The organism is Nodosilinea nodulosa PCC 7104, assembly GCF_000309385.1.
Taxonomy (GTDB): domain Bacteria; phylum Cyanobacteriota; class Cyanobacteriia; order Phormidesmidales; family Phormidesmidaceae; genus Nodosilinea; species Nodosilinea nodulosa.
Map to the genome: position 1 here is coordinate 4,111,503 of NZ_JH976537.1, position 55,041 is coordinate 4,166,543.

Annotated in this window: 53 protein-coding genes, 1 tRNA gene and 2 pseudogenes (1 of these 56 cut by a window edge); 27 read left to right on the plus strand and 29 right to left on the minus strand. The window is 57.3% G+C overall.

Annotation, left to right across the window (positions count from 1 at the left end; genetic code table 11):
• Positions 1-234 precede the first annotated feature (234 nt).
• The 4 genes from psbB to LEPTO7104_RS0119035 all read left to right on the plus strand — a co-directional run bounded on the left by psbB (position 235) and on the right by LEPTO7104_RS0119035 (position 3,915).
• Positions 235-1,767 carry a photosystem II chlorophyll-binding protein CP47 gene (gene psbB, locus LEPTO7104_RS0119020; protein WP_026072854.1) on the plus strand — a complete coding sequence of 511 codons (1,533 nt, stop codon included), beginning with the start codon at positions 235-237 and terminating at the stop codon, positions 1,765-1,767.
• Between the two features lie 114 nt (positions 1,768-1,881).
• Positions 1,882-1,980 carry a photosystem II reaction center protein T gene (locus tag LEPTO7104_RS0119025; RefSeq protein ID WP_017300177.1) on the plus strand — a complete coding sequence of 33 codons (99 nt, stop codon included), beginning with the start codon at positions 1,882-1,884 and terminating at the stop codon, positions 1,978-1,980.
• Positions 1,981-2,187: 207 nt separating this feature from the next.
• On the plus strand, positions 2,188-2,712 hold the full coding sequence (gene nrdR, locus LEPTO7104_RS0119030) for a transcriptional regulator NrdR (protein ID WP_026072855.1): 525 nt from the start codon (positions 2,188-2,190) through the stop codon (positions 2,710-2,712).
• A 222-nt stretch (positions 2,713-2,934) separates the two neighbouring features.
• Positions 2,935-3,915: a 30S ribosomal protein S1 gene (locus tag LEPTO7104_RS0119035; protein ID WP_017300179.1), complete on the plus strand. Its 981-nt coding sequence runs from the start codon at positions 2,935-2,937 to the stop codon at positions 3,913-3,915.
• An 8-nt stretch (positions 3,916-3,923) separates the two neighbouring features.
• Here the strand turns inward: LEPTO7104_RS0119035 and LEPTO7104_RS0119040 are convergent, their stop codons facing one another.
• Together LEPTO7104_RS0119040 and glgX are read right to left on the minus strand one after the other, a co-directional pair.
• Positions 3,924-4,286 (minus strand): MGMT family protein, encoded by a 363-nt coding sequence (locus LEPTO7104_RS0119040; RefSeq protein WP_017300180.1) that lies wholly within the window; start codon positions 4,284-4,286, stop codon positions 3,924-3,926.
• A 3-nt stretch (positions 4,287-4,289) separates the two neighbouring features.
• A complete protein-coding gene (glgX, locus tag LEPTO7104_RS0119045) occupies positions 4,290-6,449 on the minus strand; it encodes a glycogen debranching protein GlgX (protein ID WP_026072856.1) in 2,160 nt (719 codons plus the stop codon).
• Positions 6,450-6,683: 234 nt separating this feature from the next.
• Between glgX and aqpZ the strand changes: the two genes are divergently transcribed.
• Entirely contained in the window at positions 6,684-7,451 is a 768-nt protein-coding gene (aqpZ, locus tag LEPTO7104_RS0119050) for an aquaporin Z (protein WP_017300182.1), read from the plus strand.
• A 314-nt stretch (positions 7,452-7,765) separates the two neighbouring features.
• Here aqpZ and LEPTO7104_RS0119055 read toward each other — a convergent pair whose 3' ends face one another.
• Positions 7,766-8,287, minus strand: coding sequence for a zinc ribbon domain-containing protein (locus LEPTO7104_RS0119055; RefSeq protein WP_017300183.1), 522 nt, complete (start codon positions 8,285-8,287; stop codon positions 7,766-7,768).
• A gap of 365 nt (positions 8,288-8,652) precedes the next feature.
• Between LEPTO7104_RS0119055 and LEPTO7104_RS0119060 the strand changes: the two genes are divergently transcribed.
• Positions 8,653-9,126 (plus strand): NUDIX hydrolase, encoded by a 474-nt coding sequence (locus LEPTO7104_RS0119060; protein ID WP_017300184.1) that lies wholly within the window; start codon positions 8,653-8,655, stop codon positions 9,124-9,126.
• 24 nt (positions 9,127-9,150) lie between these two features.
• Here the strand turns inward: LEPTO7104_RS0119060 and LEPTO7104_RS0119065 are convergent, their stop codons facing one another.
• Positions 9,151-9,537, minus strand: a complete 387-nt coding sequence (locus tag LEPTO7104_RS0119065) for a hypothetical protein (RefSeq protein ID WP_017300185.1) — start codon at positions 9,535-9,537, stop codon at positions 9,151-9,153.
• A gap of 175 nt (positions 9,538-9,712) precedes the next feature.
• Here LEPTO7104_RS0119065 and hslO point away from each other — a divergent pair, with 175 nt between their 5' ends.
• Positions 9,713-10,624 carry an Hsp33 family molecular chaperone HslO gene (hslO, locus tag LEPTO7104_RS0119070; protein ID WP_017300186.1) on the plus strand — a complete coding sequence of 304 codons (912 nt, stop codon included), beginning with the start codon at positions 9,713-9,715 and terminating at the stop codon, positions 10,622-10,624.
• 24 nt (positions 10,625-10,648) lie between these two features.
• Here hslO and LEPTO7104_RS0119075 read toward each other — a convergent pair whose 3' ends face one another.
• The 5 genes from LEPTO7104_RS0119075 to rsfS all read right to left on the minus strand — a co-directional run bounded on the left by LEPTO7104_RS0119075 (position 10,649) and on the right by rsfS (position 14,517).
• On the minus strand, positions 10,649-11,968 hold the full coding sequence (locus LEPTO7104_RS0119075; protein ID WP_017300187.1) for a four-carbon acid sugar kinase family protein: 1,320 nt from the start codon (positions 11,966-11,968) through the stop codon (positions 10,649-10,651).
• Between the two features lie 132 nt (positions 11,969-12,100).
• Positions 12,101-12,177, minus strand: a tRNA-Met gene (locus LEPTO7104_RS0119080).
• A gap of 107 nt (positions 12,178-12,284) precedes the next feature.
• Positions 12,285-13,247, minus strand: coding sequence for an asparaginase (locus tag LEPTO7104_RS0119085; RefSeq protein ID WP_017300188.1), 963 nt, complete (start codon positions 13,245-13,247; stop codon positions 12,285-12,287).
• A 59-nt stretch (positions 13,248-13,306) separates the two neighbouring features.
• On the minus strand, positions 13,307-13,795 hold the full coding sequence (locus LEPTO7104_RS0119090; RefSeq protein WP_017300189.1) for a CGLD27 family protein: 489 nt from the start codon (positions 13,793-13,795) through the stop codon (positions 13,307-13,309).
• Positions 13,796-14,049: 254 nt separating this feature from the next.
• The gene (gene rsfS, locus LEPTO7104_RS0119095) at positions 14,050-14,517 is read right to left on the minus strand and encodes a ribosome silencing factor (RefSeq protein ID WP_017300190.1); all 468 of its coding nucleotides are present in this window, start codon (positions 14,515-14,517) and stop codon (positions 14,050-14,052) included.
• 421 nt (positions 14,518-14,938) lie between these two features.
• Between rsfS and LEPTO7104_RS0119100 the strand changes: the two genes are divergently transcribed.
• On the plus strand, positions 14,939-16,480 hold the full coding sequence (locus LEPTO7104_RS0119100) for a coiled-coil domain-containing protein (RefSeq protein WP_155523699.1): 1,542 nt from the start codon (positions 14,939-14,941) through the stop codon (positions 16,478-16,480).
• 264 nt (positions 16,481-16,744) lie between these two features.
• On the opposite strand, the gene nrdJ is transcribed toward LEPTO7104_RS0119100, so the two are convergent.
• Both nrdJ and LEPTO7104_RS40245 read right to left on the minus strand, forming a co-directional pair.
• Positions 16,745-18,928, minus strand: a complete 2,184-nt coding sequence (gene nrdJ, locus LEPTO7104_RS0119105) for a ribonucleoside-triphosphate reductase, adenosylcobalamin-dependent (RefSeq protein ID WP_017300192.1) — start codon at positions 18,926-18,928, stop codon at positions 16,745-16,747.
• A 256-nt stretch (positions 18,929-19,184) separates the two neighbouring features.
• Complete coding sequence (locus tag LEPTO7104_RS40245) at positions 19,185-19,436, minus strand: hypothetical protein (RefSeq protein WP_155523700.1); 252 nt, start codon at positions 19,434-19,436, stop codon at positions 19,185-19,187.
• Positions 19,437-19,888: 452 nt separating this feature from the next.
• Here LEPTO7104_RS40245 and LEPTO7104_RS0119110 point away from each other — a divergent pair, with 452 nt between their 5' ends.
• Entirely contained in the window at positions 19,889-20,068 is a 180-nt protein-coding gene (locus LEPTO7104_RS0119110; RefSeq protein ID WP_017300193.1) for a hypothetical protein, read from the plus strand.
• A 153-nt stretch (positions 20,069-20,221) separates the two neighbouring features.
• On the opposite strand, the gene LEPTO7104_RS0119115 is transcribed toward LEPTO7104_RS0119110, so the two are convergent.
• On the minus strand, positions 20,222-21,835 hold the full coding sequence (locus tag LEPTO7104_RS0119115; RefSeq protein WP_017300194.1) for a B12-binding domain-containing radical SAM protein: 1,614 nt from the start codon (positions 21,833-21,835) through the stop codon (positions 20,222-20,224).
• A gap of 261 nt (positions 21,836-22,096) precedes the next feature.
• Between LEPTO7104_RS0119115 and LEPTO7104_RS0119120 the strand changes: the two genes are divergently transcribed.
• A complete protein-coding gene (locus LEPTO7104_RS0119120; protein ID WP_017296610.1) occupies positions 22,097-22,888 on the plus strand; it encodes an IS5 family transposase in 792 nt (263 codons plus the stop codon).
• Between the two features lie 96 nt (positions 22,889-22,984).
• Here LEPTO7104_RS0119120 and LEPTO7104_RS0119125 read toward each other — a convergent pair whose 3' ends face one another.
• The 3 genes from LEPTO7104_RS0119125 to LEPTO7104_RS0119135 form a co-directional block, all read right to left on the minus strand.
• Complete coding sequence (locus tag LEPTO7104_RS0119125; protein WP_017300195.1) at positions 22,985-24,472, minus strand: RecQ family ATP-dependent DNA helicase; 1,488 nt, start codon at positions 24,470-24,472, stop codon at positions 22,985-22,987.
• Between the two features lie 168 nt (positions 24,473-24,640).
• Positions 24,641-25,438, minus strand: a complete 798-nt coding sequence (locus LEPTO7104_RS37170) for a hypothetical protein (RefSeq protein ID WP_155523701.1) — start codon at positions 25,436-25,438, stop codon at positions 24,641-24,643.
• A gap of 307 nt (positions 25,439-25,745) precedes the next feature.
• Positions 25,746-26,693 (minus strand): serine hydrolase, encoded by a 948-nt coding sequence (locus LEPTO7104_RS0119135; protein ID WP_017300197.1) that lies wholly within the window; start codon positions 26,691-26,693, stop codon positions 25,746-25,748.
• 94 nt (positions 26,694-26,787) lie between these two features.
• Between LEPTO7104_RS0119135 and LEPTO7104_RS0119140 the strand changes: the two genes are divergently transcribed.
• The 7 genes and pseudogenes from LEPTO7104_RS0119140 to LEPTO7104_RS0119165 all read left to right on the plus strand — a co-directional run bounded on the left by LEPTO7104_RS0119140 (position 26,788) and on the right by LEPTO7104_RS0119165 (position 34,043).
• Positions 26,788-27,543 (plus strand): dienelactone hydrolase family protein, encoded by a 756-nt coding sequence (locus tag LEPTO7104_RS0119140; RefSeq protein WP_017300198.1) that lies wholly within the window; start codon positions 26,788-26,790, stop codon positions 27,541-27,543.
• 350 nt (positions 27,544-27,893) lie between these two features.
• Positions 27,894-30,411, plus strand: a pseudogene (locus tag LEPTO7104_RS34560) (GAF domain-containing protein).
• Between the two features lie 266 nt (positions 30,412-30,677).
• Positions 30,678-31,622 (plus strand): acetyl-CoA carboxylase, carboxyltransferase subunit beta, encoded by a 945-nt coding sequence (gene accD / locus LEPTO7104_RS0119150; RefSeq protein WP_017300199.1) that lies wholly within the window; start codon positions 30,678-30,680, stop codon positions 31,620-31,622.
• A gap of 200 nt (positions 31,623-31,822) precedes the next feature.
• Positions 31,823-32,329 (plus strand): photosystem II cytochrome c-550, encoded by a 507-nt coding sequence (gene psbV / locus LEPTO7104_RS0119155; RefSeq protein WP_026072857.1) that lies wholly within the window; start codon positions 31,823-31,825, stop codon positions 32,327-32,329.
• A gap of 196 nt (positions 32,330-32,525) precedes the next feature.
• Positions 32,526-32,942: a plastocyanin gene (petE, locus tag LEPTO7104_RS0119160; protein ID WP_017300201.1), complete on the plus strand. Its 417-nt coding sequence runs from the start codon at positions 32,526-32,528 to the stop codon at positions 32,940-32,942.
• A 448-nt stretch (positions 32,943-33,390) separates the two neighbouring features.
• Positions 33,391-33,567, plus strand: a pseudogene (locus tag LEPTO7104_RS43690) (GrpB family protein); the annotation flags it as partial.
• Positions 33,564-34,043 (plus strand): OsmC family protein, encoded by a 480-nt coding sequence (locus LEPTO7104_RS0119165; RefSeq protein WP_017300202.1) that lies wholly within the window; start codon positions 33,564-33,566, stop codon positions 34,041-34,043. The pseudogene LEPTO7104_RS43690 and the gene LEPTO7104_RS0119165, both read left to right, overlap by 4 nt.
• A gap of 33 nt (positions 34,044-34,076) precedes the next feature.
• Here the strand turns inward: LEPTO7104_RS0119165 and LEPTO7104_RS0119170 are convergent, their stop codons facing one another.
• Both LEPTO7104_RS0119170 and LEPTO7104_RS0119175 read right to left on the minus strand, forming a co-directional pair.
• On the minus strand, positions 34,077-35,084 hold the full coding sequence (locus LEPTO7104_RS0119170; protein ID WP_017300203.1) for an alpha/beta fold hydrolase: 1,008 nt from the start codon (positions 35,082-35,084) through the stop codon (positions 34,077-34,079).
• A gap of 9 nt (positions 35,085-35,093) precedes the next feature.
• Positions 35,094-36,029, minus strand: a complete 936-nt coding sequence (locus tag LEPTO7104_RS0119175) for a fatty acid desaturase (protein WP_040695542.1) — start codon at positions 36,027-36,029, stop codon at positions 35,094-35,096.
• Positions 36,030-36,265: 236 nt separating this feature from the next.
• Here LEPTO7104_RS0119175 and LEPTO7104_RS0119180 point away from each other — a divergent pair, with 236 nt between their 5' ends.
• Both LEPTO7104_RS0119180 and LEPTO7104_RS0119185 read left to right on the plus strand, forming a co-directional pair.
• Positions 36,266-36,982, plus strand: a complete 717-nt coding sequence (locus LEPTO7104_RS0119180) for a GntR family transcriptional regulator (RefSeq protein ID WP_017300205.1) — start codon at positions 36,266-36,268, stop codon at positions 36,980-36,982.
• Positions 36,983-37,139: 157 nt separating this feature from the next.
• Positions 37,140-37,661 carry an alpha/beta hydrolase gene (locus LEPTO7104_RS0119185; protein WP_017300206.1) on the plus strand — a complete coding sequence of 174 codons (522 nt, stop codon included), beginning with the start codon at positions 37,140-37,142 and terminating at the stop codon, positions 37,659-37,661.
• A 155-nt stretch (positions 37,662-37,816) separates the two neighbouring features.
• Here LEPTO7104_RS0119185 and LEPTO7104_RS0119190 read toward each other — a convergent pair whose 3' ends face one another.
• Entirely contained in the window at positions 37,817-37,999 is a 183-nt protein-coding gene (locus tag LEPTO7104_RS0119190; protein ID WP_017300207.1) for a hypothetical protein, read from the minus strand.
• Positions 38,000-38,330: 331 nt separating this feature from the next.
• Here LEPTO7104_RS0119190 and gap point away from each other — a divergent pair, with 331 nt between their 5' ends.
• Positions 38,331-39,383: a type I glyceraldehyde-3-phosphate dehydrogenase gene (gene gap / locus LEPTO7104_RS0119195; RefSeq protein ID WP_017300208.1), complete on the plus strand. Its 1,053-nt coding sequence runs from the start codon at positions 38,331-38,333 to the stop codon at positions 39,381-39,383.
• Between the two features lie 253 nt (positions 39,384-39,636).
• On the plus strand, positions 39,637-40,323 hold the full coding sequence (locus LEPTO7104_RS34565) for a toll/interleukin-1 receptor domain-containing protein (RefSeq protein ID WP_017300209.1): 687 nt from the start codon (positions 39,637-39,639) through the stop codon (positions 40,321-40,323).
• Here the strand turns inward: LEPTO7104_RS34565 and LEPTO7104_RS42915 are convergent.
• Genes LEPTO7104_RS42915 through LEPTO7104_RS0119210 form a run of 3 tightly spaced genes read right to left on the minus strand, consistent with a single transcriptional unit; the run spans position 40,285 to position 41,705 of the window.
• Complete coding sequence (locus LEPTO7104_RS42915; protein WP_071527280.1) at positions 40,285-40,674, minus strand: DUF5615 family PIN-like protein; 390 nt, start codon at positions 40,672-40,674, stop codon at positions 40,285-40,287. The genes LEPTO7104_RS34565 and LEPTO7104_RS42915 overlap by 39 nt on opposite strands.
• Positions 40,671-40,901, minus strand: coding sequence for a DUF433 domain-containing protein (locus tag LEPTO7104_RS0119205; RefSeq protein WP_017300210.1), 231 nt, complete (start codon positions 40,899-40,901; stop codon positions 40,671-40,673). Before LEPTO7104_RS0119205 ends, LEPTO7104_RS42915 begins: the two co-directional genes overlap by 4 nt.
• A gap of 42 nt (positions 40,902-40,943) precedes the next feature.
• Positions 40,944-41,705 carry a metallophosphoesterase family protein gene (locus LEPTO7104_RS0119210; protein WP_017300211.1) on the minus strand — a complete coding sequence of 254 codons (762 nt, stop codon included), beginning with the start codon at positions 41,703-41,705 and terminating at the stop codon, positions 40,944-40,946.
• Positions 41,706-41,921: 216 nt separating this feature from the next.
• Here LEPTO7104_RS0119210 and LEPTO7104_RS40250 point away from each other — a divergent pair, with 216 nt between their 5' ends.
• Positions 41,922-42,323 (plus strand): slr1601 family putative cell division protein, encoded by a 402-nt coding sequence (locus LEPTO7104_RS40250; RefSeq protein WP_155523702.1) that lies wholly within the window; start codon positions 41,922-41,924, stop codon positions 42,321-42,323.
• Between the two features lie 120 nt (positions 42,324-42,443).
• Here LEPTO7104_RS40250 and argC read toward each other — a convergent pair whose 3' ends face one another.
• Entirely contained in the window at positions 42,444-43,508 is a 1,065-nt protein-coding gene (gene argC / locus LEPTO7104_RS0119225; RefSeq protein WP_017300214.1) for an N-acetyl-gamma-glutamyl-phosphate reductase, read from the minus strand.
• Between the two features lie 281 nt (positions 43,509-43,789).
• On the opposite strand from argC, the gene ribBA reads away from it, so the two are divergent.
• The 5 genes from ribBA (at position 43,790) to LEPTO7104_RS0119260 (ending at position 48,374) form a co-directional block, all read left to right on the plus strand.
• A complete protein-coding gene (gene ribBA, locus LEPTO7104_RS0119230; RefSeq protein ID WP_017300215.1) occupies positions 43,790-45,565 on the plus strand; it encodes a bifunctional 3,4-dihydroxy-2-butanone-4-phosphate synthase/GTP cyclohydrolase II in 1,776 nt (591 codons plus the stop codon).
• 110 nt (positions 45,566-45,675) lie between these two features.
• On the plus strand, positions 45,676-47,001 hold the full coding sequence (locus tag LEPTO7104_RS37175; RefSeq protein ID WP_017300216.1) for an HNH endonuclease: 1,326 nt from the start codon (positions 45,676-45,678) through the stop codon (positions 46,999-47,001).
• Between the two features lie 310 nt (positions 47,002-47,311).
• Positions 47,312-47,566: a ribbon-helix-helix domain-containing protein gene (locus LEPTO7104_RS0119250; RefSeq protein ID WP_017300218.1), complete on the plus strand. Its 255-nt coding sequence runs from the start codon at positions 47,312-47,314 to the stop codon at positions 47,564-47,566.
• Positions 47,567-47,685: 119 nt separating this feature from the next.
• Positions 47,686-48,015, plus strand: a complete 330-nt coding sequence (locus tag LEPTO7104_RS0119255; protein ID WP_017300219.1) for a DUF433 domain-containing protein — start codon at positions 47,686-47,688, stop codon at positions 48,013-48,015.
• 8 nt (positions 48,016-48,023) lie between these two features.
• On the plus strand, positions 48,024-48,374 hold the full coding sequence (locus LEPTO7104_RS0119260) for a DUF5615 family PIN-like protein (protein ID WP_017300220.1): 351 nt from the start codon (positions 48,024-48,026) through the stop codon (positions 48,372-48,374).
• 190 nt (positions 48,375-48,564) lie between these two features.
• Here the strand turns inward: LEPTO7104_RS0119260 and LEPTO7104_RS0119265 are convergent, their stop codons facing one another.
• The 7 genes from LEPTO7104_RS0119265 to LEPTO7104_RS0119290 all read right to left on the minus strand — a co-directional run.
• Positions 48,565-49,122 (minus strand): DUF8196 domain-containing protein, encoded by a 558-nt coding sequence (locus tag LEPTO7104_RS0119265; protein ID WP_017300221.1) that lies wholly within the window; start codon positions 49,120-49,122, stop codon positions 48,565-48,567.
• Positions 49,123-49,185: 63 nt separating this feature from the next.
• On the minus strand, positions 49,186-49,464 hold the full coding sequence (locus tag LEPTO7104_RS43695; protein ID WP_071527281.1) for a BrnA antitoxin family protein: 279 nt from the start codon (positions 49,462-49,464) through the stop codon (positions 49,186-49,188).
• Positions 49,427-49,705 carry a BrnT family toxin gene (locus LEPTO7104_RS0119270; RefSeq protein WP_017300222.1) on the minus strand — a complete coding sequence of 93 codons (279 nt, stop codon included), beginning with the start codon at positions 49,703-49,705 and terminating at the stop codon, positions 49,427-49,429. The genes LEPTO7104_RS43695 and LEPTO7104_RS0119270 overlap by 38 nt, the downstream gene beginning before the upstream one ends.
• Positions 49,706-49,771: 66 nt before the next feature.
• Positions 49,772-52,435, minus strand: a complete 2,664-nt coding sequence (locus tag LEPTO7104_RS0119275) for a DUF3536 domain-containing protein (RefSeq protein ID WP_017300223.1) — start codon at positions 52,433-52,435, stop codon at positions 49,772-49,774.
• A 584-nt stretch (positions 52,436-53,019) separates the two neighbouring features.
• Complete coding sequence (locus tag LEPTO7104_RS0119280; RefSeq protein WP_017300224.1) at positions 53,020-53,481, minus strand: GNAT family N-acetyltransferase; 462 nt, start codon at positions 53,479-53,481, stop codon at positions 53,020-53,022.
• 1 nt (position 53,482) lies between these two features.
• Complete coding sequence (locus tag LEPTO7104_RS0119285) at positions 53,483-54,859, minus strand: sensor histidine kinase (RefSeq protein ID WP_017300225.1); 1,377 nt, start codon at positions 54,857-54,859, stop codon at positions 53,483-53,485.
• Positions 54,860-54,865: 6 nt separating this feature from the next.
• Positions 54,866-55,041: the 3' end of a HEPN domain-containing protein gene (locus tag LEPTO7104_RS0119290; RefSeq protein ID WP_017300226.1), read on the minus strand. It continues 211 nt past the right edge of the window; only the last 176 of its 387 coding nucleotides appear in the window; the start codon falls outside the window, past its right edge; its stop codon occupies positions 54,866-54,868.

The window sequence follows — 55,041 nt, forward strand, 5'->3', positions numbered from 1 at the left end:
TTGCGGGGAAAAATCAGAATAGTTACACTTCTTCAAGTAATGTCATTGTTACATTCCATCTGTACCAAATGATTCACCATCCAACCACGGTTGAGCCCGTTGGGGCAACGCTGGGACAATGGGTTCAATTGGGGCGGTTCTGGGAGCCTGATTCTGATAGGCTAATCAGTATCTGGCATGTTTAAGACAATTCCACAAAACAACACTGTTTTACCTAGAGGAGGAGCGTAGTCAATGGGACTACCCTGGTACCGGGTACACACGGTCGTCATTAACGATCCCGGGCGACTGATCGCTGTACACCTTATGCATACGGCTCTAGTAGCTGGCTGGGCCGGCTCGATGGCCCTTTTTGAACTCTCTACCTTCGACCCCAGTGACCCTGTACTCAACCCCATGTGGCGGCAGGGCATGTTTGTATTGCCCTTCATGGCTCGCCTGGGTGTAACTGAGTCCTGGGGTGGCTGGAGTGTGACGGGCGCTTCTGCTGTCAACCCTGGCTTTTGGTCCTTTGAGGGTGTAGCCGCTGCGCACATCGTTTTGTCAGGGCTGCTGTTTTTGGCGGCCTGCTGGCACTGGGTCTATTGGGATCTAGACCTGTTTCGCGATCCTCGCACGGGTGAGCCAGCCCTGGATCTGCCCAAGATGTTTGGCATTCACTTGTTTCTATCGGGTCTGCTCTGCTTTGGTTTCGGGGCCTTCCACCTAACTGGCCTCTGGGGGCCTGGGATGTGGGTCTCTGACCCCTACGGCCTGACGGGACATGTGCAGGGAGTTGCTCCCGAATGGGGTGCCGCAGGCTTCAACCCCTTCAATCCTGGCGGGATTGTGGCTCACCACATCGCTGCCGGTATCGTTGGTATTATTGCTGGCCTGTTTCACCTGACGGTGCGCCCGCCCCAGCGGCTTTACAAAGCTCTGCGCATGGGCAACATCGAGACCGTGCTCTCCAGCAGCATTGCGGCGGTCTTCTTTGCGGCCTTTGTGGTCGCTGGCACCATGTGGTACGGCAGTGCCGCTACCCCCATCGAGCTGTTTGGCCCCACCCGCTACCAGTGGGATGGCGACTACTTTAAGCAGGAAATTCAGCGCCGGGTTCAGGCCGATGTCAATGCTGGGTACTCCCTGGCTGAGGCCTACGCCGGTATTCCTGAGAAGCTGGCTTTCTACGACTATGTCGGCAACAGCCCTGCGAAGGGCGGTCTGTTCCGAGTTGGGCCTATGGTTCAGGGCGATGGCATTGCAGAGGGCTGGCTCGGCCATCCTGTCTTTAAAGACAAGGAAGGTCGTGAACTGACTGTGCGTCGTCTGCCTAACTTCTTTGAGACCTTCCCTGTGGTGCTGGTCGACAAAGATGGCGTCGTTCGCGCTGATATTCCGTTCCGTCGGGCTGAATCTAAGTACAGCTTTGAGCAGACTGGCGTGACGGCAACGTTCTACGGCGGCGATTTGGCTGGCCAAACCATCACCGAGCCATCTCTAGTGAAGCGCTACGCTCGTAAGGCCCAGTTGGGTGAGCCCTTCGAGTTCGATCGCGAAACCCTGGGCTCGGACGGCGTATTCCGCACTAGCACGCGCGGCTGGTTTACCTACGGCCACGCTGTGTTTGCGCTGCTCTTCTTCTTTGGCCATATCTGGCATGGTTCTCGTACTCTGTTCCGAGATGTGTTTGCCGGTATCGATCCAGACCTATCTGCTGAGCAGGTGGAGTGGGGCTTCTTCCAGAAGGTGGGCGATACGTCTACCCGTAAAGAGGAAACCGTTTAGTTGCTCCTGAGTTAAGCTGCCCGACGGATGAAGAACCATACTCAGCCGCCGGGCAGCTTTCCCGTAATCCTTGTAAACTAAAGACAATCTGGTTGAGTAGGAGCCTTTTTAACCATGGAAGCTGTCGCTTACATCTTCATTTTTGCCTGCATCATTGGCACGCTCTTCTTTGCGATCGCCTTTCGCGAGCCTCCCCGTATTCCCAAGGACTAGTTCCTTTGAAGGATGTCAAAGCCGTGATGACTTTGTGATTACCATAATTGGGTAAGTCTTTCGAGTTATTGCGATTGTTTTCTCACAATTTAATTACTATAGAGGCAAGTCTTCTCTGCATCGGAGAGGCTTGCCTTTATTTTTCTCCAAGCTGCCCGTGCCATTGAGGGCAGCTTGGTCAACCGTCCTCCCATTGGGAGTGTGTCTATGCATTGCCCGTTCTGTCAGCATCTGAACAACCGAGTGTTAGAGTCGCGATCCGCGGAGGGGGGGCGAAGCATTCGCAGGCGGCGAGAATGTCTGCGCTGTGAACGGCGGTTTACCACCTACGAACGCATCGAGTATGTGCCCGTCACCGTCATCAAGCGCAGCGAAGACCGAGAACTGTTTGAGCGCTCCAAGGTGCTGCGGGGCATTGTACGGGCCTGTGAAAAAACGCCAGTGTCGTCGCTAGCCATGGAGGCGATTGTTGACGACATTGAGGCTGAACTTCAGCAGCGCGCTACCCGAGAGGTGACCAGTGCTGAAATTGGCGAAATGGTGTTGGCTAAGCTCCAGGCAATGAACGAGGTCGCTTTTGTGCGGTTTGCGTCGGTCTATCGGCAGTTCCAGGGAATTCGCGATTTTGCCGAAACCCTCAGCCAGCTGAGGGACAAGCGATGCGATCGCCCCCCCGGTGAACCCGAAAATAGCCAGTCATCAGCCTATGTGATTTCTGCCCCATCCCTGTAAGGCAACAACCACAGGGAGTTCGCCGTGGACTTAACCAATCCTGACGGTGAGCTATCAACAACACCTCCTCTTCCGCTATAATTTTAATCCTGTGGGTTTATCGGGCTGTCTACGCCGGCACGCTGCTGCGTGGAGGTCGGGCTGTCACATATCTGAGTTGATTGTTTTGTACGTCTACACGGAAACCGCAGTACTACGGAGAAATAATAGGACAACACTAGCATGCTCAATCAGGACGTAAAGGACGCTGACATCGGGTTTACACACGAAGACTTTGCCGCGCTACTAGACCAGTACGACTATCACTTCAACCCAGGCGATACCGTCTCTGGCACCGTGTTTAGTCTTGAGCCCAGGGGTGCCCTGATTGATATTGGTGCTAAAACCGCCGCCTATCTGCCCATTCAGGAGATGTCAATCAATCGGGTTGACCATCCCGAAGAGGTGCTGCGCTCTAACGAAACCCGCGAGTTCTTTATTCTTACCGACGAAAACGAGGATGGTCAGCTGACCCTTTCCATTCGCCGGATTGAGTACATGCGCGCCTGGGAGCGGGTCCGTCAGCTTCAGCAGGAGGATGCCACGGTGCGGTCCGGGGTGTTTGCTACCAACCGAGGTGGTGCGCTGGTGCGCATCGAGGGGCTGCGGGGCTTCATTCCCGGTTCCCATATCAGCACCCGCAAGCCTAAGGAAGACCTGGTGGGTGAAGATCTGCCCCTCAAGTTTCTAGAGGTTGATGAAGAGCGCAATCGTCTCGTACTCAGTCATCGCCGTGCCCTGGTTGAGCGCAAGATGAATGGACTCCAGGTGGGCGAGGTTGTGCTGGGAGCGGTGCGTGGCCTCAAGCCCTACGGTGCCTTTATCGATATTGGCGGTGTCAGCGGTCTGCTGCACATCTCTGAGATCTCCCACGACCACATCGACACGCCTCACAGCGTGCTCAATGTCAACGACGAGATCAAGGTCATGATCATCGATCTAGATGCCGAACGGGGCCGGATTTCGCTTTCCACCAAGCAGCTTGAGCCCGAACCTGGCGATATGGTGAAAAACCCTGACCTGGTTTACGATAAAGCCGAAGAAATGGCGGCCAAGTATCGGGAAGCCATGCGTCGTCAAGCCGCCGAGCAGGCTGGCGAAGTTCTGGATGAACCTGAAGAGGCCTACGTGGAGGAAGAGGAAGTGGCGGTTGCCGTCGACTAGGCGGTGGCCTAGTCTAATGCCTCACTGAATGCTTCCAGCGCCCGCTCGACGATACTGTCGGGCGGGCGCCATCTGTATTGGCCCAGGTCAATGCGGCCCCGGTGGTCAAACTCAATCCCCTCGTCTTCGAGCAGGACGCGCTGAATATAGTCGGTGCCGTTGCGCCGGGGGGATTCAGAGACTTCACCTTTGGCGTTGATCACGCGCTGCCAGGGCACGTCAGCCATAGTCATATCAACGCGGTAGAGGGCATATCCGACCAGGCGGGGCTTCCCTATCAGCCCGGCTAATTCTGCCACCTGGCCGTAGGTGGCAACCTTGCCCCTCGGAATTTGGCGCACTACGGCGTAAATGCGTTCATAGGTGAGCATCGGTCAAGTCCCGATCCCCTTGGCACGAGGGCTGCGCAGCACTACCAGCGAAAAATCGGCGACGGCGATCGCGCTACCCGGCTTATAGGTTTGGCTGTCTTTGCTAAAGCCATTCGGCTCGCTGGTGTTTAGCACCGTCGACCAGCGCTCTTTTTCAATCTCCGTAGGAATCTGAAACTCCTGGGGATCGGCCTGGGCGTTGAAAAACAGCAAAAAGCTGTCGCCTACCAGCCGCTCCCCAGCGGCTTGAACGGCCATCAGTTCTTCGCCGTTGAGGTAGACTGCGATCGCTTTAGCCGAGCCATCATGCCACTGATCGGGGCCAATCTCGCTGCCGTCGGGGTTATACCAGCCAATATCGTGCACCCCAGACCCATGGATGGCCCGCCCCTGAAACCAGTGACGGCGGGCGAAGGCAGGGTGGTCTTGGCGGAGCTGGATCAGCTGGCGAACGAAGGACAACTGATCCAGCTCCGCCGAGTCTAGCTTCCAGTCAAACCACGACAGCTTGCTATCCTGGCAGTAGGTATTGTTGTTGCCCTGCTGGGTGCGGCTAATCTCATCGCCACCCAGAATCATGGGCACCCCCTGGGACAAAAATAGCGTGGCCAGCAGGTTGCGCTGCTGTCGGTGACGCAGGGCCAAAATCTCTGGGTCGTCGGTGTCGCCCTCGGCCCCACAGTTCCAGGAGCGGTTGTAGCTCTCCCCGTCGCGGTTATTCTCGTGGTTGGCCAGGTTGTGCTTTTCGTTGTAGCTGACCAAATCCCTCAGGGTAAAGCCGTCGTGGCAGGTGATGAAGTTAATGCTGGCGTGGGGCCGTTTGCCGTTGGCCTGGTACAGGTCAGAGCTGCCGGTAATGCGAAAGGCAAACTCCCCTAGGCGGCAGTCGTGGTCGCGCCAGAAGTCGCGCATAGAATCGCGGTATTTGCCGTTCCACTCGGACCACAACAGGGGAAAGTTTCCCACCTGATAACCCCCTTCACCCAGATCCCAGGGCTCAGCAATGAGCTTAATGGTGGATAGAACCGGATCTTGGTGAATGATGTCGAAAAAGGCGGCCAGGCTGTCGACCTCGTAGAGCTCGCGCGCCAGGGCCGAAGCCAAGTCAAAGCGAAAGCCATCCACATGCATTTCCTGCACCCAGTAGCGCAGGCTATCCATAATTAGCTTCAGCACTTGGGGATGGCGCACATTGAGCGAGTTGCCGCAGCCGGTGAAGTCCATGTAGTATCGGGGAGCATCCTCGACCAAGCGGTAGTAGGCGGCATTGTCGATGCCCCGCAGGCTCAGCGTCGGCCCAAGGTGGCTGCCCTCTCCAGTGTGGTTGTAAACCACATCTAAAATCACCTCAATGCCTTCCCGGTGCAGGGCCTTGACCATTTGCTTAAATTCGTTCACCTGACCACCGGCCTGCCCCGTGCTGCTGTATCCCCCGTAGGGAGCGAAGTAGTTCAGCGAGTCGTAGCCCCAGTAGTTGCGCAGCCCCGTGTTGGCTAAATGCCCTGGATATGCATGGAAGTGATGCACAGGCAACAGTTCCACAGCGGTAATGCCCAACTGGGTCAGGTGGTTAATTACGGCCTCGTGGGCCAGACCGGCATAGGTACCGCGCAGAGCCTCAGGCACCTCGGGATGGAGCTGGGTTAGCCCCTTAACGTGGGTTTCATAGATGACGGTGCGATGCCAGGGGATGTCCAGGGGGCGATCGCCCTCCCAGTCGAAGTTAGAATCGACCACCACCGCCTTGGGCATAAAGGCGGAACTATCCACCTTAGAGAAGGATAGATCTAGATTTTCTAGATCATCGGTGGCCTCTATGTCGTAGCTGAAAATGGCCGGATCAAACTGCACATCGCCATCTAGAGCGCGGGCGTAGGGATCGATGAGCAGCTTGTGGGGATTAAAGCGGTGCCCGGCTTTGGGGTTGTGGGGACCAGAGACCCGAAAGCCGTAGCGCTGGCCCGGCCCTACCTCGGTTAAATAGCCGTGCCAAACGTAGTTGTCGACCTCGGTCAGGGAGATACGAGTTTCCCGATCGCCAGCATCAAATAGGCAGAGTTCAACAGCCGTTGCATTCTCCGAAAACAAGGCGAAGTTGGTGCCCGTGCCATCCCAGGTGGCGCCGAGGGGATGGGGACGACCCGGCCAGACTTGCATTCCCATGGTGAGCGCGGCTTCCTAATAACTCCAGACAGAGGTGTAAGACTGAGTCGACTGTGTCTTCCCTAGGTTACCAGGCCTCAGTGACCAGCGTAGCAGCAGGTTTAGGTGCCCTAGCCTTATAAAACTTTTATAGTCTTGCAGTAGTATTGCCCTCATATATAGGTTGTCGATCTGATTCTGTATCGATTAATACTAATTGGCTTTATAAACTCGACAAGGTAGGAGTGGTTAGCAATGCCTATTACAAAACGCTGTTTGGCCGAGTTTTTCGGCACGTTGTGGCTGGTGCTGGGCGGCTGCGGCAGCGCCGTTCTGGCAGGTAAATTTCTCGATGGCAGCGGTGCCTTCAACTTGGGCATTGGTTTTTTGGGCGTCGCTTTAGCCTTTGGTCTGACCGTGCTGACAATGGCCTACGCTATTGGCCATATCTCAGGCTGTCACCTCAACCCAGCGGTGTCTTTTGGCCTGTGGGCCGCCGGTCGGTTTCCCAGTGGGGAACTGCTGCCCTACATCGCGGCCCAGGTGCTGGGCGGTATTGTGGGGGCAGGTATTGTCTACCTAATTGCCTCGGGGCAACCTGGGTTTGCCATCGACCCCTCTGTCGGCAACCCCCTCGCTACCAATGGCTTTGGCGCTCATTCTCCGGGTGGCTTTAGCCTGCTGGCCTGCTTCGTTTGCGAAATCGTAATGACTTTCTTTTTTCTGATGATTATCCTGGGCTCTACCGACTTTCGTGCTCCCGTTGGCCTGGCTCCGGTGGCGATTGGTCTATCCCTGACGCTGATTCACCTGATCAGCATTCCGGTCACTAATACCTCTGTCAACCCGGCTCGCAGCACTGGCCCGGCCCTGTTTGTGGGCCTTCCGCTGATTGGTCAACTGTGGCTGTTTTGGGTGGCTCCCATTCTGGGCGCTCTGCTGGCTGGCTGGGTTTATGCCACTTTCTTTGCCGATGCTAGCGAAAAGACCGCCCGCACTGATCAGCCAAACACGGTGGCCTAGCCTCATTCCTTGGGGCTGATCCACCGATCCTACTGCGGCGGTTTGGGAAAGGAAATTTGAAGCTTGAGACGCTAACGTTAGCCGGGGGATGTCCTCTCCCGGTTTTTTGAATTTTGAGATTTGAATGCTTACCGAAGTTGATGACCACAGCTTCCACGCACTGATCAGCCAAACACGGTGGCCTAGCCTCATTCCTTGGGGCTGATCCACCGATCCTACTGCGGCGGTTTGGGAAAGGAAATTTGAAGCTTGAGACGCTAACGTTAGCCGGGGGATGTCCTCTCCCGGTTTTTTGAATTTTGAGATTTGAATGCTTACCGAAGTTGATGACCACAGCTTCCACAAAAGCGATCGCTGGGGTCTACGGCGGTGCCGCACTGGGGGCAGAATTTTTTGGCATTAGAGACATTGGTGTTGTCCATACTAAGGGTCATCTCGCCCATCCGCATAGTCATGGGGCTGGCTGACATCTCCATATTGCCCATTTTCATCGGGCCCATAGGAGCCATGGGGGCCATGGTCCCCATGGCAGAGCCAACCTCAGTGGGCTGGAGGGGAACGGCCCGTTCATCTGGCCACTGGGCGGCGTTATCAGACAGAATCTGGGTGCCCTGCACCTGCCAAATAAACGCCCCTTGAGCCGTGACGCAGCGAATCAGCACGCCGTCGCCCACCTGTACTGCCCGGGGCACTTCAGTCCATACACCCGTGAGAATCTGGGTGCCCGACTGCTGTTGCTGCCCGGGACCACTGCTAGCAAGGGTAATGACAGTGTTAGGGGCGGGGTTATCAAGATATATCTTTTGGTGGGGGCCAAGATTGTACTGATAGCGCATAGTTAGCCTCGACAAACGCCGTGGGTTTTCTAGAGATGAACTACCCAAAGCTGTGTCTTTAGCGTGAGCGGTTCTACAGGTATGCTAGGGCAAAATCTAGACCCTTGGGAGATCTGCAAGGTCTTTTTGGCCAGGATATAGGTTCTGTTTTGGATCGAACTCCGGTTCGCCAAGAGCCAGGTAGGGAATCCTTAAGGAAAATGCGATCGGACAATTTTTGGCCTGCCAGTTACAATCTGAAGGCCTGTGGAGTTCCTGGTTTAATGCTGTAACTGATCACGCTGCGAAGACAATACGCCTAGGTTGAGCTAGATGGGCCAGGGTGTAATGCTTTGGCGGAACCTCCCCAAAAGGGAATCGCTTCTATGGCTAAAAAAAGCGCCGGTCTACTGATGTACCGCACCCAGAGTAGCCGTCTAGAATTGCTGCTAGTACATTCGGGCGGTCCCTACTGGGCAAACCGCTGCTGGCAGGCCTGGACAATTCCCAAGGGCGAAATTGATCCCGGTGAAGATACCTTTGAGGCCGCGAAGCGCGAGTTTTTTGAAGAGACTGGGCAGTTCCCTACCGGCGACTTTCGCCCCCTAAGGCCGGTACGCCAGGCCGGGGGCAAACTGGTGTTTGCCTGGGCCTTTGAAGGCAACTTTGATCCCGCCAATTTGCGCAGCAATACGTTTGTGCTGGAGTGGCCGCCCAATTCTGGAGTGCTGAAAGAGTTTCCTGAGGTAGACCAAGCGGCTTGGTTTAATTTAGAAGAGGCCAAGAAGCGCATTATTAAAGCCCAGGGCCAGTTCCTAGACGAACTGGTGCAGATGCTGGGCCATGTGCCCCTGTCCTGAGCGTCTAAACCTTTTTCTAAAGCTTTAAGATCTCGGCTGCTGCAAAAACTGCCGTAGCCGGGTCATGGCCAGGTTTTGGCCCAAATTTAGGGGCAGCGCTGAGACCCCCTCCAACCGCGACTGTACCCACTGGTCACCCCAATACCATTCGTGGAAACCGTCAATACCACTCGACAGCACCATAGAAAGGCTGTAGTCGTTAACTTGCTTAACCTCGTGGTGAATTTCAATTGGGCCGATATAGCTATTAAAGCTGAGCCCGCTGTGCAGTTCACTGGGTAACCCGTGGCTGAAGCGCTGGGGCCAGAGCCAGTGGCTAAATTTACCGGGCTGCACCAAACTGGCCTGAATTTGCCCCTGGGTGGCCTCGACTTCAATGCGGAGGTGGCTGTGCTGAAATGTGCCTAGCATAGGGTGGTGGGGCCGCAAACAACATCTCCCAGTATGCCAAAAGAAAACCAATGGGAAGGAGCTCCAGAGGATCGACTGAGCCATGGCCCCAGGGTCGGCAAACCCTCCCAACCCCGCATCCCCAAACCTTCTACAATAATTACTAAGCAATATTAAGTAAAGACTGGGGCAGCGCATGGTAGATCAACTGATTCGGGCTACCGCCGCTGATGGCGGCATTCGGGTGGTCGGCGTCATCACCACAAAAATGACCGAGGTGGCCCGGCAGCGCCACGGACTGTCCTACGTGGCTACGGCGGCGCTGGGTCGTACACTCTCGGCGGGGTTGCTGTTGGCCTCAAGCATGAAACAACCCCAGGGAAGGGTCAACATTCGGGTACGGGGCGATGGTCCCCTGGGCGGCATCCTAGTCGATGCTGGAATGGATGGTACGGCCCGAGGCTATGTCGACAACCCGGCCATTGAGCTGCCGCCTAATGCCCAGGGTAAGCTCGACGTGGGCGGTGCTGTGGGCCGCAATGGCTATGTATATGTCGTACGCGACATGGGTTATGGCTATCCCTACTCCAGCACCGTAGAGCTGGTTTCGGGAGAAATCGGTGACGACCTCACCCACTACTTGGTGAACTCTGAGCAAACCCCCTCTGCCCTGGTGCTGGGAGTGTTTGTTGGCGCCAACGGAGTGGAGGCCGCTGGGGGGCTGCTGCTGCAAATTTTGCCCCGTGCCGCTGAAGATGAGGAGATGGTATCTCTCATTGAAAGTCGCCTAGCGGGCCTAACTGGCTTTACCCCGCTGCTGCGGGCCAGCAAAACCCTGCCCCAAATTTTTGACGACTTGGTGGGCGATTTGGGCCTGGAGATTTTGCCTGAAACCCAAATGGTGCAGTTCCAATGTCCCTGTTCTTTCGATCGCATGCTGCGGGCGCTCAAGATGCTGGGCGAAGATGAACTCCAAGACATGATCGAAAAAGACGAGGGTGCCGAAGCAATCTGCCATTTTTGCAATGAGGTCTACCATACCGACAGCGATCAGCTGGCAGAGCTAATTGAGGATTTGCGGGAGGAGCGCCAGGAGGCGAATCGGTAGCCTAAGGATGCAATGGCTGCCCTTCTAAAGCCCTGTCAAGCGGCGGTAGGCTACAGCCAGGGCCGCTTCATCTCCTACATTGCCAGGAAACAGCACCACGGGCAGGTCAGGAAACTGGGCATGGTCGGCGGGGGTGCGCACCACAGAGACCCCAGGCAAAATTTGACCCAGCAGGCGGGCCGTCCGTAGGGCCAGACCAGTGCTAAGGGTGTCGTTGGAGGTAATGCCCCCTTTGCTGATGAGAAAACCAATGTCATCGGGCAAACCTTTTATCACAGCCATCAGCAAAGCGGAAACCTCGACGCCAAAATCGAGACGGGCCTGCACGGTGTCGAAGGTGAGTTCGTCGCGGCTGGTGTAGACCGCAGGCACCTGGCCGCTGCTGTGGGCCGTTTCTACCTGGGCTAGAATGTCGGTGAGCAGCTCGCTGGAAGCCGTTTGGCCACCATCCCGCAGCTGGGTCACGTTTACTTCAATGCCGATTACCCCTGGCTCTTTCAGCAATTTGCCTAGCTGTTGAGTTGTTTTTTTGACGTGAGAACCGACGATGATAGCGCCAGGCCGTCCGTCACGCACGTAGGTGCCCATGTGGTCAGAATCGATGGGCTGGGCAGGAAGATCGGCCAGGGCGGTGAGAATGCTGGCGGCGCTGCGAAACAAAAAGCGCTTGCCCCGGGCGGCTGCGGCTAATACGTCCTGGGCAAACTGGTCGAGGTCGGCCTGGGTTTCGCCATCGACAACACCGCAGATGTTATTCTGCAGAGCCATCAACCGCTTTAGGGATCCAGCCCGCATATCGGTCAGGGTAAAGCGCTCAACGGCCTTAGCCTGGATGCGCCCGGCGGTTTTTTCGGCTACGTAGTCGGGCAGGTAGCTGGTGCTGTAGCCAAAGACAGAATCTTTGGCAAACTCGGTTTGGTGGACGGGAGTGGGGGTGCCATCTACCATCAGGTAGTGAATGCTGTTGCGGGTGATGCGCCCCCCTTCAAAAAAGGCCGGCACCAAAAAGTGGGCATCGAAGGGGCCGAGTTCGTCTGCGATCGCGTCGGTTTCGACCGGGTAGTGGCCCCGCAAGGTAGAGTCGGAGCGGCTGACCACGAGGAAATCCTGGGTGCCTTCGAGGGCGATCGCCTGCTTTAAATTTTGGCAAACCTCGCGGGTCACTGCTTCAGCATCGCAAGGGGAAAGGGCACGGGTATTGGTCAGCACAAAGAAAATTGGCGACCTGTCTTGCAGCCCCTGGCGCAGGGTGTCCACATCCCACTGCATGAGCAGCAGACAGCTGTGCACCGTTTGAGATCCGGTGGGGTCATCATCTAAAACAATAATCTTGGGCTGAGCCATGGATGTTGGCCTCGGTAGGTTCAACAATTATCGCGGATGGCTAGGTGCACTATCGCCCATGGCGGGAAGTTGGCCAAGCCAGAACAAAACAAAATGGGGTTCCCAGATTGTTCTAGGAACCCCATTTGTGTGTGGTGGCGGGGCATGGATTTGAACCATGGACCTTCGGGTTATGAGCCCGACGAGCTACCAGACTGCTCTACCCCGCGTCGGCTTATACAGTATAGCGATAAATGTTCCCAGATAACAATCTAATTTCCTCTAAGGGCAGACTTTTCTTCGTTGATCGCCCTCGATCCTTTTATGGGAGAGGCTTTCAGTACATCATGGGCAAATCGCCTACGACGTCAAGGCGCTTATAGTTGCCGATTTCCATGTAGGTTTCAGCCAGGGTGTCGGCCACCGTGGGCGATAGCCAACCCAGCTGCCGCAGGGTAAAGATGGCGCAGGCGTATTTGGCTCGCTTAGCCCCGTCAATTACTTTAATGGCTAGGCCAAGACCTTCCCCCACCCGGCCAATACACTGAATGCCCTCGGCTCCCGATTTGCTGACCAAGGCCCCGTTGGTTAAGTTCATCAGGACGGTGTCGAAGGCGTCGGGGCCGCCCACCATGTCGGGGTGGCTGGTCATGGCTCGCACAATGCGCTCCATATCCAGGTTGCTGCCCGAGGACAGCATGGCGTACAGCGTTGCCATCTGGCTCAGCTGCATGAAGTAGGTAGGGGCACCGCAGTCGTCGTGGGCGCAGATAAACTCGTCGGAGGGCATGCCCAGCAGTTCTGAAATGCGGGCCACGATCAGCTTTTGTACGGGGTGGTTGCGATCGAGGTAGCTCTCCAGCGGCCAGTTGCGCTGCTGAGAAACGGCCAGCATACCGGCGTGCTTGCCTGAACAGTTGTGCTCCAGGGGGCTTTTTTTGCCCGCCGGGGTGGGGCAGCGCAGGGCGGTGGTGTCGAGGTCAGCCTGCCAGAGAATGTGAAAAACCTGGCGCACCTGCTCGATGGTGCCCTGGTGGGAGCCGCACATGATGGCCAGATCGCGATCGTCGAGGTTGTAGCGCTCAAGGGCACCCGCCGCCGTCACCGCCAGAGCTTGAAAGGGTTTGAGGGCTGAGCGAATGAAGGTGCCCAGTTCACCGTTTCCGGCCACCGACAGGGTGCGGCCCCGATTGTCGCACACCGCTACGTGGGCCACGTGGTTGGACTCTACGATGCCCTCGCGCAGCAGCTGTATCTCTAGCTCTTTGGTTTGGTGTCGATTAACCCGACTGCTGGTCATAATAGGGGCTCTGCGGTGAACAACGGTGGAGCAGCGGGTGTGCAAAGGGACAAACTCCGCTATACAAGGGGCCAGACAGCCAGCCCCAGGGCCAGCAAAAGAGCCATTACCCCTAGGGTACGGCGAATGCGCTGGAGCACGGGCTGCACTTGATAGTCAACAATGAGGCGATCGCGGTTTGAAACCTCCTCTGGCTTAATCCAAAGCTGACCGTCGTACCAGCCCGACTCTTCGTAGGGTACCGTGGTTTGCCGGAGCCTTCCGCCCACATGGGCCCAGCCGACATAGAGCTGGAGCAGAGCCAGGGTGGGTAGCACCAGGGCTCCCATGGCGGCGCTGAGGCTGAAGGGCATGGGGTGCTTTGCTGGGGTAAAGCTGGCTGCGGCCATGGGACCGGCCACGGCCCAGCCAACTACCCAGAGTACTACCAAAGGCTTGAGGTATCCCTTCAAATTGCGGCTACCCCAGCCGTAGAACCAAGAATCTCGCACATCCTGGTATTCGTTGATGGGCTGTTGCTCAGCCGGTACCGGACATCGTTGAGGCATTGCCACCGACACTATGCGAATCTAGCTCTAGACTAAACGAATTGCCTGCCAATAGGAATCTCTGCAAGGCAATTCGTTGTTCTCTATGGCTGCCAGTACTGTCCTCAACCCTACCGTTGGCAAAGCCAGCACTGTCAGCCGCTTGCGAATCCCCGGCTGTGGGCCATTTGCCTTCAGAATTGCTCGCCATGGGAACACGTAAAAGAACTCCAGGTTTTTGCTATAGCCCTGCTGCTTAAAACTGACCCCGTTGCTTAAAACTGAGACGGACTGAAGTGCTGACCAGAGGGCTGATAGACGATTTGGTTGGCGTGGCCCCAAAAGGCCTCGAGGTCGTAGTAGTCTCTGGCCTCGGGCATGAAGATGTGGGCAATGACTTCGCCGTAATCCATCACAATCCAGCTGCCTTCGCCCTGGCCTTCTACCCTCAGGGGGCGGCGGTTGTAGTTGGTTTCAAGGGTGGCTTCGATGGAGCGGGTAATAGCGCGCACCTGAACCGCTGAGAAGCCAGTTGCCACCACAAAATAATCGGCCAGATACGACACATCTCCCACCTGCAAAATCGTGATGTTGCCCGCTTTACGCTCATCGGCGGCGGCGGCGATCGCGTAGGCCAGCTGGAGGGCGTCATCCTCGGTCTGATTGGGCTCAGGGCCAGGGGAGGCGCTTTCTAAGGGGATCACTGGATGGGTTGCAGGCTGACGATGGGGAGAATGGGTCATACGCAATTGGGTAATGGGGCAAGGAGATAGAGCAGATATCCAGGCCGATCCTCAAACCACACCTATGGAACCCTTGGGAAACCATTGGCGCTGAAATTATTGGTGTGACGTATTGTCTGCCACCTGCTCCAGGGATCGTTAGCCCCATTGTAGGGGATGAGTCCCAGCGTCCGCAGGCCTAACGCCGACCATAGTCATAATCTGTTATCGAAACTTGCGGCTGCAGCGAGGAGAAAGTTCCTCCCAAACTGGGAACCTTGAGCCTGCCGTGGGATAAAGTTTCAGATCCCAAACTAGACTCAGCGTATATCATTGATCGTCAATATTTAGTAAGTAGCTGCTAAGACGGGGGCGGCAATTTTTGGCCTCCCGAGCGTAGATGCTCTGCGGCTCGGCTTTAATTTTTACAGGGGAAAATACGATGCCTCAACTCACGCAAGGTCTTATTATTGCTGTTTTAATTGGCCTGCTGCTGGCAATTATTGTGGGGTACTACCTGCGCCAGGGCCAGGTAAATGAGTTGAGCGAGGCTCTGCACCAGAGTCAAAAGCGCCAGGAGGATCTGGCGCAGGAGCATGAGCAGCGGCTGCGCGACGCCACCCTCCAGCTCCAAAAAGACTACGAAATGCAGCTGGCTGAAAATATGGAGCGCTACCAGGCTCAATACGATGAGCACCGCCGCCAGATCGAAGCTGAATATCGTGCTCGCCAAAGTATGGGGGGCACAGGGGCGGCCATCGATGCCGACAGCACCGCCGAGCAGCGCATTCGCAAGCAGTACGAGGCGCGCCTGAAGGAAGCTGCCGCCAAAATTCAGCAGGCTTACGAGCAGCACCTGCAAGAAAAGCTGGTTGAGGCGCGATCGCAGGCCCAGCAAGACTACGATCAACGCCTGGCTGAGGCGTTGGCCCCCTATCAGAATGAAGCCTCGGCTAGCCTAGCCCAAGACCCCAGCCCTCTGCCCCTCTCTGCCGCAGGGGTAGGGGCATCCGCGATCGGGAGTGTAGAGTCGTCAGCCCTGGCTGAGGTAGAGGCCCGCCTCCAGAGTGAGTATGACCAACGTCTAGCCGAGCGTTTGGCCGAGTATCAAGACGACATGAATCAGCGTCTGGCTCAGGTGGAGCAAGACTACCAGACCCGCCTGACCATGGCCCAGGGCACCCCCGCCCCTGACTCCACCGTCGCTGACCCCTCCCCAGAAGAATTGGAGCTCAACCTGCGGCGCGAGCTAGAGGCCAGCCTGCGGGAAGAGTATGAGCAGAAGCTAGCCGAAAAAATTGAGCATTACCAGGATGAGCTGACCCAGCGCACCCAGGAGCTAGAGCAAAGCTTTGAGGCTCGGCTTCAGCTGCTCCAGACCTCACCATCTGACGCCCCTGCCCCCGCCGCATCTGAGTTTGACTTAGATACGGCCATTGCCGCCGCCAGCGCAGCTACCCTGGACGCCAGCGTAGAAACCGGCCTAAAGGGTGAGGAAGCTCTCTCCGCCGAACCCACCACGCCATCATCAGCTGTCGGTATGGATTTTGATGCCTTCGCAGCCAGCGATCTGGAGAACGCGCAGGCTGAGGAGTTCTCTCTAGACCCCAATGTCGACAATACACCCCCCGGCGCTAGCGGCATGGAAGCCGATCTAGACCTAGGCCTAGATGATGCTCAGGTCGATGAGTTTGCTCTAGATCCTAACTTTGACTCTGGCAGTTTTGAGGCTACCGACCTGGAAGCTGACCTGGGCTTCGAGCCGGATCTTTCCTCGGAGCCAGGGCCATACCCCACCACTGATATGGGTTTTGACGCCCTTTTAGAAGATGATCTGGGCAGTGCACAGGCCGATGAATTGGGGCTAGACCCCGACTTCGATCCCGAAAGCCTCGATTTAGAGGCTCTGCTCAACGCCCCAGAACCCAATAACGCCTCTGAGGATCTGCTCAACGGCCTGGACGATATCAGCGATTTAAGCTGATAGTAAGCAGGCTAGTGGACTGCGATACAAGTGTGGCGACGACTATGGCCAATCGCGAGGGAGCAGGGGAGCTAGGGCGCCAAGCGAGACGCAACAAGCCCGAATCAAACCGGATATCCCCAGGGGCAAATAGCGGTTTGTCTCAATCAATGGGGTAGGCGGTTCAGAGTTTAGTATCAAACCCGAAATAAAAAAGGATTCCTGATGTGGAGTGATGGCCAGACCAGGAATCCCTTGTCCTCTCTCTAACCTGGTCAGTCAAATCTAGTCGGGCTTTTTCTCCGGCATCATGCACTTGTCAGAATCGCAGCCAGCAGGCCCAGCCTCAATGAGTTCGCCTGCGTCGTAGCGCGACAGAGCAGCGTGGAAGTTGTCGGTGCCGCGCCGGGCTTCTACCTGTTGTTTTTGAGCCTCAAAGGTGGCTTTGTCGATGGGTTCAAAGGGCAATCGGGGAAAGGTTTGCAAATCGTCAAACCTGGCCAGCAGGGCGGCAGAAATGTAGCCCTCATCGTTTTGGATGGTCTGGTAAATGCGCTCGGCCAGCGATTCCAGCTCCGGTTCGCGGAACTCGATAGTGGCGGAGGTGTTGTGGGTGGTGTAGTGCTTTTGCACCTGCATGTAGAAGTCGAACTGAGCCGCCGCCGAGAATTTCTCAATCGCGATTTCGTCGGCCCCCGGCAGGTTGGCCCAGGGCACCTCGACGGGAATTTCGACCAGCCACTCGGTGCAGCGCGGGTCAAAGGGATCGTTGAGTAGGTTGCCGTTGTCGTCTTTGTCAGACTGGGATGGGACGATGGTGTAGCCGTAGTCGATGCAGGCCATCGCTACCGGGTCATTTTTGCGGAAGGTGATGCGGCGAATAAAGCGCTGGGCCTTGGGGGGATGCCAGCCGGGACTAGCGCCCGTGAGCAGGGATTTGGTGCCAGCGGGCTGCACGGTGGTGCAGCGGTTGGGAACCGCCAGGCCGTGGCGATCGCAGTACTCGCCCACCACGGCATGCACAATACCCTTCCAGCGGGTCAGATACTCCCGCTCTCTTTCTTTAAATTCCACCCCCTGCATAGTGTCGGGGCGGCCGGCCTCCCACCAGCGCAGCCACTCGACGCCAAAGGCCATGACGAAAAAGTCGAACAGCCCGGTAAACGATACGCCGACGATGGGATCTTCCAGGCGCGACTTTTGGTAGCGGGGTTCCTGGAACTGGTGATTTAGAAGCACCGCGACGGATAGGGCGGCGGCGGTAAAGGCGTCTTCTTGATCCTGAAGGTTTTCGGGATCTAGCTGGTTCAGGTGCACTTCCGCCAGGTTGCAGTGAAAGTTTGAGCCCAGAATTTCGCCGCAGGGATTGAGGCCGTAGCGATCGTCGCCGCCCGCCCGCCGTTTCGCTTCCCCGGCCCACTGGATCGCGCCTTCGCCCGAGTAAAACTGCTTACGCACCGAGTCAATGCAGTCTTGCAGGCTGGGCTTGGTGTGGAAGACGCGGGTGTGGTTGGCCATGCGCAGCACGTCGCGCTCGGGGTCAATGCGCCAGTTGCCTTCGCTGTCCTGCTGCCAGAGGTTGTCTTTGGCGCTGGCGGCTAGGTCGTCATTGCTGTCGAACTGACGCATGCCCGCGCTGCGACGGATATTGCCCGCCACCACGCAGGCGGCGGCTTCGTCGATCAGTAGGCAGCACTCGACCGAGTTGAGCTGGCGGCCCAGGGCTTTGTTGAGAATGGTGGCGCAGCGATCGTAGAGCAGCGACAGGCGTACGGGGTTGGCCACGCCGCCAAAGCCCTTCAGCTTTTCGCCAGCGGGGCGCACGTCGCGCAGGTCAATGGTGACCTGGATATCGTCGGTGAAGCGATCGTCGGTGGACAGCTCCAGCAGGGTTTCGTAGGATTTTACCCAGCCCTGGCGGCTGTCGCCGACGCGAATGGTGACCTGGTTGCCCTCGGTGGTGACTTCGGTGGTTTCGTGCCGATCGCCAATAGGAGTTTCGCCAATGCCGCCCGCCATAGTGACTATTAGGCGGTTGCGAATGGCCGGGATTTGGCTGATGTACTTGGGTTCGAGAATTGCCCCTGTGCCGCAGCCCATCATGGCCAGATCCATCATCAGGCCGAAGGCGCGCCAGTCAACGACGTTGGTGCTGGTGCAGTTGTAGGCCCCAGAAAAGTTTTCGGGCTGCTTGCTCCAGGCGGTGCCGCCCACCCACAGCCAGCGGCCGGAGGGGAGGGCTTTGACCTGGCGCTGCATGCGGTTGAGCAGGGCGGTTTCCTCGGGGGTGAGATCGCCCAGTTCGACCAGGCCGGCCAGGGTGCGATCGCACACCTGATCCCAGGTTTCGCGCTGCCCCTCTACCACCTCGCCCCGGCGGCTGTAGGTGCGGTAAAACACGGGAAACGCCGCTGGAGCTGCCTCAGGGAATGGCCCCTGCTGCCGGGTACGGGGAAGTTCTTGAACCATGGGATCAGCCTTTTGCTAGAACAATTAATGTGCTAACGCTAAATAAGGAGACATTCAGATCGATTCCTTAAGATCTAACGCTATATCTAGGCAAGTATAGATGGTCAAAAACTGAATGCAAGGACTACGATTGTCTCATGAGTATAACTTATGTAAAAAAGGCTTTAGTTAAGACCTGCTAATAGCCACCTTGGTGATAGTTTTCTCTCTCTCAAGAAGGAAAAAGCAGATCTTAACTGTGTAAGAGGGGCAAGCCCTATCGTGGAGGATGAATTAGTTCTCCAAGTGCTTTGACAAAATAGGTCAGGGCAATAATTACCCCTATAGCCATTGTCGTACTTGCGATAGGAGGGGTTAAGGAAGGGTTGGCAGGAAAACCCATTGGAGGTGCAGGAGCTACCGATTCATCTGTGCGGTATGAGAATCCGTTTGGATTATTAACATTGGCTTTGGCTAAAAACTCTAGCTTTGCTGTTGCAATTTTTGGGGAGTGGTGTAAGTTATTCATGTTCACAAGGAATTGAGCGAGTAGGAAACGAGCTAGAGCACCCTTGTGCTTTCGGTTCACTCTTCATTGCAAGACTTGCACCTCTTGTAATGAGCTGACTTCCTCAGAAGGCGTTGAAGCTTAGGGCCTCAACGCCTTTTTGACTTTGAAAGTACTGATTCCCTAAGCACAGAGGCATCATAGCGGATCATTCTTAGATGTAGCGTCCAAAAATTGGATTTCAGGAAGATCTAGCGCTACATCTGGGAGAACTGCCCCTAGCTGGCCAAGTCGATGGTCTCCTAATCAACAGCACTAGGGGTTTTCTCAGATTTCTCAGGAAGCCTTTACGGATACCTCAGGAACCCATCAGCGCTCTCTTAACCGCAGCCGAGACTATGAACCTGAAGCTAATCAACCGATGCCTTTGGTGCATGGCTTCTGTTGTGTTGACAGTCTCAGGAGTTTGAACCATGCAACTTTCCTGCCTTGGCCAGCCCTATGCGGCTTCTGTTCCTACGGTGGAAGCCATCCCCAGCCTTGACACCTTTGTCTTTTTAGGGGTGTCTTACCCCGGCAAGCAGTTGAGCACCACTACTCAGCCGCGCTCTGCCGAGGCTCTGACCTACCGTGGCCACCGCTACAGCCGCTAGCCCCACGACGAAATCGGCCTCTGGTCTAGATCCGATTCCAGAGGGCTCGCTCTTTAAATGAGCTAGACGGATGAGTTGGTTGAACAAGACCAAAGAAAAAGGCCGAGGTGTCTGTCCTCAGGCTTTTTCTTTGGAGCTATGGGGCAGTCAAATCTATCTGACGGGCATGGCTACAGACTCGGTGACAAGCGCCGCCTGTTCTGCCTGGCGCTTGGCGTCTAAATAGGCCGCGAGCTGCTCCTTAATGTTCTGCCGCACGATTTGGCGGAAGTCGATGAAGTGCTCGGCCTGGGCACATACAGAGATGTAGTTGGCCGTTACGGCTGGATAGCGCCACAGCATGATGGCCAAATTGATCCAAAATTGAAGGCGGGTTTTGCGCAGAACGCCCTGTCGCCACACCACGATGAGAAAGGCGCGAACGGTGACCCAGTTGATATCTGGTGTCCCCGCCGAGGTGGTGTGGTTTTTGTAGTTGCGCTTCTGGGCCTCGCCCAGCATGAGAAAGTGGCGGAAGGTGCGATTGAGAACCGTTAGGGGGTCGTAGAGATCCCAAAAGACCTGGATGTATTCTTCGGTGATCGCTTCGATGGGCCGGGTGGGCACAAAATTCATCAGGGTCGTTTGGTTGATGTCGGCGCTCTTGCCCAGCAGGCGGCCTTCTTTTTCCAGGCGGTGCCACAGGGCGGTGTCGGGCAGGGCCTGCAGCATGCTCACCAGGGCGGTGGGAATGGCGGTCTGCTCCACAAACTGATAAATCCGCTGGCCAGCTCCGGCTTTTTCGCCGTCAAAGCCGACAATGAGTCCCGCCATTACGCGCAGCCCCGCTTCAGCAATGGAAATTACCGACTCTGAGAGGGGGTCGCGCATGTTTTGAAACTTTTTGGTCAGACTCAGGCTGTCGTCATCGGGGGTTTCAATCCCTAAGAAAACGGTGCCAAAGTTGCAGTCGACCATCATCTGCATCAGCTCTGGATCTTGAGCCAGATCGACCGAGGCTTCGGTGGCAAAGGAGAAGGGATAGCCGTGCTCCTCCATCCAGGGCTTCATCGCCTTGAGCAGCAGCTTGACGTTGCGCTTGTTGCCAATAAAGTTGTCGTCCACCATGAAGATGCTGCGCCGCCAGCCCAGGTCGTAGAGGTACTGAAGCTCGGCCAGCAGCTGCTCGGGCGCTTTGGTGCGGGGCTTGCGTCCGTAGAGCACAATGATGTCGCAAAACTCGCACTGAAAGGGGCAGCCCCGGGAGAACTGCACCGACATTTCGGCGTAGGCGTCCATCTCCAGCAGGTCGTAGCGGGGGACGGGGGTGCTGGTGACGTCGGGCTTTTCGCCGCCGGAGCGAAAGGTGCCGCGCTGGTCGCCCCGCTCTACCGCTTCGACAAACATGGGCAGGGTAATTTCCCCTTCATCCAGCACCAAAAAGTCGGCTCCAGCGGCCTCGGATTCGTGGGGCATGGAGGTGGGGTAGGGGCCGCCCACCGCCACCAGTTTGCCGTAGCGCTTGGCGGTTTGTACGGCGTCTAAAAAGTCTGGGCGGTGGACAATCATGGCTGACACAATCACAATGTCGGCCCAGCGCCACTCGTCGTCGCGGACCTCCCGCACGTTGCGATCGACCAGTTTGTAATGCCAGGTTTGGGGTAATATCGCCGCTACGGTCACTAGTCCTAGGGGGGGGAGCTGAGCCTTCAAACCAACCAGCTCCAGAGTTTTATCAAAAGACCAAAAGCTTTTCGGAAAACGTGGATAGACTAGAAGAATTTTCATAAAGACCGTATGGGTATCCTCGCCATGCTACGGGAGTTAACTGAAATAATCAAACGCAAAACTTAAGAATTTGATACCTACGGTAAGAGGCCTATAAAAAAATCGCTGATTGAATCCTTAAAGCATTAAGTCTGCTGATTTAGAATTGGGCCACAGAAAGGGATGGTGAGGCTGAGAGGGTGTTTGAAAAGTCGGTCCGTGGGTAAAAAAGCTCACTCCGTGTAAGTTGCAGATAGAAGTCAGCAATGCCGGAGTGAGACGATGAGTAAAGACTACCCCAGCAATTTAACCCGTGCCCAATACGAGCTGCTGAGTGACTTGCTGCCTGAGGCCAAACCAGGCGGACGACCCCGCAGCGTGGATCTGTGGGAGCTGCTCAATGCCATGATGTATCTCCTGGTAGAAGGGTGCCGTTGGCGGGCCTTGCCGGGAGACTTTCCGCCATGGCAGACGGTGTACACCTACTTCCGGAACTGGCGCAAGGACGGCACCTGGATCATCATTCATGACCACTTGCGCGAGTGGACTCGGATTGAGCAAGACCGACACCCTCAACCGTCAGAAGCCGTCATCGATAGTCAGAGCGTGAAAAGCGCGGCCATGGTGCATGAGGCCGTTGGCTATGATGCGGGCAAAAAGATTAAAGGACGTAAACGGTTTCTGGGCGTCGATACCTTCGGCTTGGTGCTGCGGGTGCTGGTCACCGCCGCCAGTGTGCCGGAGCGTGAGGGGGGTAAGCAACTCCTCAAGCGCGTCAAAGCGATGGGGCCTGCCATCTCGAGACTGACCATTATTTGGGCGGATGGGGGCTTTGATGGCCCTGCTTTCATGATGTGGGTGATGGATACCTGTCGTTGGATTCTCCAAGTCGTGCTGCGACCTCAACAAACTAAAGGGTTCGTGCTGCTCAAGAAACGCTGGGTGGTGGAGCGTACCCTCGGTTGGCTGATGGGGTGCCGACGTTTGGTGCGAGATTATGAACTGCTACCCGAAACCTCAGAGACCCTCATCTACCTGGCCATGATCCGTATTATGGTCAGGCGGTTGGCATAATTTTTGACCCCTCAGATCTTTTAAAACGTCCTCTGAGAGATCGGAGGTTTTGCTCCCTGGGGATCAGACGGAAACCGCGCTGGATAGTTCGATCGCCTACCGCGCGATCGCCCCGGTGGGCCGCTTTAATGCCTTCCGTGAGTAGCGATCGCAGTTGTCGCAGTGCCCGCAATTCCCCAATCGCTGGGCCTCAGTGCGAAAGCCAAAGGCCACCAGCAGGCTCTGCCAGCGGCACTGACGGCTGTGCAGAAACTGATGCATCTGCTGGCTGGCTGATGCCTGTAACCCTGAAGGGGGCTGGGGACTTGCCGTCAGCTGATACTGGAATGGGCTGACCCACTCGAGCTGTCCGGCGCTGTGCAGCCACGAGAGGGAAATGGCTCCGTGCTCAAACTGCTGGGCAATGTCGCGCACGTCTCCGCTGGGGGGAATTTGGCCGATCAGCCGCTGGGCCTTCTGCTGTAAGATCTGAGTCTGGGACTCAAAAAAATTGGTTCGCTGGCGATCGCCCGGTTCCAGCCAGCCCGTGGGCTCGCTGACCAGGGTGAGCGCCTCGGCAGCGTTGCCGTCGCGCCCGGCCCGCCCGACCTCCTGCACGTATTCGGTGATCGTGCAGGGGGCCTGATAGTGGACAACCCAGCGCGTTGAGGATTTGTTTACGCCCATGCCAAAGGCCGATGTCGCCACGACAAACTGGAGTTTGTCGGCCATCCAGTCGGCTTCGGTCTGGCGGCGATCGCGGCTGCTCAACCCAGCATGGTAGGGGGCCACGCGATAGCGATCGCCCAGCTTTTGGGCCAGCGCTTCGCTGTCTTTGCGAGTGCGCACGTAGACCAACCCGGCTTGCTCAGGGTGCTGGCTGAGGTATTGCTGCAAGGCGCTTTTACGCTGCCCTTCGCTTACTACGGCCTTGACCCGCAGCGTGAGGTTCGACCGATGGGGATTGAGCCGCACAACTTGAGGAGACTGAAGCTGTAGGACCTGCCGCAAAATGGTTTGGGCCGCAGGATCGGCGGTGGCGGTGAAGGCGGCGATCGGGAGCGTGCTGCCCGGCGGGCGAATGGCGAGGAGCGCCTGTCGTACCGCGCCAAGGCGTCGGTAGGCCGGACGAAACGTCTCCCCCCACTGCACCAGGCAGTGGGCTTCATCCAGGATCAGCCCGTTGAGGCGCAGGTTGGGCTGGCACAGCCGTTCCCACACGGGCGAGCTGAGCAGGGTTTCCGGCGATACATAGAGTAGTCGTAGCTCCTGCCGTTCGAGGGCCTGGAGGGTTTTACGGCGCTGGGGCGGCGGCAGCTGGCTGTGGAGAGTGGCGGCGGGCAGAGCTTTTTCGCGCAGCTCCTGGACCTGGTTTTCCATGAGCGCTACCAGGGGCGAGACCACCAGCGTCAGGCCCGACTGCAATAGCGCTGGCAGCTGAAAGCAAATCGATTTGCCCCCGCCCGTGGGTAACACCACCAGAACATCCCGATGCTCCAGCAATGCCCTGACGATCGCATCCTGGGGAGGGCGAAAGTCGCTGTAGCCCCAAATTTGCTGGAAGGTCCGGCGCACCTCGCCCCAGGCTACAGACTGTTCTGCCATGACGTCATCCCGACTCGTGCCTCCAGGGTGCCCAGGCAGCGAACCGAAATCGAGCTGGGCCGGGGGGCTAAAAACCGAGGGGATCGCTGCTGCCAGCGATCCCCTCGGGACAAACCGTTTAACGCCCGCTGAGGCAGAGCCTCAGCAAACAGCTATTTCCTTCACGCTCTATTCAAAGATGAAGGGAAAGTTGTAGCCCACGCCCACGGAGATGCCCAGCGCGAAACCGTCGGTAACGCGGAAGTTGGCAGCACCATTGAGGGTGAAGTCGCGGGAGATGGGCACGTCAGCCCCAGCGTCGATCAGCAAACCGACGTTACCGCTGGTGGGAATATCAACCCCGGCACCCACATAGGGCTGAGCGCGGAACCCCTGGAAGCTAAGGGTATTGAAGTTGTAGGTAAGGGGAACGGTGAAGCTAGAGCGATCGTTGGTGATCGTAACCCCAGGCCGCAGGGAGAAGCGAGGCCCGAGGGAAATTTTGCTGATCACATTGAAGCCGAAGCTCGATATGCCGCTTTGACCGCGATTGCCGATGCCGATGTTGCCACCCACGCCCAGGTAAGCCGGCGTAATTTCGTAGGCTGAACGGGTGCTTTGGGCCAGTTCGAGGGAGTCGGTGGCCTCAGGGGAGGTCTCCACAGTTGCGGCAAGCAGTGCAGAATTGATGTCGGCGTTGTTAAACATGTCGCTGCTAGCCACGGGAGCCGCCTCCGGCAGCGCCAGGAGGTTTGCTGCGCCAGCGGACATTTCTGTGGTTTCGATCGCCGCTTCGGTGCCGACAGCCTGCGATGAAACGGGGTTTGAAACTGGGGACTCGACTGCTGCTGCGGGAGCAACCTCGACCTCCGCCAGGGGGGCTTGGGACAGGTCTAGTTCATCTAGATTTTGGGCCAGGGCAGGGCTTGCCGCTCCAGCAGCGGCTAGCAGACCCAGCGCCAGGGAAACTCGCTTGAGATACGCCATGATTTCGTTCACTCCTCAGATTTTTAATAGATAGGTTTCATCGGCCTAACGGCAGCGATGAATTACGCAAAACCAGTCACACTCGAAATCGTACTGCCATAGTCGGGATTGAGAAAGTTAAAATTGAGCCGTTCCCAGAGCTATAGCTTCACACACCACGCTTGTCTCCGAAATTGGCTGAATTGTACCATCTTCAACCTGGGGACGAGACTGTAGTGACAACATTTTGCACTCATCAGGCATAGATGCGACTCTACTCTAGGGCAGATCAACGGGAGCACAGCACCAGTTGGCAAGGCGGGGAGATTTAGCCTGGTGCTCCCATGGCGAGGGTGGCCTGGGCGATTAGGTCCGCCAGCCGAGGCAGAATGTGGCGGTTCTGGCTGTGCTCGCGGCCCTCGGTAAAGGCTACCAGCAGGCCAGGAGTGCCGCTGGCCAGCTCAAAATAGACCGCGTCGTGGCGGACCTGGCTGGTGTAGCCAGCCTTGGAGTACAGCGCCGTGCCAGGGGGCAAGCCTGCCCCCAGAAAGCCTGTCACCTGGTCTTCTTCGCCAGGGTGGGGCGGATGGGAGGGCACAGTGCGCCGCATCAGGGTCAGCATGGTCTGCGATCGCGCCGCTGACACCGCCACTCCCCCCGCAATGCTGTGGATGAGGCGAGCGACGGCATTGGTGGTGAGCCGGTTGCGGTTTTCGTAGTGCTCGCCCACAAAGGCCCGCTCCCGTCCGTAGGGGCCGTCGCCCCAGGGCTTTTGGTTCATGTTTACCCCGATCAGCTCGGGCCACTGGAGCGACTGAAAAAAACGGTTGACAATGTTGCGCTGATGGCACCAGGTTTCAAAAGGCCCAGGGGGTAGCTCGGGGCCGCTGGTGGTGCCGCTGAGCATGTCAACGACCAGGGCCGTGGCGTCGTTGCCGGAATCGACAATCATGTCCTTCAGCGCCCGATCCAGCTCTGGGGAGGGGGGAATCATGCCCTGCTCCAACCACTCGTGGGCGGCCACCAGGTAAAACAGCTTCACCACGCTGGCCGGGTAGATCAGCTCGACCCCCCGGTAGCTGGCCCCGCGGGGACGGTGCTGCCAAAAGTCGGTGGCGCTCAGGGCACCGCCGGTATTGGTAATGTAGGGTGGCTCATAGGTGATCCAGGTGACAGCGAGCTGAGTGGGCGTGAGGGCAAACTCGGTTCTCACCTGCTCTAGCAGCTGCTCCAGGGTCAGTTGCAGGGTGGGATCGGGGGCAAAAAAGGTTGTCATGGCCAGCGCCTGTGTTCTAGGTAACCACGTGTTTCTCAAACCATCCTTCACCATAGCTGTAGATAGTTCTCTGTCCTAGGTCTGGAGTAGCCCTGTGCAAATACAGCGCCGCGAGGTGGGTTTGACCATAGACGATAGCCTGATGCGCCTCGCCATAGCGGAGCCTGCTGCCCCCGGTCCCTACCCTGGCATTCTGTTTTATTCCGACATCTATCAGCTGGGCGGGCCAATCCTGCGCCTGGCCGATCGCCTGGCGGGCTACGGCTATGTGGTGGCGGCCCCAGAGATTTTTCATCGCCTAGAGCCCATCGGCACGGCGATCGCGCCCAGCGATCTGGGTCGTCTGCGGGGCAACGATGCCGCCCGCCGCACCGCGATCGCCCAATACGACGCCGACGCCACCGCCGCGATCGCCTGGCTTCAGAACGACAACGCCGTGGCCCCTAGCCAGATCGGTACGCTGGGCTTTTGCATCGGTGGCCATCTGGCCTGTCGAGCCGCCCTCAATCCGGCGGTAAAGGCGGCTGTGTGCTGCTATCCCACCGGCATCCACAGCGGCCAGCTGGGGCGCGATGGCGCCGATACCCTGGAGCGACTGGGGGACATAGCGGCATCCCTGCTGCTAGTTTTTGGGGATCGCGATCCCCACGTGCCCGCCGCAGGGCGCGAGGCTATTCTCACCGCCCTGACGGCGGCAAACGTGGCCCACAAAACGCTGATCTACCCGGCCAACCACACCTTCATGCGCGACGACGGCTACCGCTACGATCCTGCCGCCACCGACGCCGCCTGGGCGGAAATGATCGCCTTTCTGGCTAGGTGTTTCGGTGGCAGCGCGCCGCATTCCTAAACAGGCTGGGTATGCTAGGTCATGGCCGGGGCAGGGCGTTCTGTGCAAATCACAACTTTAACTGCCCTAGACCTGGGGTATACGGTTAGAGTGGTAGGTGTTTAGCGGGTCCACCACTGCCTTCGCCACGTCCTGGCGCAGGAGAAACAGCCTCGATTTGCAGTCCCCTGGGGCGGCTTTTTGGATACCTCCTTCGCCCCACCGCTACCGGGCGAAGGTGTCCCTATTTTTCAACTTATCCAGGCGGCCGACTGCGCCACTGCTTTCGTTCCCATCTGCCACGCTTGAGTAGGGTTCCTATGGCAACTCAGATCGATGGCCCCCTGGGGCCGGTCTTCAACCAACGCAGCATGATTACCGCCCTGTCTCTGGCCAACCAGAACAGCTCTCTGACCAACCGGGTGCGGGATCTACCCACCCCTCAATTCATCAGCCTGCTCGACCAAATTACCGCAGAATTTGAGCATTTTTTGCGGGCCATCGACATGATCAACAACGAGTCGTTGGAGATCATGCTGGAGCAAATTTTAGAAGCCTTCACCCTCAAGATTGGCCAAATTCTCCAGGCCGAACGCACCACCATTTTTATGGTGGATCAAGAAAAACAGGAGCTGTGGTCGAAAATTGCCCAGGGCGACGGGGAGCGATCGCTCGAAATTCGCGTCCCTATGGGCAAAGGTATTTCGGGCTTTGTGGCCACCCACGTGCTGCCGCTCAACATCCCCGACGCCTACGCTGACGATCGCTTCGATCCCACCCACGATCAAAAGACCGGCTACCGCACCCGCAGCATTCTCTGCATGCCGGTACTGAGCAAAAAAAACCGACAATATCGTGGCCGTGGTGCAGCTGCTCAACAAGCTCAACAGCACTCCCTTTGACGAGCAGGACGAGCGCCACTTCAAAGAGTTTGCCGAGTCGCTGGGGGTAATTCTAGAAAGCTGCAACTCGTTTTATATCGCCGCCCGCAACCAAAAAGGCGTCGCCGCCCTGCTCAAGGCCATTTCGTCCCTAGAGCAGAGCCTGGACCTGGAGAAAACCCTGCAATCGGTGATGGAGGAAGCCCGCCAGCTGATGCAGGCCGATCGCAGCACCCTGTGGCTGATCGACGAAGAGAGCGGCGACCTGTGGTCCAAGGTGAAGTCGGGCGACGGCAAGTCCCTGGTGGAGCTGCACAACCCTATCAGCAGCGGCATTGTGGGCCACGTGGCCACCACCGGCGAAATCCTCAACATCCCCGATGCCTACCAAGACCCTCGCTTCAACCCCGACGCCGACAAGCGCACCGGCTACACCACCCGCACCATTCTCTGCATGCCGGTATATAACTCTGGGGGCAAGCTGATCGCCGTCACCCAGCTGATCAACAAGGCCCAGGGCACCTTCACCACCTCCGACGAGGCCTTTATGAAGGCCTTCAACATCCAGGCCGGGGTCGCGCTGGAAAATGCCAAGCTGTTTGAGAGCGTCCTGGTCGAAAAACAGTATCAGAAAGACATTCTGCAAAGCCTCTCCGACGCGGTGATCTCCACCGATATGGAAGGCCGCATTGTCACCATCAACGACGCCGCTCTGGACCTGATTGGCTGCCCGGAAGATACCGATCACAGCCGCACCATTCGCGATCGCTGGCAAACGGCCCTGCTCAGCCGCCCCGTGTGGGACGCCATCCCCATCGAAAGCCTGCGCTTTCGCCTAGAGGACAGCCTCAAAAACGGGGCCCGCCACTACGTGCCCGAGCAGAGCCTGCGGGTGGCCGTGGCCCCCGGTCCCGGCACCGGGCTAGATCCCGTTTCTGAGCTGGCCCTAGCCGATCCGAACCATCCCGAAATCTATCGAGCCTGGGGCGATCCGTCCGCTCCGCCCCTGCCCGCCGATCTGGTACAGCGCATTGAGCGCAGCATCAACCTCACCGTCAACCCCCTGACCAACCCCGAAGGCGGGGTGCTCGGCGGCCTGCTGGTGCTCGAAGACATCAGCCAGGAAAAGCGGATGAAGAGCACTCTCTACCGCTACATGACCCCCGGCGTGGCCGAGCAGGTGATGGCCCTGGGCGACGATCTGCTCATGAAGGGCGAGCGCAAAGACGTCACGGTGCTGTTCTCCGACATTCGTGGCTACACCACCCTGACCGAAAATTTAGAAGCCGACAAAGTGGTGGAAATGCTCAACGCCTACTTTGAAACCATGGTGGAGTCGGTATTCCACTTCGAGGGCACCCTCGACAAATTCATTGGCGACGCGCTGATGGCGGTGTTTGGTGCCCCGCTACCCCTCAGTAACCACGCCTGGGCGGCGGTGCAGAGCGCTCTGGACATGCGGCGGCGGCTGGCAAAGTTTAACGCCGAGCGGGGGGTTTTGGGTCAGCCCGAGATTCGCTTTGGCATCGGCATTAGTTCCGGCGAGGTTGTTTCGGGCAACATTGGCTCCCAGCGCAAAATGGAGTACACCGTCATCGGCGATGGGGTCAACCTCAGCTCTCGCCTGGAAGGGGTAACCAAAGAGTATGGCTGTGACATTGTTATCAGCGAATACACCTATGCCCTCTGCGCCGACAAAATCTGGGTGCGCGAGCTAGACCGCACCCAGGTAAAGGGCAAACATCAAGCCGTCGGCCTCTACGAACTCATTGACAAGCGCGACACGCCCCTCAGTGCCGACACCGAAGCCTTTCTCGCGCTCTACGCCAAAGCCCGCAGCGCCTACACGGCCATGCGCTTTGACGAAGCCCTGAACCTGTTTGGCCAGGCCCAACAGATGCGCCCCGACGACAAGGCCGTAGCGGTTCATCTCAGCCGAGCTCAGCAGTATCGGGTGCAGCCGCCGCCGGAGAATTGGAATGGTGTCTATGTGATGACCACCAAGTGACCCCTCGCCCAGCGATGACGGCGAAATAAGGCATGGCTGCCGAGGGCTCAACCAGCGGGGTGCCAACCGGCGATCCGCTTTTCTGACGGAGAACCACCAGCGGTATTAACCTGCGCGGCACCGCTTCGATTGACGCTGCCAGGAACAGCTGCACTCCCCTGTGTCCGTCTACCTATCGCAGACGGAGTAAACCCGCTAGGATGGAAGTTGTGTTCAAATTGGACACTTTGAGGTTGTTCCGCCGCCGTTGAGCCAACGCACCGCCCATGTCTCTTTTTGACTGGTTTGCCAATCGCCGTAAGTCAGGCCCCATTAGCGAAGACCGCCAGGAGCGGGAAATTGCCGACGGCCTATGGACCAAGTGCGAGCACTGCGACATTCTGACCTACACCAAGGATCTGCGCACCAATCAGTGGGTTTGTAGCGACTGCGGTCACCACCACCGTATTTTTAGCGATGAGCGTATTCGCCAGCTCATTGACGCCAACACCTGGCAGGCCATAGATACCCATATTCAGCCCCAGGATCCGCTCAAATTTAAAGATCGCAAGGGCTATGGCGATCGCCTGCGCGATACCCAAGCCAAAACCAAGCTGACCGATGCTGTCCAGACTGGCCTGGGGGAACTCGACGGCTTGCCCGTTGCCCTAGGGGTGATGGACTTTCGATTTATGGGCGGCAGCATGGGTTCAGTAGTGGGCGAAAAACTCACCCGCCTGATCGAGCGCGGCACTGCCACTGGTCGCCCCGTCATCATTGTCTGCGCCTCGGGGGGAGCCCGCATGCAGGAGGGCATGCTCAGCCTGATGCAAATGGCCAAAATCTCCGGCGCTTTGCAGCAGCACCAGGCGACCAAGCTCATCTACATGCCGGTGCTCACCCACCCCACCACTGGCGGCGTTACCGCCAGCTTTGCCATGCTGGGCGATATTATTTTGGCCGAGCCCAAGGCCACTATTGGCTTTGCCGGTCGCCGAGTGGTCGAGCAGACCCTGCGCGAAAAACTCCCCGACGACTTTCAAACCGCTGAATACCTGCGGGACCACGGCTTTGTCGATCTAATTGTGTCGCGCACCCAGCTTAAGCAAACCCTGGCCCAGCTAATTCGCCTGCATCAGCCTGTCGCTGTCGCCGCTGCGTTGGACGGGCACGCTGCCTGGAGCAATGGCCTGGGAACGGCAGAGCCAACTCACATTGGCGTCGATTTATAGAGGCGAAACATTGGGAATGGCCCCCTTCGGTGGCATGATAGACATTACGAGAAGGATTTGATGGGGAAAGCTCCATTGAATTAGGTCTAATCCAAGCCCAGACCTGGAGGGTTTGCCTAACGGGCAATCACCAATCCCGATCTGGCCTTGGCAGAGCTGTGTTGATTTCATACCCAAGCCCTATACATTCGAGGAGAACCATGTTGAAGAGATGCATTTGGCTAGTTGCGGTCGCACTCTTCTTTGTCAGCCACCTGGTCATGGGAGACGCTGTCGCGGCTGAGCTAGATGAGGCTACCCGAACGGTTCCGCTTAACGCCCAAGGCGATAACTATGTGCTGTCGCTGGAGCAGATTACCCGTGGCCGTCGTCAGTTTAACTACGCCTGTGGCACCTGCCATGTGGGAGGAATTACCAAAACCAACCCTACCGTTGGTCTCGACCCTGAGACCTTGGAGGGTGCCCTGCCTCCCCGCGATAACATTGAAGCCCTGGTAGCGTACCTGAAAGAACCGATGACCTACGATGGTCTGACCGATATTTCTCAGGTTCACCCCAGCAAAAAAAGCGCCGATATTTATCCCAAAATGCGTAGTTTGACCGAAGAAGATTTAATCGCGATTGCAGGTCATATCTTGCTTCAGCCCAAGGTCATTGGCGACATGTGGGGAGCCGGTAAGACCCGCTTCTCTGCTCCTCAGGTTTAGGGATGGTTGGGTGATTTGAGGGCCGACTTAGCCTTGGGAACTGTTGTCAACAGCGCCTATTTGGTTGCCCAAAGGCGGCAATTACCCAGGCCACAGGCCCAAAGTTGCCGCACAAAGCAGGTTAATATGCCATAAGAAGGCCGTTCAACGGTCCTCTTGTTTGATTGAACTGGAGATACGAGCTTTAGAGGTAGTTATGCAACGTGTATTTCGCGCCGCCCAGCGTTTGGGTCTGGTTATTTTGTCTGTTCTGCTAGTTGTGGGTACCCTGACCCTGGCTTCTGCCCCCGCTGCGGCCACCAACTACGATGTCAAAATGGGGTCTGATGCGGGCCTGCTGGTGTTTGAACCCAGCACTGTGACCGTTAAGCCCGGCGACACCGTGACCTGGATCAACAACAAAATGGCCCCCCACAATGTCGTGTTTGATGCTGCCAATGTGCCCGGCGACAAAGCCCTGGCCGACAGTATCTCCCATACCCAGCTGACCTTTGCCCCTGGCGAAAACTACTCCACCACGTTTACCGGCGATATGCCCGCTGGCACCTACACCTACTACTGTGCCCCCCACCGCGGAGCTGGTATGGTAGCCAAGGTCGTTTTGGAGAATTAGAGGCGCTTAGAGCCTTTGGCTTTGGGCATGGCTTTTTGAGCTGAAAGCAAAAAAAGAGCGTCTCTCGGGGCGCTCTTTTTTTGCGGTTAAGCTCTGCTGCTCCATCGGTGGCATGACAGCCGACGGGTAGGTGAGGACATTTCTCAGAACCAGCGTTCGAATGTTTGAACGTTCTCAACGTCTCTCAATGTCCTAACTAACCTGAGTTCGGGATCAGAAAAGACCTTGGCAAAGCAGGCCCACTGTCCCCTCCTTGGGAGGGGTAGGGGTGGGTTGTCTATGCCAGCATGGCAACTCACCCTATCTAGAAGCTTGTATTTTGCCGTAGGTTTAACCCACCCCGCCCTTCGGGCATCCCGCCAAGGAGGGGACAGCGTTATCCCGAACTGAGGTTAACTAACGTGACGAAGGCTATAAACGTCTATAACGAGGCGATGAGGCAGCGCAGTATCTGACCGTTCGTGATGGTGCGATCACCCGCTCCGATTGCGTCCGGCAGTATGGCAATCTCAAACGGGCCCTAGCGGCGCAGTATCCTGAAGACATCAACGGCTGCATGGATGGCAAAACTGAGGTTGTAAAGTCCATGGAGTATTGGGCGCTGCAATGGGGAGAATTGGTATGAACAACGCTAAAAATCACCTCTATCGGGTGGAAGTCCACTGGACTGGCAATACTGGACAGGGTACGGAAAGCTATCGCACCTACGATCGCGCCCACACGATTGGCGCAGCTGACAAACCGATCATTGAGGCCTCGGCTGACTCAGCTTTTCGAGGCGACAAGACCAAATACAACCCCGAAGAGCTTTTGGTGGCGTCTCTGTCGAGTTGCCACATGCTCTGGTACCTGCATCTGTGCGCTGAAGCCAAAGTGATTGTCACCCGCTATGTTGACTATCCCATTGGCACTATGGTGGAAATGGAGGATGGTAGCGGCCAGTTCTCTAAGGTATTGCTGCGGCCAATCGTGACCGTTACCCCCCAGAGCGATGCGGCGGTGGCGGCCCAGGTTCATGGTCAGGTGCACCAGAAATGCTTTATTGCCCGATCTGTTACCTTTCCGGTGCAGTGCGAGCCGACGATTCAGCTGGAGTCCTAGGCCACGGCGACTCCAGATCTCAAGCCCCTGGAATTATCGGCTTAACAGGTCGGCGATCGCCCCTTTGATGAATGCCTCATCCTCGGGGGTCTGGTAGGGGTTGCCCGCCCGGTGGCCCCAGATCGAGGGAATGGGGCGGTACTCGGCGTTGGGGATGAGCGCCGCCTCGGCCTCGCAATCCTCTGGCGTGAAGTACAGATCGGTGGTAGCGGGCATGACCAGGGTTTTGGCCGTAATTGAGCCCATCGCTTGGGTGTAGTCCCCCTGGTAGATGGGGTTGTTGCCCACGTCGCAGCGCAGCCAGGTATCGATCATAGCCAGCAGGTTGTGAGGATCGCGCTTGCGGTAGCCCGCCTCCCAGCCCCGCAGAATATAGTCTTCCAGCGAGTCGTAGCCCCAGGCCAGGTAGGGTTTGGCCCGGTAGTAGGCCTGGGAGGCGGCCCAGCTGGCGTAGATCTGGGCAAAGGTGTGAAAGCCGCGATCGGGCGTGCCCTCAAACCGTTCGCCGTTCCAGGCTGGGTCGCTGGTGAGGGCGGCCCGCAGGCTGTAGAGAAAGATTTTGTTGTGGTCGGTGGTTTTGGCCGTGCCGCAGAGGGCGGCCAGGCGCTGCACGCGATCGGGGTAGAGGGTTGCCCAGTGGTAGCCCTGCTGCGCCCCCATCGACCAGCCGTAGACCAGGGCCAGCCGGTCGATGCCCAGCTCCTGCGTCACCAGGGCGTGCTGGGCGCGTACATTGTCGTATTGGGTGAAATAAACGCCGGGCTGAGCCACGGCTGGGCAGTTGCTGGGCGAGGTCGAGAGGCCGTTGCCAAACATATTCACCATCACCACGCACCAGCGACTGGGGTCGAGGATGCCGTCGGGGCGCACCAGCCAGTCGACATCGGTGTGCTGCGCCCCGTAGGAGGTGGGGTAGAGAATAGCGTTGGTGCGCTCGCTGTTTAGCTCGCCGTAGACCTGGTACACCACCTCTGCCTCGGGCAGCACCAGCCCGCACTGCAGCGCAAAATCCTTCAGCCCAAACTGCTTCGGTGTGGCCATGCCTGCCTTTTAGTTAAAGTTGGCTACAATGCTGCGATTGACCTGTACATAGCCCGCGTCAACGCGCTGGAAATACGGCTTTAGCTGCCTGTGGGCCATCGGTAGCGCCTGAAAGGGAATCGACGGGTACAGATGATGCTCGGCGTGATAGGGCATATTCCACATCAGCCAGCGCAGGGGCCAGAGGGTGAGGGTGGTGCGCGTGTTGAGCAGCGGATTTTCATCGTGGGGGCAGCCGGTGTGCTCGGCCAGCAGCACAAACCGCAGCAGGGGTTGACCCACCGCCAGGGGCAGCACCCAGTAGGTCAGCAAAAACCAGGGGTGGCCCAGCAGGCTCGAAACAGCAATTACCGCCGCGTAGGTTAAAAGTTGCAGGCGCAGCGATCGCACCACCTCGGTGTGAGAACTTTCAGGTAGATAATACAAGCCCTCCAGCTGGCCAAGGGCGACCCTGCTGTGGCAGCGAACCTTGCCCATCCACCAGGGAATACCGCTCAGCTGCCAAAGGTAGTCGCCCCGGCTGGTGGGCTTAGGATCGTCGAGTTCGGGGTCTTTGCCTGGAATCTGGGTGTAGCGGTGGTGCCACTTGTGGTAGCGCCGATAGAAGGTGCTGTTGTAAAACGACAGCAGCCCGGCCAGCCAGGCGGCGCCATCGTTCAGGCGGGGATTGGCAAAGGCGGTGCGGTGACAGCACTCGTGCATGGCGCAAAACATCAGGGCCAGGCTGACCCCACAGAGAACCAGGGCCGGCAGGGCCAGCCCTAAAGGAGCCGTAGCCCACAGGTAGCCACTGGCAACGATTACCCCCAAATGGCCCAAAAACTGAGCGCCTCCCGCCCAGTTAGAGCGCTGGTTGAGGGTGGACAATGCCTCGGCTGATAAAATTTGGCGGGGTTGAGTAGGCAACGAACCCAGTTGGGCAGCAGGTGTAGTATTCGTAAGCATGGTTAACGTTCTAGTAGAAAATGCCTTGGCAACATCAGATAATTGAAAAAGGGGGAGCAGCCCGTCTGGGCAACGCCCTAGGCTCTCAAATCACCGATCCACTGACGACCTGCTGACCGATGTAGTCAGCAAACGACCTCGCTTCAACTTGTTATGACAAGTGAGTTTAGCACATTTACCTGGGGGTGTCCAAGCTGCGCTCGCAATGCCCGCCGCCCGTTGATGGTTTTCTGTCTATGGCTACTCCGCTACACATCAGTATTTCGAAAAAGCTGCGCCACCAGATTGAGTCGGGGGTGTATACCTCTGGCGATCGCCTTCCCAGCGAGCACCAGCTGATGGAAACCTATAACGTCAGCCGCATTACCGCCCGCCAGGCGATGGCCAACCTGGTCAGCCAGGGGCTGGCGATCGCCTATCGAGGCAAGGGCGTATTTGTCACCCCGCAGAAAAAAGTCACCTATTCCCTCTCCAGCCCGCTGGTGTTTTTAGAGCAGGATATGGCCCGCCAGGGGGTCGCCTTTTCCTTTGAAAGCCTGACATTTGAGTCTATCTGTGCCCCGGCTGAGGTGGCCGTCGCCCTGGAGATTTCGGCGGATACGCCGGTGTACCTACAGAGAAAGCTGCTCCGCATGGATGGAGCCGCTGGGGCCGTGGATGTGTCTTACCTGATTGCTGAACTGGGCCAGCGATTTGCCCCCCAGCTCGAACGTCAAATGACTTTTCCCACCCTGGCCCAAAATGGCGTGCCCATTGAGCACGTCGATGCCATGGTGGAGTGCACCCACGCCGACTACGATCTCAGCGACCACCTGGAGGTGCCCCTGGGCCACGCGCTGATGGTGTATCGCTACACGGCTTACTCCTGCGATCGCCAGCCGGTGCTGCACGGGGCCACCATTTCGCGGGCCGATCGCTTTTGCTACTCCCTCAGCATGCGCGCCGGAGAATAGCTGTCGCCATGGTGCTAGTTGACCTCGTTATACTGACAGTCCATGCCATCTATGCGCCATCTATGCGGGCGATGCTCCGCAGGTGCGCGGCAACATTATCCAAGGCAGCCCGTCCTTAGGTGATTAGATCGATTAGAGCACGCGGTTAGAGGTTCCCATGCAACACCGACTCTTTGCGGCCATCACCTTAGCCAGCCTGGGCCTAAGCGCGCTAGCCGCCAGCCCTGGCCATGCCGCTGAGCAGGTTCGCCTCAACTATCGAGGCTTTAGCCGCACCGTCCCCGTTGCCCTGCTGGTGGCCCTCGCCGACACGGGCGAATCGTCCGGCGTGCTGGGCGGGCTGCTCAACCAAGCAGGGCAAGATGCCGGAGAACTGCGATCGCTGCTCACCGACCCGCTCCCCGCCGACCCGATCATCCTCGATCGCGCCCTCAACACTGGCCCCGGCGAGTGGGTGCTCGACTACCTGGGCGACTCCATCCACACCAGCGCGGGTGTGGCCGATCGTCAGGCGCTGCGATCGGCCCTGGTGCTCTCCGCCAGCGACGATAAACAAATCACGCTGCTGGAGGTGCTGCAAAACTACCCAACCGAAGAAGTAGTGCTAGAGGGCGACAACATTCAAGACGCCGTTAACCGCCTGGCCAGTTTTCTGCGCCCCCTCTCCATATTTCTCTAGCGTTCTTCTCTAGCCCTTGGTCTGTATAGCTTTGGCCAGTGCGCTATGCGTGGATGCGCTATGCGTGGATGCGCATGGACGCATAGCGCATCCACGCACAGCCATTACCCAGGAGTTACCTGTAAAGCGTCTCAACCTTTCTGGCCCTAGCTATGTCAACGCTTCAGCAGAGAAACCGCGATCATACCCACCACAATCGACACCACCAGCAGCGTCAGCGGTTCAAATTTGAACTTTGAATCATCCTTGCCGGGCGGACTTGTGGCGTAAAAAAACGCGAAAAACACAATTAGAATCACAACCAGATCGAGGCCAGTAAACACAGCGCTTTCTCCCATGGCCGACTGGAACTATGTGCTAAACAAGCCGCTACTGTAGCAACGTTTACCTCTAAATCTAGGTGTATCCGCAGCGGTTTGAGGGCTTGTCTAGCTCACCCAATATTTTAGTATCCCCAGCCAAAAACTCAACTCTGAAATAAAAGGGGTGATCCCGCGATCGCAGAAATTTTGTCCGTAGCATTTGTCCTGTGGGGAGTGGCAACCCTTTGCCAAGGGGCCATGAGATATTGCCTCACGGTTTCGTCAAACGCTCCCGTTCGACTGGGCACAGCGTCGATCAACATTCTGCGCATCCCACGGCAAACCTACACACAAGGATACTCTGACCATGACAACTCTAAAAGTCGGCATCAATGGCTTTGGCCGCATTGGCCGCCTGGTGCTACGCGGCGGCATCAAGAACCCCAACATCGAGTTCGTCGGCATCAACGACCTGGTGCCCCCCGAAAACCTCGCCTACCTGCTCAAGTACGACTCTACCCACGGCCGCTTTGATGGCACCGTTGAGGCCGTCGCCGACGGCATTGTCGTAGACGGCAAAAAAATTCCCTGCATGGCCGAGCGCAACCCCGCCGCACTGCCCTGGGGCGATCTGGGTGCTGACTACGTGGTCGAATCCACCGGCCTCTTCACCACCTTTGATACCGCCCATCAGCATATCGCCGCCGGAGCCAAGCGGGTGATTCTCTCCGCCCCCACCAAAGACCCGGAGAAAGTGCACACCCTGGTGATTGGCGTCAACCACGACACCTTTGACCCCAGCCGCGATATCGTTGTCTCGAACGCCAGCTGCACCACCAACTGCCTGGCCCCCGTCGCCAAGGTCATCCACGAAACCTTTGGCCTGGCTGAAGGGCTGATGACCACCGTCCACGCTTCCACCGCCACCCAGCCTACGGTAGATGGCCCCTCCAAAAAAGACTTTCGCGGCGGGCGCGGCGCGGGGCAAAACATCATTCCCGCCTCCACTGGGGCAGCCAAGGCCGTGACCCTGGTGCTGCCCGAGCTCAAGGGCAAGCTCACTGGCATGGCCCTGCGGGTGCCCACCCCCGATGTATCGGTGGTAGACCTCACCTTTAGAACCGAGCAGCCCACCACCTACGAGGCCATCTGCGCCGCCATGAAAGCCGCTGCCGCTGGCCCCATGAAAGGCGTGCTGGCCTACACCGATGACGATGTGGTCTCCAGCGATTTCACCACCGACCCCCACTCCAGCACCTTCGATGCCGGGGCGGGCATCGGCCTCAACGACAATTTCTTTAAGGTCATCGCCTGGTACGACAACGAGTGGGGCTACTCGATGCGCGTGGTCGACCTGATGCTCTACATGGCGCAGAAAGAAGGAATCCTCAGCGGCGTGAGGATTTCCGCCACGGTTTAGAGAGAATTGTTGAATTCAGAAACCCGGTTTTTTCAAAAAACCGGGTTTCTTTGCGGAGCCTTCCCTCCTCGGCTACTGCTTGTACACATCTCTATTCTTGGCTAAGCTCCCATCGTAATCCCCCCAGATTGACCCTTTCCCAGTTCCTCAATAAAACCCCCCTTGAAAAAGGGGGCGGTTTTCTCCCAGGGGTGGAAGGATTACCTGCCGCTGGCAAATCAGGCTTTAATGGGGGCAGCGATCGCTCAGCACTATGCCCAAAATTTTCATTTCCTACCGCCGCAGCGATAGCGAAGACATCGCCGGACGTATCTACGATCGCCTGGCCGCCCACTTTGGCAAAGACTCGATTTTCTTCGATGTAGACGCCATCCCCTTTGGCGAAGACCTGCGCGACTACATCAATGCCAGCCTTGACCAGTGCCAGGTGGTGCTGGCGGTAATTGGCAAAACCTGGCTGACGGTGACGGATGAAAACGGAAACCGCCGCATCGACAACCCCGCCGACTGGGTGCGCCTGGAGCTAGAAGAAGCCCTCAACCGCAAAGGCCAGGTGAGCGTAATCCCTCTGCTGGTGAGCCGTGCCACCCTGCCTGCCCCCAACGATTTGCCCCCTAGTCTGGCTGCCTTAGCCTACCGAAATGCTGCTCAAGCCCGACCCAACCCCGACTTTCATGGCGATGTCAGTAGGCTGATCGTGCAGCTAGAGCGCTACTTTGACAGGCTAAATGCGCCACCAGCGCTTGTTTCAACACCAGCCATCAAACCAAACGCCACCGCTCGGAAGCCTCCCGCTGTCCCACAAACCTATCGCCAAGAAGCTGTAGGGTGGGCACCGCCCACCAGCCCTAACCCACAGCCCACCAACTCAACAGCGTGCTCTGGTAGTTGTGATCATCTTCTAGTCTGGCATGCCTTGATCTGGAATCTGAATGGGTAGTCGCCTTAGCCGATATCGACCGTCCTCTACCGTTAGTAGCGCTCCACCTCGCAGGGTTTCACCGCATTCTTCGATCACTGTGAATAGCCGTGAGGTTACAAAGCTAGGAACAGTTCTTTTGACTCTAAAGATGATCACGCTAGGCAACGGATTTGCTCCAGAGGCTAACAAATCCCCAAAATCCAGGTCAAAGGTCAGCACAATACGGTCTTCTAACCGAGCCTTTTCCAGAATCGCTGAGTCGGGCAAACGCTCCAATCTTTGCTCGACTAAGTGAATTGCATCATATCCAGCTTGCCGCAGCGCCTGTACCGTCAGTGGCGAAACACCTACATCGGCTAAAAATCTCACGCTGCTGTTTCTATCAAGGAGTGAACTTCCTCGCTAGCCAAGTAGGCAGCGTACTCCAGGCAAGCCAAAATATCCTCGGCTTCCAGGTAAGGGTAAGCCTCTAGAATTTCTGCAAATGTCATACGATTTGCCAGCATGCTCAGCACCAAGGACACTGTGATACGCATGCCGCGAACGCAGGCTCGACCGCCCATGACATTAGAACTGAAGGTAATGCGCTCAAACATGGTAGTTACTAAGAGAGCTTAGAAGACCTCTGCTACTACATTCTAAAACGCGGCGCGGGTGGCCATGTCGCGGGGGCGCTTTTTGATCAGCGTGGGGTCGAGATAGGTGATGGCTTCGGCGCACGATCGCACCCGTTCGATCGGCTCAAATACATTCACCTGGTAGACGATCTGGTTGTCCCAGTCGAGGGCGGTGAGCCAGCCGCTGCGGGGGTGGTAGACGCCAGTGTCGATGTCGAGCCAGCCGCGCCCGGCGGCAATTTGGCCGGGGTCTACGCCGGGGAAGGTGAAGGTGATGGTGTGCCCCGTGATGATGAGTTTATCGGAGAAAAAGGGCGTCAGGCTGCTGTGGAAGGTTTCGCGAATCCAGCACATTTCGTAGCTGCTCTGCTCGGCGATAGGCAGCATGGGGTTGACCCCGGCGTGCACCAGCCACAGATCGCCCAGGTCGATGTAGAGGGGCAGCTGCCGCAGCCAGTCGAGGTGGTCTTCGAGGGTGGCGGCGGAGCCGTGGTAGCTGGTGAGAGTAGCCTGGCCGCCGCTGAAAATCCAGCCCTGGAGCGTGGGTGGGTTAATTTTGCCGTCGACAAAGGTGTCGAGAATGAGCTGCTCGTGGTTGCCGCGCACGCAGTTGGTGGCGTGGCACCGGACAAAATCGACCACATCGGCACTTTTGGGGCCGCGATCGATGAGATCGCCAACGCAGTAAATTTTGTCATCGGCCTCGGGGGCGATCGCATCCCATAGCCGCCTGAGGCCGTCGTAGTGACCGTGGATGTCGCCAATAAAGATTCTTCGGGACATGGGGCAGGGACTCCGTTGATCTCATTATGCCTTAACCCCAAACTCAACTATCAATTTTCCGTAATGCTTACCTGGATGAAGCCCGGTTAAAGATGTACTTCAACGCCCGATCGCGATCGGAGTTTTGCCCTAATAAAAGCGTTGATTTCGGGCGCTTGATCGGCGTTATTTTGATTATTCTCAGGCATAATAAGGCCAGCTTAGAGCACCTACCCCATGAGCCGTTCGCCTTCTCGCCGTTCGCTATCGACCTCCTCTCCTCCGCATACCCCGGTGCGTCGGCGCAGGCAGCATCCCCCTGACCGTCTGCGGCAGCTAGCCCGCCATACGCGGGCCTTTGAGCTAGGCGCGCGGCTAGGGGTAAACGTGTTTTTGATTCTGGTGGCGGCGGTATCCCTGGGGCGGCTCGTCCCCTATCTGCAAGCCCAGGTGCAGCAGCTTGAGGCCGCCCGCGCAGAGCTGGCCCAGGCAGAGGCGACCAATACTCGCCTGCGCTCTGACTTTGACCGCTATTTTGACCCGGCCCAGGCGGGCCGAGTAATTGAGGAGCAAACGGGCTACCGCACCCATTCAGAACGGCAGGTGGTCTGGACCGACCAAGAGAGCGGGGAGAAATGAGCGCGGCGGCAGGCGCTGAACTCAACCCAGGCTAACCTGCCAGCACCTTGCCCACCCGGCAAAGCTCGGCGCGAGGTTAAAGCATCCCCCACGCTACGCACTCACCCACTGCGCCCGACCCTACGGGTAAAACGTGGTGGTGGGCAAACCGAGGCCTTCTTCTAGACCCATCATCAGGTTGAAGCACTGCACCGCCTGGGAAGCCTGGCCCTTCATCAGGTTATCGATCGCAGACATGACAATCACTCGCCCCGTACGCGGGTCGGTTTCGAGGCCGATGTAGCAGCGGTTGGTGCCCCAGGCCCACTTGGTTTGGGGATAGGTGCCGTTGGGCAGCACCGTTACCCAGGGAGAGGAGCGGTAGAAGGCGGTGTAGATGGTGAGCAGATCGTCGCGCACCAGGCCGGGGTCGCGCAGGGTGGCGTAGATGGTGGCCAAAATGCCCCGCACCATGGGAATCAGGTGGGGGGTAAACTGCACCGTGACCTCGTGGCTGGCCAGGTGGGTGCAGATTTGCTCGATTTCGGGGGTGTGGCGGTGGCGGGTGACGCCGTAGGCCCCCAGGGAGTTGCTGGCTTCAGCTAGCAACATGCCGGTTTTGGCCACTCGCCCGCCGCCGGAGGTGCCCGACTTGGCGTCGATAATCAGGCTCTCGGGCTGAGCGAGGCCCTGCTTGAGCAGCGGCGCAATGCCGAGCAGGCTGGCGGTGGGGTAGCAGCCGGGGCAGCCCACCAACCGGGCGTCGCGGATGCGATCGCGAAACAGCTCGGGCAGGCCGTATACCGCTTCGGCAGCGGTGACCTGGTCGAGGCGCTCGCCGCCGTACCACGACTGATAGGTATTTAAATTCTCAAAGCGGTAGTCGGCGGACAAATCCAGCACCCGGCAGCCCCGCTCCAGCAGCGTGGGGGCCATGGTGTAGGCCAGCCCGTTGGGCAGCGAGAGAAATACGACCTGGCAGCGCTGGGCGATTTCCCCCAGGTCTACCGCTTCCACCGTCAAATTCACCGAACCTGCCAGGTGGGGATAGATATCGGTGTAGGGCTTTCCGGCGCTGCTGTCGCCCCCCAAATACACCAGCTCTACCTCGGGGTGCTGGGTCAGCAGGCGCACCAGCTGCACCCCTCCATAGCCCGATGCCCCGACAATACCGACCTTAATTTTTCCTGCTGGTGAATCGCTCATGGTTCTGGGGCTGTCTATTTTGGAAGGGTAGGACGGTGTGGGGTAGCGGCGGGTTGCCGGTCTTTTTTGGGATTTTGGGGGCGATCGCCAACGGCGTTAGCACCCCCTTTAGATAAGCACTGTAATAGTAAACCAGTAATCCCAGATCAACATGGTGGCTTGGGATGCGATAGGCCGCATTGTTCGCCACCTCAACTATTCCCCGCTCCGCCCCTGGGTGCGGGCATCCTTAGGGTGAAGGGCAGGCTGTAAAGCTAGAATTTTAAGAGTGAACGTACTTTATGAAGGCTAGCCCCACCGTGCCCGACCCAACAGCGGAGACGCCCGCCGCAAGCCATTCCCCCTCCGAGCTTCCCGCCGATTTCCAGTTTGACTCCATTGAGTCGGCCCTTCTCGATCTGGCGGCGGGCAAGTCAATTGTGGTAGTGGACGACGAAAACCGCGAGAACGAAGGCGATGTGATCTGCGCCGCCCAGTTTGCCACCCCCGACAACATCAACTTTATGGCGGTGGAAGCGCGGGGGCTGATCTGCCTGGCCATGACGGGCGATCGCCTCGACGAGCTAGACCTGCCGCTGATGGTCAGCCCCAGCGCCTTTGAAGACGAAAACGAGCAGACCGCCTTTACCGTCAGCATCGACGCCGCCCTGAGCTGGGGCGTCACCACGGGCATTTCCGCCGACGATCGCGCCCGCACCATTCAAGTCGCCATCAACCCCAATGCTCGGCCCCAAGACCTGCGCCGACCGGGGCATATCTTTCCCCTGCGGGCTAAGGAGGGCGGCGTGCTAAAGCGGGCAGGCCACACCGAAGCCGGGGTTGACCTGGCCCGCCTGGCGGGCCTCTACCCCGCCGGAGTGATCTGCGAAATTCAAAACCCCGATGGCTCCATGGCGCGGCTGCCTGAGCTGGTTGACTACGCCAAAACCTTTAACCTGAAGCTGATCAGCATCGCCGACCTGATTCACTACCGCCTTCAGCACGAGCGCTTTGTGCAGCGCGAGGCGGTGGCCACCATGCCCACCCAGTTTGGTGAATTCAACATCTACGCCTACCGCAACCTGCTCGATGGCTCCGAGCATGTGGCCATGGTCAAGGGCGACCCCGCCACCTTCGCCGACCAGCCCGTGATGGTGCGCGTCCACTCCGAATGCCTGACCGGCGATGCCTTTGGCTCCCTGCGCTGCGACTGCCGCATGCAGCTCCAGGCAGCGCTAAAAATGATCGACGCGGCGGGGCGCGGCGTGGTGGTCTACCTGCGCCAGGAGGGGCGCGGCATTGGCCTGGTCAACAAGCTCAAGGCCTACTCCCTGCAAGATATGGGCCTCGACACGGTAGAAGCCAACGAAAAGCTGGGCCTGCCCGTAGACCAGCGCAACTACGGCATCGGCGCGCAAATTCTCAACGACATCGGCGTCCAGAAGTTTTGCCTGATCACCAACAACCCCCGCAAAATCGCGGGCATCAAAGGCTACGGTCTGGATATGGTGAACCGGGTACCGTTGATTATTGAGGCTACTGCCCACAATTCAGGCTATTTGGCCACTAAAGCCCAAAAGCTGGGCCACCTGCTGGTGCAGACTTACCTGGTCACGGTGGCAATTCACTGGCGCGGCGGCGACCTGTCGGTGCAAGACAGCTACCCCAAGCTAGAGAGCCTGCGAGAGCTAGCCCATAGCCAGGGATTGCTGCTGCAAGAGGAGGCCCGCCCCGTGGCGGCGGCACTGTTTAGCCAGCCCCATTTAATTGTAAATCTGGGGCTCGATGCCCCCCCGGTACCAGGGGCCGAGGCCTGGTATCGCGACTGCAACCAGCCCCAGATGAATGCGATCGCCACCCTGCTCGACAAACTCGCCGCCTGGCCCGAAATCGACCAGCTTGCGTTCCTCATCTCCGGCGGCAGCGACCCCTTCAGCGGCTTGCAAGTGGGCCTCGATCGCCAGGTGTTTCACCACGATGCGGTGCCCACCCCCGAAACCGTCAAACCCTCCGACCTCTGCGGCAGCCTAGAAAGCCAGCGCATCTACGTCTTCTCCAGCCACCTTCCAGCCGATTAGCTAGAGACTATCTGTGTAATTGCCTTCTTGAGGGAAGTTATACGGCAACCCTCGGCATAATTAAGTTGTTAAGCTGTTAGTCCGTGTTCTGCCTGTAAAGAGAAGCATTTATGAGCGACAAGTCCCCCCTCTTTGTGAGTGCATTAGAATTAATGGCTCACGCAGTTGAAATATATGCAAGTAATGATCCAAAGAAAAATAAGTTCGTCATTCTTCATCTTGCTAATGCCATTGAATTAATCCTGAAAGATTGTTTGGTCGATCAAGGCATCAGTATATATAAACATCCAAAAGAAACAATTTCTATTTGGTCGGCAATTAGTGAAATCGAAAATCTTAGTATTGAAATTCCCATGAAGCCGATTATAGAGTTACTTATTGATGATAGAAACACAATACAGCATCGCTTTGGTTATCCTAGTGCTGAGACAACCTTTTATTACTTAGAAAAAATCGCAGAATTCTTTAAAAAATTTATAAGAGTACAATATAGGGCTGAATTGTCTTTAGTCCTAGAATCTTATTTAAACAAGGATAATATTGCACTTATCGGTTTAATTCCTGAAGACCATGGATACTTCAAAAAGCTCTTTGAACTTTCTCCGGAAGCAGCAATAACCCAGGCAGTAGATAAAATCAACAAAGAGGTTGAAAGTCTATTTGATTTCAAAAGTTCTTCTAACGCTGAGTTTGGCTATATTGACAGACTTCTGCTCGCTTTAGCCAAGAATGGATTTTTGTCTGAAGGAGTAGAAGGAGACTATCAACAACTCAAAGAAGCAAGAAATGTAGCATTTTCTAAGCCTGGCAAGAGTTCTGAGATTGCCTGGGATTCATCACTGCAAACTGCGATAAAAATATTGGATGCTATTTCGGAATTGTCACATACAAATCATGTTGACAGTAGTGGAAATTATAGTTACTTGAAGACATTATTTAACCTTTCGCCTCAGTTGGCAATTCAGCAAGGCTTATCTGACATAGAAAATCAACTTGACAGAATTCGCTTACGCCCTATATGGAGACTAAGAAGACAAAAGCAGAATGCAGGGCTAGGAGCTTTTGAAGAAATCTTATACTACTTATCGAGAAAGGGATATCTTCCCGACGAAGCTTATCTTAATTATCAAGGGTTGAAAAAAACGGCAAAGGATAATTTTGGCTATATTAACTCTTCCAAGAACTCCGATTCAGAGAAGGATTTTCATGAAGTCATCCAAATTCTAGCAGCGATGGAGCGAGCGATTGATGATGGAATATTTAGCGGCAGAATAACAGAAAAGATCAAAGATATTGTTTTTGCTAGATGTGAAGGAAAATGCACAATTTGTGGATCAAGCGAAAACTTAGAAATTCATCATATTATTCCAATAGCAGAGGGAGGAGACTCTGGTATTGACAATTTACAAGTGGTGTGCGATCTACACAATAACTAGTCCTTATAGGCTAGCAATTTGTAATTAGTCTTAGCTCTTTAAAGATTGACTAACACCTCAGCACAGCGGTCGGTTGGAACTTTCTAATTGGATGCTGATGTTACTTGCCGCTGCTGGCTTTCGCCGTCATTATAACCACGAAACGAGAGTCTAGCTAATGTCAAACATCATAATTGATGAAAATCAGCGCGACCCACTTAAATATCTTCGTCAAGTAGAGGCAGGTGAGACGCTTGTTATCTTTAGAGCTGATCAGGCGATCATTAAATTTAAACCCATCACCATATAGAAATTGAGTTAGAGGTGGCTTATGAGTGTCAGTCTCACCCCTGATCAAAAGCGTTTTGTTGAAATTAAGCTTCAATCTGGTAAATACCGCTCTACTGAAGAGGTTTTAGAAATTGCCCTGCGATTACTAGACGAGTACGATCGCTCCAAAGCAGAATGGGTCGAAGACGTGCGGGCCAAAATTGACGCGGCAATTGAAGCCTCTAACCGCACAGACCCCGTTGATAGCGAAACCTTCGTAAATGGCATTCTAGAGCGTTTCCGGCAGACAAACTAGCCATGAGTCGCTATGTCATCAACGTTCCGTTCTTGCCAGCCAAAATCTCAACGAGATAGCCGACTATTTTGCTAAAGCTAGCATCAGCTTACTATGTAGTAGTTAATGGAGATGGAACCATGAGCCTTGTCTTAGAGTTTGAGTCCCTACCGCTTACAGAAGATGCAGCAGGAGCAATTCGAGTCGGCAACTCAAGGGTTTTGCTAGAACTTGTGATTCGAGCGTTCCAGGATGGTGCCTCTCCAGAAACCATTGTGCAAAGATATTCGACCCTTTCTTTGGCTGACGTTTACATGACGATCGGCTATTATCTTCGACATCAGCAGGAAATAGAATCTTATTTGAGCGATCGCGAAAACCTAGCAGAATCGGTTCATCAAAAAATCTCCAAAAATCAGCCTGATCTGAGCATAATCCGCTCAAGACTCTTAGCCCAGCAAACCCTCTAAACGCTGACATGCTGAGGTTGCTGAGCGACGAAAACTTTAATGGCGACATTGGGCGAGGGCTATTTCTTCGCCAGCCAAGTCTCGACCTACTGCGTGTTCAAGATGTTGGGTTGCAAGAAGTAGATGATCCAGCAATTCTAGATTGGGCAGCCAGCAATGGGCGCATACTCTTAACCCACGACCGCGCAACCATGCCGAACTTTGCTTACGAGCGGTTGTCTCAGGGGCAGCCAATGCCGGGGCTATTTGTAATCAACGATCGGATGCCCGTTAGACAGGTCATTGACGAACTGGTGCTACTGATTGATGCTAGTGGGCAAGATGAGTGGAACGGCCTCGTGCTGTACTTGCCTTTGTAAACTCTAGCAGCGATCGCACGGTTGCAGACTTTGCCCAAGAGTGAGCAAAATGCGATCGCTCTCATCATCCTAGAAGAAACCAAGGAAGAGCGGGCTTAGGGTGAGCCTTTTTCTCGTTCCCCGGATCTATTAGCAAGATTTGCTACCTCGGCAATGGCTGAGTACTATGCAGAGGAAACTAAGAGTTGGTTTACCAGGCTGCCGGTTGAAAGGTGGTGTCGTTGGCAATCAAAACCATGTCGCCAGTTTGTTTAATCACAAATAGCCCTCGCTGATAGGCATAGCGGTCTACTCCTTCATCCACCTCAATACCCGCCACGGCTCCATAGATGCGATAGTCGCCGTAGTGGGGAAACGCCTGCCTAAAGCGATCTAGTCGGGCCAAAAAATCTTCTACATCCTGACGAGAGAGCCGCGATTTGACTTCAATAGCAACCGCCACATCCCCATCGACCGCAAAAATGTCGATCTCCATCTCTGCGCCCGGTCGCCGCGACCGCATGCGACGAGACGTTTCTTGCACCAAAATGCCCCGCTCCTGAAACAGGCGCACCACCGCAGGCTCAACCAGGTTCTCGACAAATTGCCCCCATCGGCTCGTCAGCCCGGCGACCTCTCGACTGGTATTGGCCGCGATGCGCTTTAGATCTTGCATCTGCCGCTCAGACTCGGCAAATATGCGATCGGCTTTTTCCTGGGAGGCTTGAAACAAGGCGTAAATATCGGCAATGGTGACGGGTTCAGCCACAGTCTGACTCCTGCCTTTGGATGCTCAATTCTATTATGCGTTTGAAGTCGCAAGCCTAAAGACTTACCCGACTGGCTTTCTACTTTGACTATCAACGTAACCACGCAAAACTGAGTTGATTAGAGCTTTGTATTCTCCACCCTGAGCCTGAAACCACTGCAACACATCAGGCTCAATTTTCACAAGCTGCTGTACTTGTGTCGCTGGGATTCTGAGAGTCGCCTTCTCAAAAAACTCTTCCGTCAGTGGAGGAATGTCGGAATAGTCAATTCCTTCATCGTCTAGTGACTCTAGTGCTGCCCAGTTAGTACGGGAGGTATTGCTTAAGTCTTTGCCGCTCATGTCGGTTAGCCCTTCGTGCTGAAATAATCCGGATCACGTCGTTTTGGCGTTCCGTCCAAACCACAACTGCCACGCCATTGCCGAGAAGACCAATGCCAAACCAGCGGTCTTCGCCATAGTCAAAACGATCGTCTAGCTCAACTAGCATTGGACCTTCAAACATTTCAGGGACATCGCCAAAGTCAATCTCGTGTTTGCGGATATTTTCGAGATTCTTTGCCTCATCCCATTCAAACTGCATGAAAGCCTAGCAATGCTAACTGAGCTATCTGTATTTTAGGGCAAGGCTATTTCAATGTCGGCCTGTTTACGCTGGCCGACCGGGATCGAGGTGATCCAGCGCCTTCAGCACTGCGCCCACGTCCATCGACAGGTATTCGCCGAGGCGGAGGATGTCGTTGACCTGGGCGCGGCTGTCTTGGCCGAGGGGCTTTCTCGACACTGCTGCCTGTTTGAGCAGGGCAAACACCTGGCGGTTGAGGTGCTGGTAGTACAGCTCCTGGGGGCGCTCCAACGAAAGGCCCAGGTTGAGCTGCTGACCCAGGTTCACCAGCCGCCCCAGCCAATCCACATCGGCGGCGAGGGATTCTGTGGGTGCCTGGTTGAGGATTTGCCACACCGATCGCCCGATCAGCCGCTCCAGCATGGGCTTGGCCGCCGCCAGCGAGAGGGAAGCATTGCAGGTGCTGGCTTCGGTGGCGATCGCCTCCAGCTCATTCAGGTAATCCTCACCCTGGCGCAGGGGGCTGGCGGCGGGGTCGCTGGTTTCGCGCTCCAGGGCTTGCAGCACCTCCATCGCCCGGTGGCTGAGGGCAATATCTGCCGCCACTTGCAGCTCCTTGGGTACGGGCAGGCCGTCGCGGTGGAAGGCGCGCAGCACGCCGTAGTTGTCGCGGTAGACCTGGGCGTAGAGCTGATCGAGGCGCAGCAGGGTGTCCTGGGAGAGCAGGCCCATCATGCGGTGGCGCTCTTCGGCAAACAGGTCTTGCAGGCCGTAGGTGTGGGGGCCAAAGGCGCTGTTGATGGCGAGAATGACCTGGGCGGCGCTGGCCTGCCCAAGGCTGTCAAAGACGGCGGCTTTGGCCCGGGTGTAGGCAAGGCGCGATCGCACCGTGGTAATACCGCAGTGAAAGTCCCAGCCGCCCAGATGCACCACGGCAAAGGCCAGGTTGAGGCTCTCGCGGGTGATGGTGGAGGTGATTTCGACCTGGCCCACGGCCAGAGACATTGGCCCCATGCGCTGGCGGCGGTAGTCGTGCTGCTCGACGGTGTAGCAGTAGACGGTTTGCTCGCGGTGGTAGTCGGTGAACAGCGATCCCATGGCGTAGTGGGCCACCACCTGCTCCAGGGAAATGCGAGAGGGCTTGACCAGCGTTTTGTAGACCCCGGCCCCATCCTGAAAGTCGGTGACGTTGCTGGGGGCATGGCCGAGGCGCTGCACAAATTCCTGCTCCAGGGCAATCCCCGCTACTTCGCCCGCCAGCTCCATGGCGCGGGCAGCGTAGCGCAGAATTTGGGTGCCCTCGGGGCGGGAGAGTTCTTCAAAGAACCAGCCGCAGCTGGTGTACATAAACAGGGCGTGGCGCTGCATTTCGAGCAGTTGCAGGGCGGTGACCCGCTCGACGGGGGAGAGCTTGCGGGTTTGGTGGGCTTTAAAGAAGGCGCTGAGGCTGGCGGGGCTGCGATCGCCCATCACCGCCACGTAGGCATCCCGCGCTGCCCAGGGGTCGCGCAGCAGGGCCGCCCCGTGCTCTTCGTACACGGCCACGAGTTTGTCGCGCAGCCAGTCGAGGGTATCGCGCAGGGGCCGCCGCCACTGCTGGTGCCACTCGCCGCCCCCGCCGCAGCCGCAGTCATCCTGCCAGCGATCGACGCCGTGGGAGCAGCTCCAGGCGGTGACGGGCTTGAGTTCGGCTTCCCAGGTGGGCGGGTGGGTGGCCAGGTAGTGGGCGTAGTTGGTCACCGTCCAGCCCTGGCGGGGAAACTCTTCGGTGACGGCGTAGGCCAGGGCTTTTTCGGCCCCGCCCCGGTGGTGGCCAAAGGTTTCGCCGTCGGTGGCCACCGAAATCAGCTGGAAGGGGCGGTGGTCGCCGTGGATGGCCTGACCGATGCGGCCGACAAAGTGCTGGGACGAACTCAGCACGTCGTTAAAGCCCATGTCGCGGGAGATCGGGCCGTCGTAGAAGAAAACATCTACGTAGCGGCTGGGATCAGGCGTTCCATCGGCGTGCTTGAGAAAGCAGCGATAGGGACGGCTGGGATCGATCTGGCCGCCGCCCACTTCTTGCCAGCTGTCGCGCTCGCCGTTGTAGCTGACCAGCGGGCGGCAGCGCTGCACCTGCGACGGGGCCAAAATGGTGAACTTGATCCCCTCGGCGTGGAGCACGTCCAGGGTGGGGTAGTCGATCGCGGTTTCGGCCAGCCAAATGCCCTCGGGCTGGCGGCCAAAGCGGCGGCGAAAGTCCTCAATGCCCCAGCGCACCTGGGTGACTTTGTCGCGCGGCTTGGCCAGGGGTAGAATGATGTGGTTGTAGACCTGGGCGATCGCGTTGCCGTGGCCGCTGAGCCGCTGGCAGCTGTTGCGATCGGCGTCGAGAATGCGCTGATAGGTCTCCAGGTCGTAGCGCTCCATCCAGCTCAGCAGGGTGGGGCCGAGGTTAAAGCTGATGTACTCAAAGGTATTGACGATGCGCACCACTTCGCCGCGATCGTTGAGAATGCGGGCGTAGGCGTTGGGCCGGTAGCACTCGTGGTGAATGCGCTCGTTCCAGTTGTGGTAAGGGGCAGCGCTGGGCTGCTTTTCGATCGCGTCCAGGTACGGGTTCTCGCGGGGCGGCTGGTAGAAGTGGCCGTGGACGCAGACAAACACCCCCGTGCTAACGGCGGGGATCAAGCCGTCGTGGGGGCCATCATAGGAACCTTGGGCCGCAGGAGCAGCCTGCAATGCCGAATGCTGGAGTGAATCAGCCATAGGAGAAAAATGAGTGAGGAATTGAAGAAATCCTGAGCGCAGCCGCCAGCTTAGCGTTAGCTGGGCAGCCGCCGGGGATCGGGTTTTAGAAAAACTTGGGGCCGGGGATCGCTGCTCTGGGGGCGATACGGCAGATTGGTTAAGCGCTAAAAAGCCAAAATAAATGCCGCAGGATTACCTGGGGATCGATTGGAACAGCGATAGCAGCATGGGGGCTAAGGGGGGACCGACACAATCGCCAGGTTTGCTACCCATATTGACAATAGCTTTGCTGATTTTAACCCGCTTTTGAAAAACAGTCGGTCGCGCTTAATCTCCGTTGATGTTTCTCAAGTAGGGGCAAGGCAAATGCCCTACGTTCAAAATTATGGCAACCAGGCGATCGACCCATCCATCTTAAAGGGGAAGAAGAGTGGTGAACTTAGTGAGACTTTCCTAAAGACTGGGCGCATCTAGAGATTGGGGGACTACCAACCAAAGCTAGCGATCCCCCTAAATCCCCCTTAAGAAGGGGGACTTTGAAGCGGACTCAGGCTCCCCTTTTTAAGGGGGCAGGGGGGATCCCCTAGTCGTTGCATACGCCCCTAGAGACTGGTGGTAGGGTTGATCCAGACCATGGGTAGGCCCCATATGCCGTGCTTTAAGAAGCGATCGCCCCGGGGCTTAAAGCCTACCTTTTGATAAAAGCCCACCGCTGCCTCAGCGGCGTTGACCGTGACTGTGTCTAAGTCAACGGTGCACTGGCTAAACAGCGATCGGCCAATGCCCTGGCCAGCAAATTCTCGGCGGACGAACAACAACGACAGATGGTTGCCGCGCTTAAAGGCAATGAAGCCAACGACCACCCCATTCCAGGTAGCGACGCGCGTTTTTTGGTCGCTTAAAATTCGCTCTCTCAGCTCGTCTGGATGGCAGAGCTGGAGCCATTCAGCCACGCTGTCGGGGGTGCCGTCGGTGAGTTCCCACAGATCGGCAGCCGCCCACAGACATCCACTAATGGCGTATTCGTCTCCTAGCTGGGGCCGTCCATAGGCGATCGGAGTCATGCTATCCGCCCAATCCCCCCTGGGGCAGTACGACAGTTACCGTGGTGCCCTGCCCCGGCTGGCTGTCGAGGTGAATGTGGCCCCGGTGGGTGTCGACAATCACCTTGGCGATCGCCAGCCCCAGCCCCGTGCCCTGATCCCCGCTGCGCAGCCGCGAGGGGTCGGCCCGGTAGAAGCGATCGAAGGCGTGGGCGATCGCCTTCTCGTCCATGCCAATGCCGGTGTCCTGCACCGTCACCTGCACCCCCGGTTGGCCCTGCTGCTTGGCGGGCTTTACCGTTACCGTCACGGTGCCGCCGTCGGGGGTGTACTGCACGGCGTTGCTGATCAGGTTGGTGAATAGGCGGGTGAGCTGGCCGGGATCGCCCAGAATTGTGGAGCTGGCGGTGGGGGCCATGGGCAGATGCTTGGTACCGGAGCGGTGTTTGCCGGAGCCATCCCCAGGCAGCTCAACCCGCAGGGCAATCTGCCGTTCGGCGGCCATCACCTGCTGCTCTTCCACCACCTCCTCCAGCAGACCCTCCAGGCTGAGCGAAGCGGGGGTCAGGGCAATCAGTCCGCTCTCCTGGCGGGCGAGAAACAGCAGGTCGTCCACCAGCCGCCCCAGCCGCCGGGTCAGCCGCTCAATCACCTGAAACTGCTGCTGCTGAATCTCCACGTCGGGGTCGGGGTCCGACAGCGCCACCTGGGCGTTGGTCTGGATCACCGCGATCGGGTTGCGCAGCTCGTGGGAGGCATCTGCGGTGAACTGCTTGAGCTGTTGGTAGGAGTCGCGCACTGGAGCCATGGCGATCCCCGAGAGCAGCCAGCCGATCGCGGCCACCGCTCCCACCATCAGGCTGGTGCCCAGGGCCAGATCCAGAATCAGGCGGCGGCTGGGTTTTGTCACCTCAAACCAGGGGTGACTGACCCGCAGGTAGCCCAGCACCTGGCCGTCGGCCTGCACCCGCTCGGTAATCTGGCGAAAGAATGTGTCTACCCCCACCTGTACCGTTTCGCCCGCTGGGTTGACGTGCAGGGGCACCGGCTGGAGATCCGTAAAGGTAGACCACAGCAATTGGCCATCGGGGCCAAACCACTCCAGGTCGATGTGGTCGTCTTCAACGGCGCGGGCGTTGTCGCGAAAGCTGGCCTCAACGTTGACCCGCAGGGGTGAACTACTGGCCCTAGCGGTGGCGAAGAGGTGATCCCCGGCGGTGTCGGGTTCGATAACGAGCGATCGCTCCACGATCTCCACCACATGGTCGAGGGTGTCATCCACCCGCTCCACCAGGGTAGTGCGCACGTAGAGGTAAAATCCGCTGGCAAACAGTAGCAGCAGCACCGCCGTCACCGCCGTATACCAGAGCGCAAGCCGCCGCCGAGTCGCCTGAAACATAGACCCCTAGGGCAATCTTTGAATGACAAAGTTCAAAATTAATTCGGCCATTTCTATCGCCTGTCGAGCATCCTCTTCTTCAGGTTCAAGGGTATCTGAGGGGTAGCGAAACTCCGTGGCGTAGGGCGTTAACGTATCAGCGGCATCATCCCATCGCCTGAACTCTGAATCAAATTGGCAGC

Coding starts and splice junctions, on each gene's coding strand:
- psbB (WP_026072854.1), top strand. CDS start 235: ATGGGACTACCCTGGTACCGGGTACACACGGTCGTCATTAACGATCCC.
- LEPTO7104_RS0119025 (WP_017300177.1), top strand. CDS start 1,882: ATGGAAGCTGTCGCTTACATCTTCATTTTTGCCTGCATCATTGGCACG.
- nrdR (WP_026072855.1), top strand. CDS start 2,188: ATGCATTGCCCGTTCTGTCAGCATCTGAACAACCGAGTGTTAGAGTCG.
- LEPTO7104_RS0119035 (WP_017300179.1), top strand. CDS start 2,935: ATGCTCAATCAGGACGTAAAGGACGCTGACATCGGGTTTACACACGAA.
- LEPTO7104_RS0119040 (WP_017300180.1), bottom strand. CDS start 4,286: ATGCTCACCTATGAACGCATTTACGCCGTAGTGCGCCAAATTCCGAGG.
- glgX (WP_026072856.1), bottom strand. CDS start 6,449: ATGGGAATGCAAGTCTGGCCGGGTCGTCCCCATCCCCTCGGCGCCACC.
- aqpZ (WP_017300182.1), top strand. CDS start 6,684: ATGCCTATTACAAAACGCTGTTTGGCCGAGTTTTTCGGCACGTTGTGG.
- LEPTO7104_RS0119055 (WP_017300183.1), bottom strand. CDS start 8,287: ATGCGCTATCAGTACAATCTTGGCCCCCACCAAAAGATATATCTTGAT.
- LEPTO7104_RS0119060 (WP_017300184.1), top strand. CDS start 8,653: ATGGCTAAAAAAAGCGCCGGTCTACTGATGTACCGCACCCAGAGTAGC.
- LEPTO7104_RS0119065 (WP_017300185.1), bottom strand. CDS start 9,537: ATGCTAGGCACATTTCAGCACAGCCACCTCCGCATTGAAGTCGAGGCC.
- hslO (WP_017300186.1), top strand. CDS start 9,713: ATGGTAGATCAACTGATTCGGGCTACCGCCGCTGATGGCGGCATTCGG.
- LEPTO7104_RS0119075 (WP_017300187.1), bottom strand. CDS start 11,968: ATGGCTCAGCCCAAGATTATTGTTTTAGATGATGACCCCACCGGATCT.
- LEPTO7104_RS0119085 (WP_017300188.1), bottom strand. CDS start 13,247: ATGACCAGCAGTCGGGTTAATCGACACCAAACCAAAGAGCTAGAGATA.
- LEPTO7104_RS0119090 (WP_017300189.1), bottom strand. CDS start 13,795: ATGCCTCAACGATGTCCGGTACCGGCTGAGCAACAGCCCATCAACGAA.
- rsfS (WP_017300190.1), bottom strand. CDS start 14,517: ATGACCCATTCTCCCCATCGTCAGCCTGCAACCCATCCAGTGATCCCC.
- LEPTO7104_RS0119100 (WP_155523699.1), top strand. CDS start 14,939: ATGCCTCAACTCACGCAAGGTCTTATTATTGCTGTTTTAATTGGCCTG.
- nrdJ (WP_017300192.1), bottom strand. CDS start 18,928: ATGGTTCAAGAACTTCCCCGTACCCGGCAGCAGGGGCCATTCCCTGAG.
- LEPTO7104_RS40245 (WP_155523700.1), bottom strand. CDS start 19,436: ATGAATAACTTACACCACTCCCCAAAAATTGCAACAGCAAAGCTAGAG.
- LEPTO7104_RS0119110 (WP_017300193.1), top strand. CDS start 19,889: ATGCAACTTTCCTGCCTTGGCCAGCCCTATGCGGCTTCTGTTCCTACG.
- LEPTO7104_RS0119115 (WP_017300194.1), bottom strand. CDS start 21,835: ATGAAAATTCTTCTAGTCTATCCACGTTTTCCGAAAAGCTTTTGGTCT.
- LEPTO7104_RS0119120 (WP_017296610.1), top strand. CDS start 22,097: ATGAGTAAAGACTACCCCAGCAATTTAACCCGTGCCCAATACGAGCTG.
- LEPTO7104_RS0119125 (WP_017300195.1), bottom strand. CDS start 24,472: ATGGCAGAACAGTCTGTAGCCTGGGGCGAGGTGCGCCGGACCTTCCAG.
- LEPTO7104_RS37170 (WP_155523701.1), bottom strand. CDS start 25,438: ATGGCGTATCTCAAGCGAGTTTCCCTGGCGCTGGGTCTGCTAGCCGCT.
- LEPTO7104_RS0119135 (WP_017300197.1), bottom strand. CDS start 26,693: ATGACAACCTTTTTTGCCCCCGATCCCACCCTGCAACTGACCCTGGAG.
- accD (WP_017300199.1), top strand. CDS start 30,678: ATGTCTCTTTTTGACTGGTTTGCCAATCGCCGTAAGTCAGGCCCCATT.
- psbV (WP_026072857.1), top strand. CDS start 31,823: ATGTTGAAGAGATGCATTTGGCTAGTTGCGGTCGCACTCTTCTTTGTC.
- petE (WP_017300201.1), top strand. CDS start 32,526: ATGCAACGTGTATTTCGCGCCGCCCAGCGTTTGGGTCTGGTTATTTTG.
- LEPTO7104_RS0119165 (WP_017300202.1), top strand. CDS start 33,564: ATGAACAACGCTAAAAATCACCTCTATCGGGTGGAAGTCCACTGGACT.
- LEPTO7104_RS0119170 (WP_017300203.1), bottom strand. CDS start 35,084: ATGGCCACACCGAAGCAGTTTGGGCTGAAGGATTTTGCGCTGCAGTGC.
- LEPTO7104_RS0119175 (WP_040695542.1), bottom strand. CDS start 36,029: ATGCTTACGAATACTACACCTGCTGCCCAACTGGGTTCGTTGCCTACT.
- LEPTO7104_RS0119180 (WP_017300205.1), top strand. CDS start 36,266: ATGGCTACTCCGCTACACATCAGTATTTCGAAAAAGCTGCGCCACCAG.
- LEPTO7104_RS0119185 (WP_017300206.1), top strand. CDS start 37,140: ATGCAACACCGACTCTTTGCGGCCATCACCTTAGCCAGCCTGGGCCTA.
- LEPTO7104_RS0119190 (WP_017300207.1), bottom strand. CDS start 37,999: ATGGGAGAAAGCGCTGTGTTTACTGGCCTCGATCTGGTTGTGATTCTA.
- gap (WP_017300208.1), top strand. CDS start 38,331: ATGACAACTCTAAAAGTCGGCATCAATGGCTTTGGCCGCATTGGCCGC.
- LEPTO7104_RS34565 (WP_017300209.1), top strand. CDS start 39,637: ATGCCCAAAATTTTCATTTCCTACCGCCGCAGCGATAGCGAAGACATC.
- LEPTO7104_RS0119205 (WP_017300210.1), bottom strand. CDS start 40,901: ATGTTTGAGCGCATTACCTTCAGTTCTAATGTCATGGGCGGTCGAGCC.
- LEPTO7104_RS0119210 (WP_017300211.1), bottom strand. CDS start 41,705: ATGTCCCGAAGAATCTTTATTGGCGACATCCACGGTCACTACGACGGC.
- LEPTO7104_RS40250 (WP_155523702.1), top strand. CDS start 41,922: ATGAGCCGTTCGCCTTCTCGCCGTTCGCTATCGACCTCCTCTCCTCCG.
- argC (WP_017300214.1), bottom strand. CDS start 43,508: ATGAGCGATTCACCAGCAGGAAAAATTAAGGTCGGTATTGTCGGGGCA.
- ribBA (WP_017300215.1), top strand. CDS start 43,790: ATGAAGGCTAGCCCCACCGTGCCCGACCCAACAGCGGAGACGCCCGCC.
- LEPTO7104_RS37175 (WP_017300216.1), top strand. CDS start 45,676: ATGAGCGACAAGTCCCCCCTCTTTGTGAGTGCATTAGAATTAATGGCT.
- LEPTO7104_RS0119250 (WP_017300218.1), top strand. CDS start 47,312: ATGAGTGTCAGTCTCACCCCTGATCAAAAGCGTTTTGTTGAAATTAAG.
- LEPTO7104_RS0119255 (WP_017300219.1), top strand. CDS start 47,686: ATGAGCCTTGTCTTAGAGTTTGAGTCCCTACCGCTTACAGAAGATGCA.
- LEPTO7104_RS0119260 (WP_017300220.1), top strand. CDS start 48,024: ATGCTGAGGTTGCTGAGCGACGAAAACTTTAATGGCGACATTGGGCGA.
- LEPTO7104_RS43695 (WP_071527281.1), bottom strand. CDS start 49,464: ATGAGCGGCAAAGACTTAAGCAATACCTCCCGTACTAACTGGGCAGCA.
- LEPTO7104_RS0119270 (WP_017300222.1), bottom strand. CDS start 49,705: ATGCAGTTTGAATGGGATGAGGCAAAGAATCTCGAAAATATCCGCAAA.
- LEPTO7104_RS0119275 (WP_017300223.1), bottom strand. CDS start 52,435: ATGGCTGATTCACTCCAGCATTCGGCATTGCAGGCTGCTCCTGCGGCC.
- LEPTO7104_RS0119280 (WP_017300224.1), bottom strand. CDS start 53,481: ATGACTCCGATCGCCTATGGACGGCCCCAGCTAGGAGACGAATACGCC.
- LEPTO7104_RS0119285 (WP_017300225.1), bottom strand. CDS start 54,859: ATGTTTCAGGCGACTCGGCGGCGGCTTGCGCTCTGGTATACGGCGGTG.